Raw genomic sequence first — 57671 nt, 5'->3', positions numbered from 1 at the left:
CGCTTTAAGCGCATTTAGATCCTTTAAATTCATGAAGGCGAATATACAATTTTATAACATAAAGGTAAATTAGAAAGCGCTAATTTTACTAAAAACTAATTATGCAAAATATGAATAAAATTATTGGAATTTGGTTTGCTATGTTTTTCCTTTTTGCTTGTAATAGTATAAAATCTAAACGACAGGAGGAAAAAATAAATAATGTAGTTTTGGAAAACGATAAGCCAGATTTTGTGATGACTTTTGGTTCTTGTAATAAAACAACAATACCTAATAAATTATGGGATGATGTGCTTAGATTAAATCCGGACGTTTGGATTTGGGGAGGAGATATTATTTATGCAGATACAGAAAATAAGCATAAACTTAGGAATATGTATGAGGCTCAGAATAAAGTGCCCTTATACGCTTTATTGAAGGAGAAAGTGCCAGTGATAGGTACTTGGGATGATCATGATTATGGATTAAATGATGGGGGAGTAGAGTTTAGAGCAAAAAAAGAAAGTCAGGAAGAGTTTTTAGATTTTATGAATGTTCCTAAAGATAGTCCTAGAAGAAATAGGGAGGGAATTTATGCCTCTCATATGTACAAGGTTGATGAAGGGACAGTAAAGGTAATTGTTTTAGATACTAGATATTTTAGAACAGGGTTAACTAAAGATACACAAACAAAAAGAAGACATAAGGCTAATATATATGGGCAAGGAACTATTCTTGGGGAAAAGCAGTGGTTGTGGTTACGAGAAGAGTTGAAGAATTCTAAAGCAGATTTTAATGTTATTCTTAGTAGTATTCAGGTATTATCAAATCAGCATGGATTTGAATGTTGGGGTAATTTTCCTCATGAGGTAGAAAGATTGAAAGAGACAATAGTAGCTTCAAAAGCAAGGGGAGTTATTTTGCTTTCTGGAGATCGTCATATTTCGGAATTTTCAAAAACTAGAGTTAAAAATTTAGTATATCCTTTAATAGATTTTACTTCTAGCGGATTAACTCACGCCTATAGCGGGTATAAAGGAGAGGAAAACCCTTTTCGGTTAGGAAGTGTTGTGTTTACGGAAAGTTTTGGATTACTAAATTTTGATTTTCAACAAAGAAAGGTAAATTTTCAGATTATTGGAGACAAAGGTAGAATATTGGAAAAAACAGAACAACAGTACTAATGCTTGTGCATTGTAAGGAAAAACGTATTTTTGCGCAAAATTTAAAGAAATGACAACAAATAGAACTTTTACAATGATTAAGCCAGATGCTGTCGAAAACGGGCATATTGGTGGTATATTAGAAAAAATTTCAGCAGCTGGATTTAAAATTGTTGCAATGAAATATACACAATTAAGCAAAAGAGATGCTCAAGCTTTTTATGCAGTACATAACGAACGTCCATTTTTTGGAGAATTAGTGGAGTTTATGACAAGGGGACCTATTGTTGCTGCAATTTTAGAAAAAGATAATGCAGTAGAAGATTTTAGAGCTCTAATAGGAGCTACTAATCCTGCAGAAGCTGCAGAAGGTACTATTCGTAAAATGTTTGCGACTAGCATCGGGGAAAATGCTGTACATGGTTCAGATAGTGACGAGAATGCTGCAATAGAAGGTTCTTTTCATTTTTCAGGAAGAGAAATTTACTAATATATTTTCTTTTATAAAATAAAAAAGCTGCTTGTTTTGAATAAGTAGCTTTTTTTATCTCAGTACAATTTTAGTAATTAGTTCTTTGCCTAGTTCTTCGTTAAGCATAGTTATAATTTTAGATTTGCCTTGCATTAATTCGTTCCTTAATACGGATGACGAAAGAGCAACATATAAAGTGTCATTACGCAATTCAACAGCGGTTGTGTAATTGTTTACACCGTTTCCCATTAAATTAGCCCAAGCTTCGCGTACATTAACTTTATCCATTCCGCCTTGTAGTTTGTTTTCTTTTATAAACTCCTTAAGGGCATCATTTAAAGCTAAATTACCAAATTTACGTTTTGCCATTATTTTGTAATATTAATAGGTGTATATCTTTGATATTTATATATTTTTTCTTGCTCGTTTTTTACGGAAAATTCATTCTTACTTAGGGTAATTAATTCTTCTGTCCATAAACTTAATTTTGTTTTATAATGAAAAACAAAAGTGCCTTCTTTTTGAGATATTGTAAACATTTCTGCATCGTTAGAAGTATCATAAGTACCATTGAATTTGGGTTGTACTTTTTTTCTAAATCCGCTCAGTTTATCTATTTTAATATAATCTAGCGTTGTGCTGCCTTTATAGTCTTTTGTATTGCCATTGTTGAAGGTAACAGATTTTATCTCCCAATACCCATTGAGGTTAGTTAAATTTTCTTCGGTGATTTCGGATTTACAACCAAAGAATAGAATTGATAAAACAAAGATGGTTATTCTTAACATTTTAGAGTTTAAATATTTTGTAAGATTGATGTATGTTTTTTACTAAGTTTTCGGTTCGTTCGGCATGCGTATCGCTTATGAAAATTTGACCAAAACTTTCATTATCCACAAGGCTAATAATATGAGATACTCTGTTTTCATCTAATTTATCAAAAATATCATCTAAAACTAGAATAGGAGTAGTTTTAGATTGTTTTTTTATAAAATGAAATTGAGCAAATTTTAAGGCTATTAAAAAAGATTTTTGTTGCCCCTGGCTCCCAAATTTTTTAACCGGATAACCATTAATTTTAAAGCTTAAATCATCTTTATGCGTGCCTACACTAGTGTATTGTAAAGCCCTGTCTTTGTCTACTGCATTTTCTAATAATTGCAATAACGTATTATCTTTTAATTTACTTTCAAACGAAATACTTACTTCTTCAATATCGTTGGTGATTGCCGAATACTGTTCTTGAAAAATAGGAATAAAAGTTTTTAAGAATTGTTCTCTTTTTGCAAAAATAATAGAGCCATATTTATTTAACTGCTCGTTATAAACAGCTAAATTGGTGGTATCAAAAGTATGGTTAGCCGCAAAGTATTTTAATAAAGAGTTTCTTTGAGATAGTACTTTGTTGTATTTAATTAGGGTAAGTAAGTATTCTTTGTCTGACTGCGATATTACTCCATCAATAAATTTTCTTCTAGTATCGCTTCCCTCTGCTATAAGGTCTCTGTCATAAGGAGAAATAATTACTAATGGCAATAAGCCGATATGGTCAGAAAAACGATCATATACTTTTCCGTTTCTTTTAATAACTTTTTTTGCTCCTCTTTTTAAGCTGCTAACAATATGTTCTTCTTTATCATTTTTTAAAAAGAAACCATCGACAACAAAGAAATCTTCTCCATGCTTAATGTTCTGAGAAGTTACAGGGTTAAAATAACTCTTTCCAAAAGACAAATGGTAAATAGCATCTAAAACATTCGTTTTTCCTACTCCATTATGTCCAACAAAACAGTTGGTTTTTGAGTCAAATTCGAAATTTTTGGAATCGAAATTTTTATAATTAATTAATGATAATTTATGAAGATGCATGCTTTTTATTCGAGTGTTTTGTTCTGAATTCTCATATAAACGTGCAAATTATCGAAAAATAACGAATAAATTACCACTCGAATTTCAATAAAAACTTTATTTTTGCGCGATCAATAAAATTTAAAATGGCAACATACAAAAAGCGAGGATTTAAACCTAAGAATCAAGTAGAAGAGAAAGAGTTTGATGAACAAGAAAGCACAACTGCGGAAGTGTTTAATACATTGGATGAAAGTGCTTCTAAAAGTGAAGAGTGGGTTTCTAGTAATCAAAACTATATATTAGGTGTTATTGGTGTAATAGCTGTTATAGTTCTTGGCTATTTAGGATATATGCAATTTGTGCAAAACCCAAAAGAGGCAGATGCCGCTAATGAGATGTATTATCCGCAACAACATTTTGATCAAGCCCTAGCAAGTACAACTGCAAAAGATTCCTTGTTTTCTTTAGCTTTAAATGGAGCAGATGGTAAATACGGATTTTTAAATATTATAGAGGAATATAGCGGTACTAAAGCGGCTAATTTAGCAAATTATTCTGCTGGAATGTCTTATATGAATATGCAGAAATATGAAGAAGCTATAAGCCATTTAGAAAATTTTTCTTCGGATGATGCTATTTTAGGAGCTTTAGCAAAAGGAGGTTTGGGAGATGCTTTTATGCAATTAGGACAGACTAATGATGCTTTAGGATATTATGAAAGTGCAATTGCGCACAGTGGAAATGAATATACAACTCCTAAGTTTTTATATAAGGCAGGAGTTACGGCTTTAGAGTTAAAGGAAAATGCTAAAGCATTAAAATTCTTCCAAAGGATTAAGGATGATTTTTCTAGCTCAGATGAAGCACGTACTATAGATGCTTTTATAGGAATGGCGAAAAGTTCAAAATAATGGCAACAGTCAATAAAAATTTATCAACTTATGATAAGTCTGCAATCCCAAACGCGAAGGAACTTCGGTTTGGGATTGTTGTTTCTGAATGGAATTCAGATATAACAGAAGGACTTTACTCTGGAGCACTTGAAGCTTTACTAGATTGTGGGGCTATACAAAGTAATATTATTAAATGGGATGTTCCAGGAAGTTTTGAGTTAACTTACGGTTGTAAAAAAATGCTAGCAACGCAAAATGTAGACGCTGTTATTGCTATTGGGAGTGTTATACAAGGAGAGACTAAACATTTCGATTTCGTATGTAGTGCAACCGCTCAAGGAATAAAGGATCTAAATGTACAAACAGATACTCCTGTTATATTTTGTGTGCTTACCGATAATACGATGCAACAAGCAATTGATCGTAGTGGAGGTAAACATGGTAATAAAGGAGCAGAGGCCGCGATAGCAGCAATAAAAATGGCTACTTTGGGTTAGATTTCTAATAACCACCACTTCTATTTTAAAAAATACAGGAAACTTTAAAACTGTTAACAAATTTTAGTATTCCTATTACGGCATATTTTTTGATTTTAAGTAACTTTGATACAATGGGTATGCTAAGCAAAATCACAAAATTAAGTAAGAATAAGAAATTTGGGTATTCTCCTCGTTTTTATGACGATAAAGGAGAGGGGAGTCCGTATGAAATAGAACATAAGTTTGATAAGTTCCGGTCTACCGTAGGTAGAAATAGAGGTTTAAAAAGAAAGTTTAATAATGTTTTAGACGATGTAAAAAGAAAAGGAGATCGGGACCTCAGAAAAAGAATGATAATTATATTAGTAGTTTTGGTACTACTATTTCTCTTCATTATAGATTTTGATTTATCTATTTTTATAAGTTAATATGGCAGATATAATAAAACTTTTGCCAGACCATGTAGCAAATCAGATTGCTGCTGGCGAGGTTGTTCAACGACCGGCTTCTGTGGTTAAAGAATTGCTAGAAAATGCGATTGATGCAGGAGCGAGTACAATAAAACTTATTGTAAAAGATGGGGGTAAAAACCTTATTCAAGTTGTAGATAATGGAAAAGGAATGAGTCCTACCGATGCTCGTTTAAGTTTTGAAAGACATGCAACTTCTAAAATTCAAAAAGCAGAAGACCTTTTTAATCTAAATACTAAAGGATTTCGAGGGGAGGCCCTTGCTTCGATTGGGGCAATTGCTCATGTAGAGTTGCAGACAAAAACGGAAGGTGATGAAGTAGGAACCCAAATAAAAATGGAAGGTAGTAAAGTAATTTCTCAAGAGGTTATGGTTACACCAAAGGGGACATCCATGTTGGTTAAGAATTTGTTTTTTAATATTCCGGCACGAAGAAATTTTTTAAAATCTAATCAAGTAGAATTAAGGCATATTACAGACGAATTTCATAGAGTAGCATTAGCGCATCCCGGTATAGCGTTTCATTATTACAATAATGGTAGTGAGCTCTTTAATTTGCCAGCAGTAAATTATAGAAAACGTATAGTTCAAATTTTTGGGGGAAAAACAAACCCTAAATTAGTGCCTGTAGAGGAAGAAACACAAGTGGTTAAAATTACTGGATTTGTAAATAAGCCAGAGTTTGCGAAAAAGAGTAGAGGGGAACAGTTTTTTTTTGTTAATGATAGATTTATAAAAAGCCCTTATTTACATCATGCGGTAGTGGCAGCTTTTGAGGGTTTAATACATCCTAATACCTACCCGGGATATTTTCTTTGTTTAGAGGTAGATCCGGCAACTATTGATATAAACATACATCCAACAAAAACAGAGGTTAAGTTTGACGACGAGCATACTCTTTATGCTTTATTAAGGTCAACCATAAAACATAGTCTAGGGCAATTTAGTGTTGTACCTGCAATAGATTTTGATCAAGACCCTAATTTAAATACACCATATTCCTTTAAGGATAAGCAAGCAGAATTACCAAAAGTAGCGGTGGATGCCACATTTAATCCGTTTGCAGAAAGCCCATCTACATCGCAGAGCGTTAGCGGGGGTAATTCTGGAGGGTATTCTAGTTTTTCTAAACCTAGTGCCAAAGGTTGGGAAAATTTGTATGAGGGTTTAGGAGGTAAAAAAGAAAGTAGTAATACGGTTTCTAGTATAGAATTTGAATCAGAAGTAATAACTGGGTCTATTTTTAAAGAAGAAAATGAAGAAGAGGAATCGGTTACGACTACTTTTCAACTTCGAAGAAAATATATAGTTACTACTATAAAGTCTGGTATGGTTGTTATTGATCAAGGCAGGGCACACCAAAGAGTTTTGTATGAAAAATTTTTAAAGAACATAACAATAAAAGAAGCAGTAAGTCAACAATTGCTATTTCCTCTTTCTCTATCTTTTTCTAATGCTGATGTCGCAATTTTAAATGAAATACAAGGGCAATTAACCACTATTGGTTTTGCTTTTAGTGTTTTAGAGAAAGATAAGGTAGAAGTAACAGGAGTACCTTTGCAGGTAGCGGAGAGCGAGGTAGGAATGATATTAGAACAGCTTATATCGGATTACCAAATGGAAATTGTAGGCGATAGTTTTTCGCAAACGGATATTCTATCTAAAACATTATCTAAAACCTTATCTGTAAAAACAGGAACTATTTTGGATAATGCATCTCAATTAGCTTTGGTAAACGATTTGTTTGCCTGTAAGGAACCGGGGCTGAGTCCGTTTAATAAACCTACATATATTACTATAACAGAAAATGATATTGATAAAAAATTTATATAAATGGCTAGATTAACAGATGCTATTAAACATTTGCTTATAATAAACATTTTGTTTTTTGTAGCAACACAACTATATAGCAATCAAATGTATCATTTGTTTTCTATGTGGTTTCCTAAAAATGATAATTTTCAGGTTTGGCAAGTAATAACTCATATGTTTATGCATGGCAGTGTGATGCATATAGTTGCTAATATGTTTGTTTTATGGATGTTTGGTTCTCCATTAGAAAAAATGTGGGGAAGAAATAAATTTTTGTTTTTCTATTTCTCAGCTGGTTTAGGAGCATTGCTATTACAAACTGGGGCTAATTATTATTTCTTTTCTCAATCTTTAGATGTTTTGGTTCATGCTGGAGCAGTAAAAACTGAAATAATCGATACCTTAATTGAAGGTCAATATAACACGGGTTGGTATGACTTAACATCGCAAGATGTTGTGGATAATATGTTGTCGGAGTTTAACGGCAGAATGTTGGGTGCTTCTGGAGCTACTGCGGGAATTATGGTTGCGTTTGCGTTTATGTTTCCTAATATGGAATTGATGCTTATGTTTCTGCCTGTTCCTATTAAGGCAAAATACTTTGTTCCATTATATTTTATCGGAGATTTTTATTATGGTTTTAGTAATGCGGGGGATGGTATAGCTCATTTTGCTCATATTGGGGGAGCTTTGCTTGGTTTTATAATGATGTGGTATTGGAAAAAGAACCAATTTAATGGTAATCGCTGGAATTAATATATGGCACAAGGAAATTTAAAATATCAATTTGCAAGACTCTCTATTGCAGAAAAGTTAATAGCAATAAATGTAATATTCTTTATTGTTGAAGGTTTATTTACTGCTCTTCTTGGCTTTAGTATTATGTCTTGGTTTGAGCTTCCTAAAGATTTTTTCAGTTTCTTAAAGCAACCATGGTCTATTGTTAGTTATTCTTTTTTCCATGGAAGTCTAGGTCATGTTTTTTGGAATATGTTTCTTCTTTATTTTGCGGGACGTATTTTTCTTAACCTCTTTGGTAATAAGCGTTTTCTCAATGTTTATTTTTTAGGAGTTATAGCAGGTGGACTTGTTTTTTTATTAAGTTACAATGTTTTTCCAACATTAATTCACTCCAATACTGCTCTTATTGGTGCTTCTGCGGGTGTTACTTCGGTTCTTATTTTTGTTTGTTCTTATATTCCAACGCAAGAAGTTCGTTTGTTTGTATTTAATATTAAACTCTGGTATATAGGTGCTTTTGTGGTTCTTACAGATTTAATACAAATTCCGACTAGTGGAAATATAGGAGGACATTTAGCCCATTTGGGAGGTGCAGCATTAGGGTATTTTTATGCAAGACAACTTCTCAACGGAACGGATATTGGTTCGGGATTTGGTAGGTTACTAGATTCTCTAGTAAATATTTTAAAAGGAAAAGAAAAGAAAGCCCCTTTAAAAACAGTGTATAGAAATAAAAAAGAAAATAAGCAATCTAAGCAGGCTTATGATAAAGATGTAAGGCAAAAGAAAATAGACGCTATTTTAGATAAGATAAGTAAGTCAGGTTACGAGAGTTTATCTCAAGAGGAAAAAGATTTTTTGTTTAAAGCAGGAAAAGAGAATTAAAGAGTGAAAAAAACATCTATTTTTAAAAAGTTCATTTATTTCGTAACGATGGTAATGGCTTTACTTTTATTGTTAGCCTGTGTAATTCCTTATTTTCCTGTTAAATTTATACCTATATTTTCATTTTTAAGCCTGGGTGTACCTGTACTGGTTGTTGTAAATTTATTTTTTGCGTTATATTGGGTATATGTTAAAATACGAAAGAGCTTATTGTCTATTTTGGCCTTAGTTATTGGTTACGTATTCTTAGGTTCTTTTGTTCAATATAATAGTTCTACTGAGGATAATTTAAAAGAAGAGTTTAGTGTAATGACGTATAATACATATGGTTTTAATGGATTAGATTATAACAAAATAAAAGAAAACGGTATTAATATAATTAATTTTATTTCACAACAAGACCCTGATATTATTTGCTTTCAAGAATTTGATCGTTGGAGAATTAAAAGTGGCGAATTAAATGCGTACCCTTATAATTATGTAGATTTTGAATTTGGAAATCATGATGGTAAAGCAATTCAAGCAATTTATTCTAAATTTCCAATAATTGCTAAGGGAGATTTGAATTTTCCAGACTCTGGAAATAATGCCATTTTCGTGGACATTTTATTGAAAAAGGATACAATACGAATATATAATGTACATCTTCAATCATTAAAAATACGCTCTTTAGTTAATCGTAAGGGCTTGTCAAATAAATTCTACCATAGAATGTCTTCTTCTTTTGTAATGCAGGAAGAACAGGTTGATTTAATAGAGAAACATCGTATTAATAATAAGCATAAAACGTTGATTTGTGGTGATTTTAATAATACCCAATACTCAGTTGTGTATAAAAGGTTAAAAGGAGAATTTCAGGATACTTTTATTGAAAAAGGCTCTGGGTACGGGCGAACATACAACTATCATGGAGTCCAGGTTCGGATAGATTTTATTCTAGCGGATAAGGAGTTTAACGTGCAATCTCACAAGAATTTCAACGTAAAATACTCGGATCATTTTCCTGTAATGGCTTCTTTTAGTTTAAATTAATCATATAACAATCTACCATATCGGCTAGGATATGAATTAACAAGGCTATTCCGTAAATTCTAGTTTTTTTAAAAAACAAAAAGGAAAAGTATATAAATATAGCTATGTACGAATGTAATGGGTGAAAGTTAATGCTACATCGATTAGGATCAAATATAGGATTTGAAAAAAAATGATCTATATCGATAATAATCCCAGAAAGTAGAATTAACATAACAACACCTTTATTCTTCTTAAACAAGAATAGAGCAATTATTATGGGAACAATAAAATGTATGCCGTAATGGAGTATAAACCTAAGCATTTATAAAACCTAACTTAAGTTCTTTTAAGTAAGATAAAGCATTTGTTCCTTCATTAAAAAGAAGATCTAAGATACTTAAATTAGGGATAAAGGTATGCCTGTCGCTAAATACTTGTATGTATTTTTCGGTATTGAATTTAGGTTCTATTTTTGCATTCGCAAGAAAACGTAAATCTATAGAATCTTTAATATTGGATTTATATTCTGTAGTGCGTTCTTTAGGAGTTTCAATTTGTAGACAATCGCATATAATCTCTATTGCTTTTAAATTAAAATCCATTAAATGGGTATGTTTTTCCAAAAAAAGAGGGACAATTTCGTCCTCATAAAATTCAAAAAAAGGAGAAGATCTATAAGCTGTTTCTAAGGTGCGCCAATGTTGACGTTGCCAAGCGTAGGAATTGTCTAATTGAACATCTTTGTATTTTTGACGACCTTTTTCTTTTCCAACATGAACTATGGGGATGTTCAATATGTGCTTTCCATTATCGGTACAAACATAAGTACGATTTCTATAGGTTTGTTTTTGGTAATTATCCATGACTTCCCAATAAACATCTTGTTGAGCAATTACAGCAAAAGTTGCAATGTTTGGAAAATAGGTAGGGTGTATTAAATGTTTCAAAACTTATGCTTTGTTTTTTCTTTTCTTGCGGATAAAATCAAATATAAACCAACCGGCTAAGGCTATTAAAAAGAATTTAAAATAGGATCTAGGTTCTCCGTCTCCATTGACAGTTGTAAAAACACGATCCCAGCGAATTTTCCAGTTTTTGAATCCGTCTGTGAAATTATCAAAACTCATCCAGATAAAAATTGGGGTTCCAACAATATGATTTTCAGGAACATAGCCCCATGTTCTACTGTCTTCGGAATGGTCTCTATTATCACCCATCATCCAATAGTAATCTTGTTTAAAGGTATAGGATGTGGCTATTTTTCCATTAAGACTTATTTGGTTTCCAGAAACACTTATTTTATTTCCTTCGTAATCTTTAATAATCTTTTTATATACAGGCAGAACTTCTAAGTTTAGAGGGATAGTTACCCCTTTTTTAGGAAGGTAAATAGGGCCAAAGTTATCATTATTCCAACTGTAATCCGGACTTTGAGGGAATATATTGACTCCTCTTGTGTTTTTTGGAGATATTTGTCTTACAATAGAATCAATATCGGCATTTGCTTTAAGTTGTGCTGCCATTTTATCTGTTAGGGCTACAAGTCTTTGTCTATCTGTAATTTCTTTTAAGGAAAGTCTCGTTTGTTTAATTACATCAATCGGAATACCAAGATGTTTAGTGTATAGTTCTAATTTGCCATCCGGTGTTTGGTTGTATCCTAAAAGATATTCTTGTAATAATTGAGCTTGTTCTTGGTTAATGGGGTCTGATACATATTTTCTAGTTAAATCTACCACGCCTAAATCTAGTAATAAGCGCGAAGAAACTCCCTTGTTGCTATAGACCATATAGTCGTATTGCGGTTTTGCTCTGTCTGTTAATTGTAGTTGCTTTCCATTAATGAATACATAGCCATCGATAACCTCTAAAGAATCTCCAGGTGTTCCAACACAACGCTTTACATAATTTGATTTTTTATCTATAGGTTTTTTAACCCCTTTTTCTTTTTTAAAAAATACACGTACGGTATCAGCAGGCCAGCTGAAAACAACTATATCATTCTTTTTTACTTTTTTAAAGCCAGGTAATCTAAAATAAGGTAATTGCGGTTTGTTTAAGTAAGAACGGGTGCCAATTTTCGGAATGGTGTCATGGACCATGGGTGCAGCAACCGTAGTCATAGGGGTTCTTGCGCCGTAATGGAATTTGCTAACAAATAGAAAATCACCAACTCTTAGGGTGCGTTCAAGAGATCCAGTTGGTATTACATAAGGCTGTATAAAATAGGTGTGAACCAATGTAGCAGCAACAACAGCAAAAACGATAGAGCTTACCCATTCTCCCAAAGCGGTAGTCGGGTGCAAGCTTCGGTCTTCTATGTATTTAGCATCTAAGATGTAGTTAACATAGTAGGTGTAAAAGCCTAGAGTAAGAACAACTAACCAAGATTCCATTAAGCTGTTTCTACCGAAACTACGAATAGTCTCTACCCAAATAACAGGAAACATTAACAAGTTAACAATGGGAATAAATAAGAGAATAGTCCACCATTTTGGTCTATTAATAATTTGCATTAATACAATAGCATTGTAAACAGGTATAGCTGCTTCCCATGCTTTTCTCCCAGGTTTAACGTATAGTTTCCAGGTTCCTAAAAAATGAATAACTTGTACTATTAGTATAAAAATAATCCACTGCGTAGTATCCATAAAAATTGCTATTTGTTGTCTAATGTTTTTATAGAGAGGTATAGTTAATAATACTCTCTTTTACTATTTTGATATAGGTATATTTATGTGGTAATGTGTTACAGGTGTTAACCTAGATTTAACACATCTCTCATTGAAAAAATTCCTTTTTTATCTATAATCCATTCTGCAGCTATTACAGCTCCCAAGGCAAACCCTTCTCTATTGTGAGCTGTATGTTTAATTTCGATACTGTCGATAGTGCTATCATAAGCTACAGTGTGCGTGCCTGGTACTTCTTTTATTCTTTTAGCTGTAATAGGAATTTGATGTACGTCTGCTTCATCTAATTTCCATTTTGTATAATCAGAATTGTTAATAACACCTTCTGCCAAAGTAATAGCTGTTCCACTTGGAGCATCTAATTTTTTGGTATGGTGTATCTCTTCCAGAGAAACATTATACTGTTTTAAGTTTTTAAGCATTTTAGCTAAATATTCATTCAGCTCAAAAAAAACATTTACTCCCAAACTAAAGTTCGATGCATAGATAAATGCACCTTCTTTTTCTTTGCAAAGAGCAACTGCTTCATCATAGTTTTCTAGCCATCCTGTAGTTCCAGAGATTATAGGGATGTTATTTTTTAGGCATTTTGTAATATTTTCATAGGCAGCGGAAGGCATGCTAAAGTCAATAGCAACATCAATATTAGAGAAGTCTATTTCTTTAGTGTCTATATCTATTTTGGCTACAATGGTGTGGTTTCTCTTTAGGGCTGCTTGCTCTATCATTTTACCCATTCTACCATATCCAAATAATGCTATTTTCATAAGTTAAAAATTAATAGTAAGTCCCATTCCATAATTAGGGTTACTGGTTATGGGATCTAAATCAAAAAAAGGTTTAAAATCTATACTAAGGTCATCATCTACATTAAATTGTTGTAAATGAGCATCTACATTAGCATCTACAATGTTTAATATATATGCGGCAATAGTATATACTAATACTAAATCTCTTGATTCTTGTGTTCTTTCTTGTTGTCTTTCTAAAACATTGATGTCTAAATGCGTATTGCTTCCAGCGCCTGTAGGATTATAGTATAAATCGTCTGTGAAACCAGCTTGTCGCCTTTTAAAAGCTGTTCTAAGGCCGTCATAACGATCATTGTAAAATGTATACCCATAAATACCAGAGCCTAAAGCAATCCATACAATTGGTGCTTTCCAATATCTTTTATTATAGATTTGCCCTAAACCAGGGAGTACGGCAGAATAGAACGCAGCCTTGCTCGGAGCTAAAGGGTTAAAGTTTTTTTTCTTTTTTAAAGCCTTTTTGTCTATTACAATCCCTTCTTTTTTAAGGTCAGTTTGTAAACTGTCAATTTCTTTATTCTCTTCTTGAGCAAAGGAGTGCCAAGAGGAAATGCATAAAAAACCGAATATAACAAGGTATTTATTCACCTGTTATTATTTTTTTAATTCGTTCAAATTCTTCTTTAGAAGTAAAAGGAATTGTAATTTTTCCTTTGTTACCTGTGGTGTGCTTTATATCTACTTTTACAGATAGGTGTTCCGAAAAATTACTTATTTCTTTAGTGATAAATGCAGGAGCATTACTTTTTGGCTTTTTCGCTGTTGTACTACTACCATTTTGATAAGCTTTTACTGCTTTTTCTGTTTCTCTAACAGATAGGCTCTGTCCAACAATTTTCTCGTAAAGAGCAATTTGATCTTCTTTTTTTTCGATGTTAACTAAGGTTCTACCGTGACCCATACTTAAAAAACCATCTCTAATACCTGTTTGTATGATTGGATCTAGTTTTAATAATCTTAAATAATTTGCGATTGTAGATCTTTTTTTACCAACACGATCACTAAGTTTCTCTTGCGTAAGTTCAATTTCGTCAATTAACCTTTGATAAGAAAGAGCAATTTCAATAGGATCCAAATCTTGTCTTTGGATATTTTCAACCAAAGCCATTTCTAAAGACTCTTGATCGTTGGCAATACGAATATATGCTGGTATGGTTTGAAGATTTATAAGTTTCGATGCTCTAAACCTTCTTTCCCCTGATACTAATTGATATTTGTTGAAGTCTAATTTCCGAACCGTAATTGGTTGTATAACACCTAATTCTTTAATAGAAGTTGCTAATTCGCTTAGGGCTTCATCATTAAAATAAGATCTTGGCTGAAACGGATTAACCTCTATCGTAGTAATATCTAATTCTACAATATTGCCAACTACTTTATCTGCATTTTTATCAGATGCAGATTGTATATCGTTTTCAGGATCTTTTAATAAGGCAGATAACCCTCTGCCTAAAGCTTGTTTTTTTGTTGCTTTGGCCATTATACAATTTCCTTGTTTTTATTCACAACTTCATTCGCCATATTTAAATAATTTTCCGCTCCCTTGCTACTAGCGTCATATTTAATAATACTTTCGCCATAACTTGGGGCCTCACTAAGGCGTACATTTCTTTGAATTATAGTTTCAAAAACCATGTCTCCAAAATGCTTTCGCACCTCTTCAACAACTTGATTAGAAAGTCGTAATCTAGAATCGTACATGGTTAATAACATGCCTTCTATATCTAAATTTGTATTGTGTATTTTTTGAACACTCTTTATAGTGTTTAATAATTTGCCTAGCCCTTCTAATGCAAAATATTCGCATTGAATAGGAATAATAACAGAATCTGCAGCGGTTAATGCATTTAAGGTTAATAAGCCTAAGGAAGGGGCACAATCAATTAAAATGTAATCGTAAGAATCTTTAAGCTTTTCTATCGCTTTTTTCATCATATACTCTCGCTCTTCTTTGTCTACTAATTCTATTTCAATAGCCACTAGGTCTATATGAGACGGAATTAAATCTACATTCGGAGAGGTTGTTTCTAAAATAGTTTCTTTGGCATTTTTTGTATGCTCTAATAACTGATACGTTCCTAGTTCAACACTTTCTACATCAATTCCTAATCCAGAAGTTGCATTCGCTTGGGGGTCTGCATCAATTAACAGAACTTTTTTCTCCAGTACACCTAGCGAGGCAGCCAAGTTTACTGTAGTTGTGGTTTTACCTACGCCACCTTTCTGATTTGCTATAGCAATTATCTTGCCCATTATAAAGTAAGTTAGATTGTAAAAATACAATTATTTACGACGTTCTTGAAACGTTTTTGTTAACACAAAGTGAATTAGTGCATAAGCTTGCGTTAAATAGAGTTAAAGTTTTAATAACGAATATTTTATAAGAAGAAACAGTCGACAGGAATTTTTAGGAGATTTTAGTATTGTTAGACTTGTTAAAAGTTATAACAAGGCTTAATTAGCTTTTTTAAGACTATCAGCGTACTCAATTAGATAAATTTCTTCGTTTTTCTTTTTTAAATAATATTCTTCTCTAGCAAATTTTTCTAATTCGCCTTTATCGGATAATTTTTTAATAATTATTTTGTCCTTGGCTATTTCTTCTTTTAAAAACTCTTGCTGTTTTTCTAATTTTTTAATTTCTTTTTTTAATTCTAAATGTATTAACAAAGAGTTGGTGTCGAAAAAGAGCATCCAAATGACAAAAGCTGTTAAAACTAATACATAGGTATTGGTAATAAGTTTAAACCACGGCTTATTAATAAGGTTGTTTAGGCCCATTTATTAAGATAGTTTTTCATTTATAATTGTTCTGACAATATCAATGGCAACCGTATTATATTTGTTATTTGGTATAATAATATCAGCATACTCTTTTGTTGGTTCAATAAATTGATTGTGCATAGGTTTAAGAGTGTTTTGGTATCGGTTTAAGGTATCCTCTAAGCTCCACCCTCTCTCTAATATATCTCTTTTTAATCTACGAATTAAACGCTCGTCTGAATCCGCATGAACATAGATTTTAATATCGAACATTTCTCTAATTTTCGGATTGGTTAAAATTAGAATACCTTCTACAATCATTACTTTTCTCGGACGGGTTAAAACAGTTTCTTTTGTTCTATTGCATTCTAAAAAAGAATAGACAGGTTGTTCAATAGATTTTCCTTTTTTTAAGAGCTCTAAATGTTTTCCTAAAAGATCAAAATCTATTGCCGAAGGATGGTCGAAATTTGTGTTTTTTCGATCTTCTAAACTAAGTTCTGATAGGTCATTATAATAAGAATCTTGAGAAATTAAACCAACTTCGTTTTTTGGCAATTCATTTATAATTTGGTTTACAACAGTTGTTTTTCCACAACCAGTGCCTCCCGCAATTCCTATAATTAGCATGCTGTTTAATTTTTTAACAAAAATAGGTATTTGCAATTTAATGGTGGTAATAATCCTTTATGGTTTTATAGGTATTAATTATGGTAAATACATATGATGCTCTGTATGTTATGTATACCTTTGCTAAATGCAAAAGGAGAACGTAAAACCAAATTTTGAATTTGTTGCTTTAATGGCATCTTTAATGTCTATAACTGCATTGGCAATAGATGCTATTTTACCGGGCTTGTCTAGTATTGGAATGGCTCTTAATAGTATCGGTGCTACGGATAACCAAATGCTTATTACAATGATATTTTTAGGGCTTGGAGTTGGACAATTGTTTTTTGGCCCTTTATCGGATAGTTACGGTAGGAAACCAATGATTTATATTGGCTTTATAGTGTTTTTTATTGCAAGTCTTGTTTGTGTTTTTGCTCCAACAATGGGATGGATGATTTTTGGTAGAATATTACAGGGGATAGGATTGTCTGTTGCACGGTCTATAAGTATTTCTATAATAAGAGATACATATAAAGGGGATTACATGGCTAAAGTGATGTCTTTTGTAACAGCATTTTTTATTTTAGTTCCTGTAGTAGCACCGGCATTGGGTAAAACAGTTTTAGATTACTGGGGTTGGCAAGCTATTTTTTATGTACAGTTATTTTGTGCTTTTATTGTGGTAATTTGGTTTTGGAAAAGACAGCCAGAAACATTAAAGCAAGAGTACAAAATTCCTTTTTCTAAACATGTTTTTTTAGATGGCTTTTTGGAGTTAATTCGCTATAGAGCAACCTTAGCTTTCACCATAATCTCAGGATTAATAACAGGGTCTTTTTTAGTGTATTTAAGTGCAGCGCAACAGGTTTTTGAAGAGCAATATAATTTGGCGGATGAATTTCCATACATTTTTGCGGGTTTAGCAATTTCTATTGGAATTGCCACTTTTTTAAATGGCACTTTAGTTTTAAAATTGGGTATGCGCAAATTGGCTTTTATAGCTCTTATTCTGTTTTTTGGTGTCTCTTTATTGTATGTTATTTTGTTTTGGAATAGTAGTAATCCAAATGTTATTGTTTTGTTAGGTTTTCTCTCAGCTCAGTTCTTTAGTTTGGGTTTTTTGTTCGGAAATTTGCGCTCTATTGCAATGGAACCTATAGGTCATATAGCGGGTATTGGTGCTGCTATAACTGGATTTATATCTACCATTATTTCTATTCCAATTGCAACTTTTGTAGGTAGTTTTGTAGAATATACGGTATTGCCTCTTTTTGCTGGTTTGGCAGTATGTGGCTTTGTTTCCCTTTTGATATTTATTCTAATAAAAAGAAAACAAAGAATCGCTATTGCTTAAAAAAAGCCGAACTATAAACAAGTCCGGCTAAAATTTGAATATGTTGAGGATAAGTTTATAAAGCGTTATCCATAATTTCTTGAACCACTTCTGGGTTTAATAAGGTACTTGTGTCTCCAAGGTTTGAAGTGTCTTTGTGTGCAATTTTGCGTAGTATTCTACGCATAATTTTTCCGCTTCTAGTCTTGGGTAATCCAGTTACAAATTGAATCTTATCTAGTTTTGCAATAGGTCCGATATGTTCTGTTATTTGAAGGTTTATTTCTCGTTTTAAATTTTCTCTGTCTCTTCCTTCTCCTGTTTCTTTAAGAATAACATAGCCGTATAAAGCATTGCCTTTTACATCATGCGGGAATCCTACAATAGCAGATTCTGCTATAGCTGGGTGCTCGTTAATGGAATCCTCTATTGGAGCGGTTCCAAGGTTATGTCCAGAAACGATAATAACATCATCTACTCTACCAGTTATTCTGTAGTACCCTACGGCATCTCTATGAGCGCCATCTCCTGTAAAATATTTGTTCTCGTATGCAGAGAAATAAGTGTCTCTATATCGTTCATGGTTACCCCAAATAGTTCTGGCTATAGATGGCCAAGGGAATTTAATACATAATCTTCCATCTACTTGATTTCCTTTAATTTCATCACCGTTTTCATCCATTAATGCTGGTTGAATACCAATAAAAGGTAGTGTGGCAAAGGTTGGGGTGGTAGGTGTTACATAGGGAATAGGGGAAATCATTATTCCACCTGTCTCTGTTTGCCACCAAGTATCTACTATGGGACTGTGTTTTTTTCCAACATTATTATTGTACCAATGCCATGCTTCTTCGTTAATAGGTTCACCAACAGAGCCTAATACTTTTAGAGAGCTTAAATCGTACTTCTCTACATATTCTAAATTTTCTTTAGCAAGAGCTCTAATTGCAGTTGGAGCAGTATAAAACTGATTTATTTTGTGTTTTTCTACCACTTCCCAAAACCTTCCATAATCAGGGAAAGATGGAACGCCTTCAAACATTACTGTAGTAGCACCATTAGCTAATGGTCCATAGACAATATAGGAGTGACCAGTAATCCACCCAATATCTGCTGTACACCAATAAATATCTTCTTCTTTATATTGAAAAATATTTTTAAAAGTATAAGCGGTATATACCATATAACCGGCAGTAGAATGTACCATGCCTTTTGGCTTTCCGGTGGATCCAGATGTATACAGTATAAATAAAGGGTCTTCTGCATTCATTATTTCTGGTACGCAATCGCCATAAGCATCATCTAATAGAGGTTGTAACCATTCGTCTCTTTCTTCAATCATATCTATCTCAGAATTAATACGTTTTACAACTAAAACATTTTTTACTCCGGGGCAGTCTTCAAGTCCTTTATCTACAATGCCTTTTAGGTCTATAGTTTTAGAGCCTCTATAGGAACCATCAGAAGTAATGACTAGTTTGCAATCAGAATCGTTAATTCTAGTGGATAAAGCATTAGACGAAAATCCTGCAAAAACAACAGAATGTATAGCACCTATTCTTGCGCATGCTAAAACAGAAACTGCCAATTCAGGAATCATGGGTAGGTATATGCATACTCTATCTCCTTTTTTTACGCCTTTTTCTTTTAGAACATTTGCCATTTTAGAAACGCGTTCATGTAACTGAGAGTAAGTTATATGTAATGCTTCTTCTTTAGGATTATTAGGTTCAAATAGAATAGCTGTTTTATTTCCACGAGTAGTTAAATGCCTATCAATACAGTTTTCCGTGATATTTAGTTGTGCGCCTTCAAACCATTTTACTTCAGGTTTGGTAAAATCCCAGTCTAAAACCCTGTCCCACTTTTTTCTCCAAACAAAATGCTCTTCTGCAATTTCTTCCCAAAAAGCTTCTGGATTTCGAACAGATTTTCTGTAGACTTGATAGTATTCTTCTAAATGTTTTATATGATAATTACTCATGCTATTATTTTTATGTTGTATTGTATTTAAGTTTAATATTTAGGTGTTGAGTTAGTTGTTAGCTTGGTGCTATTTTATTTTTATTATAAACTGCTTTAATTTCATCAATTATTAAGATGTCATCTATGGTAGATGGTATTTTGTAATCTTTTGTATCTGCTATGTTACGGAGTAATTTTCGTAATATTTTTCCGGATCGTGTTTTGGGTAATCTTTTTACAACAAATACATCTTTAAAAGAAGCAACAGGGCCTATCTCTTGACGAACTTCTTTAATGATTTCTGTTTGTATCTGATTCTCATTTAAAGTTTCTCCAGATTTTAATACTATTAGTCCTAAAGGTTTTTGTCCTTTTAATTCACAATGAATTCCAAAAACAGCACATTCTGCAACAGAGGAATGCGAGGCAACAATCTCTTCCATTTCTGCTGTAGAAAGTCTATGGCCTGCAACATTAATGATATCATCGACTCTGCCTGTAATAAACACATAACCATCTTCATCTTTATAGCCTCCATCACCTGAAAAATAATATCCTGGAAAACGTTCTAAATACCCAGATTTAAATCTTTGTGGGTTACCCCAAAGGTTAGTTAATGTTCCAGGAGGTAAAGGTAATTTTACCGTTACAAAGCCTTCTTCGTTAGCTTTAACTTTATTGCCATCTGCATTTAAAATTTGAATATCATAACCACAAACAGGTAAAGAGGCTGATCCTGGTTTTACTTTTTGTAATTCAACTCCAACCATATTCGCTAACATAGGCCAGCCAGATTCTGTTTGCCACCAATGATCTATAACGGGAATTTGCAAGTGTTTTTCTATCCATTCTAAAGTTGCTACATCACAACGTTCACCAGCCAAAAATTGATATTTTAAACAACTTAAGTCGTATTTTTTTATTAGAAGGCCTTCTGGGTCTTCTTTTTTTATAGCCCTAATTGCTGTTGGTGCTGTAAACATAACCTTTACTTGGTGTTCACTTATAACGCGCCAAAAAGTTGATGCATCTGGTGTTTTTATTGGTTTTCCTTCAAATAGAATAGTAGTGTTTCTGTGTAACAAAGGAGCATAAACAATATAGCTATGTCCTACAACCCAGCCAACATCACTTGCAGCCCAATAAACATCACCTTGGTCAACACCATAAACATATTGCATAGAAAATTTTAAAGCAGTTGCATATCCGCCAGTGTCTCTAATAATCCCTTTTGGGGTTCCAGTAGTTCCAGAAGTATATAAAATGTATGAGGGGTGTGTAGATTCTAGAGGTATAGCTTCTGCAGAAGTAGATTTGTTTATTAATGCTTCATAATCTATGTCATAGGGCATGTGAGGGATTTCTGCATTTAAATTTCTGTCAAATACAATTACATGTTCTGGCTTGTATTTAGATTGCGTTATTGCAGTATCTACAAATGGTTTGTATGGTATAATCCTAGTAACTTCTATACCGCTAGAAGCGGTAATTATGGCTTTTGGTTTACAATCATCAATACGTATTGCTAACTCATGCGGAGCAAAACCACCAAAGACAACAGAATGTATAACGCCAATCCTAACACAAGCAAGCATTGCATAAATAGCTTGTGGAATCATTGGCATATAAATTATAATAGTGTCGCCTTTTTTTAGTCCTAAAGCTTGTAAACCTCCTGCTAATTTGGAAACTTCTGTATGTAATTTGTTATAAGTAATATGCTCTTTTGTGTTAGTTACAGGGGAGTCATATATAATGGCATTTTGTTCTCCAAAACCATCATTTATGTGTTTGTCAATACATAAATAACTAAGGTTAAGTTTACCGTCTGTAAACCATTGTGTATAGCCTTCTTTATCCTTTGAAAGAATGGTTTTTGGTTTAGTTTGCCAGTCTAAATTTTGAGATTGTTCTTTCCAGAATTCAGACGGATTACTAATGCTTTTATTGTGGAATTCGCTATAATTCATGACTTGGTCTTTTTTGAATTAAATAGACCAAACCAGTTGGGGTTTAACACTTTAAGTTTAATGAGAACCCATAGTATGGTTACAAAACATATCCCTATAACTATAGAGTTCATAGGACTAATTGGCGTTTCGTTTTCAAATTTAAAACGAAAATATAACGATATAAGAATGTAGGCACTAATAATAATATCAGATACCAACGGGTTTAAACGTAATTTCATTTGCACTATCTTAAATTAGACAAGGTTTGTTTGCACACAAAACCAGGTTTTATTTAAGAAGATTGTTTATTTCTGAAACTATTTTTTTAACCGAAAAGGGTTTTGTTAAATACTTATCTGCTCCTAATTTTAGTCCTTTTTCAACATCAGAACTTTTGTTTTTTGCAGTTAGAAATACAATCTTGGTGTTTTTTAAATCAGGTTTATTTTTAATATATTTTAATGTTTGATACCCATCTACATTGGGCATCATAATATCTAGTAAAACTACATCTGGAATATTGTTAATTACAATCTCTAAAGCTTCACTGCCATCTCTTGCAATGAAAACTTCATAGTTCTGCTTTTTAAAGGCATACTCTAAAGTCATTACAATATTTGGCTCATCATCTACAATGAGTATTTTCTTCCTCATACTTTATGTTTACAATTTAATAAAAAGGAAGTTTAAAACCAAAAATTGTTCCAACTTTAGTTCCTTTTTCTACCCAAATTTTTCCTTTGTGTTTTTCAATTATTTGTTTACTAATTGCTAATCCAAGTCCACTTCCAATGGGTTTTATAGTATTTTGGTTTTTAGATTGGTAGAATTTATCAAAAATATATTCAATATCCTCTTCAGGAATTCCTTTTCCGTTGTCTTTAACGTAAAATTCGATAGCCTGATTCCCCATTTTGTAATCGACAATTATTTTTCCTTTTTTTGGCTCACAAAATTTAATAGCATTACCAATTAAGTTGGTTAAAACTTGAAGAATTTTATCTTCATCATAAATCAATTCAAAATGAAATTGATTTTTATTTATTAATTCCACTTCTTTTTTTGCAGCTATGTGCTGCATGTTTCCAATGGCTCTTTTTAGTGTTTTTTGTATGTTATGAGTCTGTAAATTTATATAAGCCCTATCTGTAGATAATTTTTCAAATTCAAGAATATTATTAATTAAACGAGCTAAGCGGTCAGAATCCTGAAGAATATTTTTTAAAAATTGTTCTTTTATTTCCCCAGGCATATCTCCATCTTCATCCATTAAAAGTTCTGTTGCTGCTCGTATTCCTGTAATCGGTGTTTTTAGTTCATGTGCAACCGTATCTAAAAATTCATCTTTTTGTTTGTCTTTAAAAATTAACTCATCATTTACTTCTTTAAGTTGAGAAGTCATTTCTGTTAGTTCGTTAGATTTTTCTCTAAGAATTTTATTTCTATTTATAGTTTCTTTAGATTCTTCTAAGATTTTTAAAACTTCAACTAAGCTTATTTCTTCTTCTTTGACAACGCCAGCGATTAGTATTTTAGCAGATGCTCCACCAATACTTCCTGTTAATAGTTTTTCTGAAAAATTTATTAAACGAGCATCAGCCATTTGGGTGTCTGCAGGTAAATCGTATTTCTTGAAAAATAAATTTAATGCCCTTTTTGTTCTTCTTTCTCCTAGGAATTTTACTAATACATTTTTAATGTCTGCAACATAAGCTTCTCCTTTCCAAATTAAAGCACTGTCTTGTAGTGTATTGTAATTACTACTATCTACAAACATTTCTGCATAGTTTCTTTCTCTATAGTTTCCTTTAGAAGTTAATGAAAATGTAAGATATGATAATGTGTTAGCTAGAATGCTCCAGAAGAATGCATGTGATGGTGGACTTAATAAGTCTATTCCGAATAAATTGTAGGGTTTAAGTAATACAATTTCAAAAGGTCCTTCAGTTGTGAAAGATGTGTAGCCCGTAAGTGCTTCAATAGTAAATGGAAGTATTAAAGTATAACCAGTAACTATTATGCCGACTATAATGCCAATGATAACTCCTTTTGATGAACCTCGGTTCCAAAAAAGACCTAAGAAGAAAGAGGGGGCTAATTGCGCAATAATTACAAATGAGATTAAGCCAATAGAATACAAAGAAAGTTCTATTGAAAAATTTATATAAAAAATATACGCTAAAATTATAATAGTGAAAATTGATATTCTTCTTATGTTTTTAATATAAGTAGCGTTTTTTTCTGGATGATTTTCTATGAATTTTTCTAAAAAACCATATGGAATAATTAAGTTATTACTAACCATTGTAGATAATGCTAAGGTTGAAATAACCACCATTGAAATTACTGCAGAAAAACCACCTAAAAAAACTAATAGTGCTAGTAAAGTATTGCCATTTGCCAGCGGTAGAAGTAGAGAAAAATACTCTGCATTTACGGTATTTCCAAGCGATAATTTTCCTCCCCATGCAATATAAACTACAAATAAGTTAAATAGTAATAAATATAATGGGAATAGCCAGATAGCTTTTTTTAAATGTTTATCTCTACTGTTTTCTAATACGGAAACTTGAAACATTCTTGGTAAAAGAAATATCATCATAAAAGATAGAATTATGACAAAAAACCAATCAAACCCTTCTTCTAGATTTCCAAAGGTTATTAGTTTTTTAAAGTTATCTGTCTTGGACATTTGATAATAAATATCCGAAGTACCATCAAATAAATAAAAAGTGATATATGCACCTACTATTAAGAAGAAAATTAGTTTTATAACAGATTCAAAAGCTACTGAAGCTATAATTCCTCTATGATGTTCTGATGCATCTGTACTTTGTGTTCCAAAAAAAGTAGCGAAAATTGCTAGTAAAACAGCAATATAAAAAGTGGAATCATCTAAAATACCACTGGCAATATGTCCATTCCCAAAAGACATAATTTCAAAAGTTTCGGAAACTGCTTTAAGTTGTAAAGAAATGTACGGGACAGTACCTATTAAACAAATTACAGTAATAAGAGCACCAAGAAACCTGTTGTTTCCATATCGCAAAGAAATAAAATCTGCAATAGTAGAAATTTTATGTTGTTTGGATATGCGCATAATTTTCCGCAATAATACTATCCATAAAGGAGCAGCTATAACAGGACCTAAGTAAATAGGTAAAAAATTTACACCAGAATTTGCAGCAATACCAACACTACCATAATACGTCCAAGCGGAACAATAAACAGCTAGAGAAAGAGTGTAAACATAGGGGTTGTTAACCCATTTACTTTTAGAATTTTTCTCAGCTTTGTAGGCTATGAAAAATAGAACTAATAAATAGGCAACTATTATAGTTAGCAAATAGTAATTATTCATAGTGCTTTTTTAGTACACTATAGGAAATGATAATCGAAAGAGCCCAAATAGAAAAAATAGCAAAATATATTATTGGTATTCCTAAAATGGCATCATTAAGATTAAATATTAGGAGAAAAGGAATATTAAGGATGAAAAATAATCCTAATGAAAGCACTACTAATTTTTGAATATGTCTCTTTTTCATCTATTTCTAAAGATAGTAAAAATGACAAAAAACAGTGTCATATACACGACACTGTTTTTTTAACCAACTAATTTAATATCTCAAAATGTTAAAAAATGAGATTTTGTTTGATCCTTTTTACTATATGTTAATAATATTTTGGAACATTTTTTTAATGTTGTGAAGCTTCACCAGCTCCACTAGGTATTCTAATACTCTCTACCATATCTTGAACGTTTTGTGGTGGAGCAGCTGTCATTCTGGACACTACAACAGAAACAACAACATTTATTAACATTGCAATTGTTCCAAAACCTTCAGGAGATGTTCCAAACCACCATTCACTTGCTGGTCTAGGGTCAAAAGTTCCTATAAGGCCTGTTTTGTATCGTATCATGTAAAATAACATTATTGTGATACCAACAACCATTCCTGCGATAGCACCTTCTTTGTTCATTCGTTTATCAAAGATTCCAAGAATAATTGCAGGAAAGAATGATGCAGCGGCTAAACCGAATGCTAAGGCGACGACGGCGGCGACAAATCCTGGAGGATATATTCCAAAAATACCTGCAATGATAATAGCTACTAATATTGCTATACGTGCTGCCATTAATTCTCCTTTTTCAGAAATGTCTGGTTTTAATTGTTTTTTAATTAAATCGTGAGAAATTGAAGTGGATATAACAAGTAATAAACCTGCTGCTGTAGAAAGTGCAGCGGCTAAACCACCAGCTGCTACTAAAGCAATTACCCAATTTGGTAAATTAGCAATTTCTGGATTCGCTAATACCATAATATCACGGTCTACATATAATTCATTTGAAGAATCATTAGCGTTAGAAATTAATCGTTCTCCATTAGTGCCTCTTTCATTTGTGAAAACTGGTTTTTTGCTAGAAAGAGCACTTCCTGCTACATATTGTATTTTGCCATCATTATTTTTGTCTGACCATGCGATTAAACCTGTGTCTTCCCAGTTTTTAAACCATTGAGGAATTTCTGTATATTCTTTATTACTTACTGTTTCTATTAAATTTGTTCTAGAGAATACTGCAATAGCTGGTGCAGTTGTATAAAGAATAGCAATTAAGAAGAGTGCATATCCTGCAGATTTACGCGCATCTTTCACTTTAGGAACTGTAAAGAAACGTACAATTACGTGAGGTAATCCTGCAGTACCAGCCATAAGTGCTAATGTTATTGCAAAAACATCCCAGGTAGATTTTTTTCCGCTTGTGTATTCGTTAAAGCCTAATTGGGTGTGTAAGGTGTCTAATTTGTCTAATAAAAATGTGCCACCTTCTACTTTACCGCCCATTCCTAATTGTGGTATTGGGTTTCCTGTCATTTGCATTGATATAAAAAATGCGGGAACCATGAAAGCAAAAATAAGTACACAATATTGTGCTACTTGTGTGTATGTAATTCCTTTCATACCTCCTAAAAAGGCAAATACAAGAACTACAGCCATACCAATGACTACTCCTAAAGTAATGTCAACCTGTAAGAATTGAGAAAATACAATTCCTACACCTCTCATTTGTCCTGCAACGTAAGTAAAAGATACGATTAATGCGCAAAATATAGCTACTGTTCTTGCTGTGTTAGAGTAATATCTGTCCCCAATAAAATCAGGTACTGTAAATTTTCCAAACTTACGTAGATATGGGGCGAGTAATAGTGCTAGTAATACATAACCGCCAGTCCATCCCATAAGATATACGGAACCATCATATCCTGAAAAGGAAATAATACCTGCCATTGAAATAAAGGATGCGGCACTCATCCAATCTGCTGCTGTTGCCATTCCGTTTGCTAATGGAGAAACACCACCGCCTGCAACATAAAATTCTTTTGTGGAACCAGCTCTTGCCCATATAGCTATTCCAAAATATAGGGCAAAAGTTAGCCCGACTAAAATCCAAGTCCATGTTTGAACACTCATAATATTGTATTTTTTAAATTAGTGATTTTATTGATTACTCATCGTAACCATATTTTTTGTCTAGTTTATTCATTAATCGTACGTATACGAATATTAGAATTACAAAGACATAAATGGACCCTTGTTGCGCAAACCAAAATCCTAACTTAAATCCGCCTAATCTAAATTCGTTAAGGGTATCTTTGAAAATTATTCCGGCTCCAAAAGAAACAGAGAACCATATGGTTAAAAGGATTATTAAATACCTAAGGTTTTCTTTCCAATAGGCAGTTGCTTTTTCTTGTTTATCTTCACTCATAATTTATAATTTTTTGTTGGTTGAATTTTATAGGAAAATCATTGCTTGCAGGGTTAAAACACCTGCAGCATCACCATCACCTACTTTACTGTTGGTGTAATCTAAACTTAATTTAGAATGGTGCCCTGTAAAGAAAAGGTTAGCACCTAATTTAAATTGAGTTGCATTATCATCTATGGCATCAACTGCGCGTGATGATGCGGCAACATACGGTTGGAATCTAGTTTTTGTTTTTTCACCTGGCAATAGATAACCAAAGTGAGCATAAAGCATGTTGCCTGTTGCATATGGTCCAAGAACAAAATCTTCACCGTAATCATTACTTTGATAGGTTGCATATGCAGTGATAGCAGAGCCATTAGCTCCTACAGGAGCATCATAAAATACATCAGCAGCGAAAATATTTACATTGTCTCCTGTGCCATCTGCTTTTACAGCGCCGTTAGGATGGCTAAAGAAACCTGCTCCAATATTAAATACCTTTTTAGCTCCCATATAAGTACCTACTTTGTACGGTAATGCGTTAGACTCTTCATCCATAAAGTTGTAATCAAAATAACCTTGATATACTTTACCTGCATCAGCGGTACCAAGTATATCAACACCTTTATAAGCAGTTGCAGTACCATCAAAAGTGCCTAGCGAATTTTTACCTGCTTGGTTTATAGCTACACGATATTGTAATTTGCCTATTTTACCTTTTGAGTAAATACCAATGTGGCGTGCAAATTGATCAGAGAGGCCAATAGTTGCCCATGAGGAACGGTTGTTATCTAATGTTAAAAGATTAAGGGTACTTTGATTGTTAAGTCTAGAAATACCATTCCAGTAATGTAGTCCAGCGCCTGCATAGAAATTGTCGGCAATTTTCCATTCGCCCCAAAAATCATTAAAAAACAATTGAGAAGCATCTGCATTCTCTCCTTGACTACCTAATGGACTTTGGTTATTGCCATTTAAACTATTTAGACCAAAATGAGTGACTAACGAGAATTTATCGCTAAACTTTGTCCACATTAATACACGTGCTCTTCTAATGCTAGTTGAGAATTTTTGAGTTTCATCTGGAACATTTTCGTTGTACTGACCCCAAAATTGGCCCCAAGCAATAATTCGGAGGTATTTTGTGCCGTCGTCATCAAAATTTAACCTGTAGCCTTTACCATAACCGGTTTCAACATCTTCTTGAGCATTAATCATAGAAAATGATGCAAGAAAGAATACAATTAGTAATAGTTTTTGTTTCATAAATTTAGGTGTTTAGGTTGATTAATACTGGTTTTGTGTGCAGTGCTAAACTCCGTAAAAGATATTGTTAACAAAAAATTAATATACTTAATTGTTAAATTGATATAGTTAATCTTTAAAACGCTCCCATTTTATTAGCATAAATTTATCTCCAAGCTCTGTAACAATAGCTCCTGCACCTTTTAAATTAGATGCGTCACTAAAGTAATTGCCTAGTTCTTTTGCAGTTAGTATTTTGTATGTTGGGTGGTAGTTGGAATTGTAAGGGCGTTTTATGTTATATTTTTTTACCCAATTCATTACAGTTACATGAGAAATGCTAAGTATACGCTCAATTTCTCTATAGGTAAGCCCTTCTAAATATAGTTGTAATGCTTTATTAACGTAATAATCATCTATCTTCTTTCCAATTTTGTTTACAGTGAAATAATAAGAGCAATTCTTGCATTTGTAACGCTGTCTTTTATTTATTATCCCGCTTTTGGTATTTCGATCAGAGCCGCAATTTGGACATATATTTTGTTGCATATATCAATTTAGCAAATATATATCAATTTAGCAAATATATTTTATTCTATTTCGTTGATAATTAGGCTTTTTGAAAACGTAAGACTACTGAGGGAGGTAAACAATACCTGAAACGGAGTCTTTTATAGCTCCAGTAACAGTACTAAGTACATTTGTTTTGTTTTGATGTTTTAAAACACCCATTAAAGCAAAAATTAAAGCTTCTTTAAATTCTATAACCGTTTTAGAAGGTATAACAACTGTTGTTGAGTTTTGTAATTCCTTTTTTAAAGTGTCTATTAAAAAGGAGTTTAGGGCACCACCTCCAGTTACTAAAAGTTTGTTGTTTTCTTTTGAAATGTTTTGCTCTATTTGTAGTGTAATTTGATTGCATATATGCACCACTGCGGTGTGTAACAGATTAGGAATAGTATCCTCCGTTTTGTTTACTAATGGAATAACTTCTTGTAAAAACCATTCATATCCAATAGATTTTGGGTAGTGTAGTTTGTAAAATTCTAAAGCATTTAAACGGTCTAATAAATTTTGGTTTAGTTTTCCTGAACGTGCAAGATTTCCATCTTTATCGTAAGCTAAATCTATTTTTTGAGTGATGTAATTTAGTAGCATATTTGCTAATCCAATATCATAAGCAATTCTATCTTTTCCTTTCTGGAAAGAAATATTACTAATACCGCCAAGGTTTAAGCAAAAATCATATTCTTTAAAAAATAACATATCTCCAATAGGAACTAACGGAGCTCCTTGACCACCTAGCGCAACATCATTAGTTCTAAAATCGTTAATTACAATCTTGTTACATGCATTTGCTATATGTTGTCCGCTCCCGACTTGATAGGTAACTCCTTTTTTTGGTTGGTGGTGGGTGGTATGTCCATGGCTAGCAATAAAATCAACTTCTAAATTTTCTTCTTCAATAAAAAGTTTAGTTTGTTCTCCTAGCCAAGTTCCGTATGTATTGTTTAATTCTAACAATCCTAGAGCAGGTAAATGAATAGCATTTTTAAGATTGCTTTTCATTTCTGGTGTGTAGTCTATATTTTTTGTTTCTGCAATGGTGTATCCATAGACTCCGTCTATTTCTGAAATTTGACAGTAAACCAAATCTAACCCATCTAAAGAAGTGCCAGACATTAATCCTATAACATTAAACGTTTTTTTCATACTGTTTTATTTTATGGAAACGGGTAATTTTCCTTTGGCTTCTACTTTTCCTAAAAAATGATGGGCGGCAACAATTTTAAATTCTTCAAAATTTTGATAAGAAATTATTACAGATTGTGCTTTTTTATAGTTTAAATGATTTAGAATATACGGATTTCCAAATAAGTACAAAATCGTACTTTTAGTAAGTAATAATTCGGTGATAAAATCCCAATATTTTTCAGGAATATCAAACTTATTCTGAGGCTTTACTTTAGGAGCTTCTATACTAATGAGGATGTTTTTTACACCTTTTATTTTTTCTTTGATTTCTGAAATAGAGTAATTAGTTAAACTATAAAAATCGAATTTTCTTTCTTTTTGAATGTTATTAAAAAAAGTAGTGTCTTTGCTAAAATTTATACTAATTCCTGCGAAAGAATTTTTATCAAAATCTTTCGTGTTATTTTGTAGTTGTGTGATACTTTTTTCTGCAATAAGACTGTTTAAAGAACTTAAGCTTATCCTTTTTCCTTCTTTATCATTAGATTGATTTATAGCTTTTTCTTTTAACAACCATATTCTTTTAAAACTCTCTTCTATGGCTTTTGCATCTGCATTTTTTAGAATAGTTTCTATCCCTTCTTTGGTGTTTTCTGCAAAACATAAAATGTCATTTCCAGCATCAAAAGCTAGACCTTCTAATTCTCCTTTTATAGGGTAGTTTTTAGAAACGGCATGCATGTTTAGGGCATCGGAAATTACAACACCGTTAAACCCCATTTCTTTACGTAAAACACCTTTAATAATGTCTTTAGATATACTGGAAGATATCGTGCTTCCGTTTGCTAAGGCGGGCACCGATAAATGCCCAACCATTACAGAATCTACTCCAGAGGCAATAGCTTTTCTAAAAGGATATAGCTCGTTTTCCCATAAAGCTTCTTTGGTTTTGTCTATTAAAGGTAAATCTAAGTGCGAGTCTGTAGCAGTATCGCCATGTCCGGGAAAATGTTTAATACTAGTTAGTATTCCTGCTTCTTGGGTTCCTTTTATAAATGCAAGTGCTTTTTGGGTAACATTTTTTTTATCCTCCCCAAAAGAACGATAACCAATTACAGGGTTGTTGGGGTTGTTATTAATATCTACGACAGGTGCTAAATTCCAATGTATACCAGCGTCTTTACAATCTAAAGCAATATTTTTTCCAACAGCTTCAACTAAATCTAAATTACTGGTCATTGCTCCTAAACAAATAGCATATGGGTATTGCGGGGTGTTTTCAATGCGCATTGCTAATCCCCATTCGGCATCAATACTAATTAAAAGGGTGTGTTTTGCTGCTTTTTGGTATCTTTTTATTAATTTTTTTAAAGTGTTTAGACTATCCGTATTATAAATTATTTTTTTCTTTCCTTCAAAATTTGTTGCTGCACTGGCTCTACTGTGAAAAAAACATAATCCGCCAATTCCTTGTTCTTTTATTAGATTTTCTAATGCAGAGATTTCTTCTTCGGTATCATTAATAAAAGCAGCTGGCATAAAAAATTGGCCAACTTTTTCTCTTTTACTAAGAGATTTTGATGCTTTACTATAAGGGATGATATTACGCATTGTCTGAGTTTGATTTTTTACCGTATTCTGCAGGGTATTCAATATATTTCAAAAGGATTAAAGCTGGGAGAGCAGCAATAACTACCCAAATAAAGAATCCGCCGTAGCCTAACCATTCTTGCATAAAACCACTAATCATTCCAGGTAACATCATTCCTAATGCCATAAAACCAGTTGCTAAAGCATAATGAGAAGTTTTAGATTTACCCTCTGCAATATAAATTAGGTACATTAAAAATGCAGCAAAACCAAAACCATATCCAAATTTTTCGAATATTACAGTTGCTGAAACAGCAATAATATTGGTTGTTTTTGTTAGAGCAAGTACTGCATATAAAATGTTTGGAATATTTAAAGATAATACCATGGGTAACATCCATTTTTTTAGTCCGTCTCTAGAGATTAAAATACCGCCAAGTATTCCACCTACGGAAAGCATAATAACACCTACAGTACCAAATAATGTTCCTAGTTTTTCAGTTGAAAAACCCAAGCCTCCTTTAGTAATATCATCTAACATAAAAGGGGCAGCCATTTTTACTAATTGCGATTCTCCTAAGCGATAGGTTAAAATAAAGGCTAATGCAATTCCTATATTCGGTTTATCAAAGAAAGAGCCTAAAATATCGCCAAAATTTTGTGGTTTCTCTAAATCGTTATTTTCTTCGTTTTCATATTTAGGGGTGGTAAAGTAATTAGCTATTGTTAAGACAAGCATCAAACCAGCTGCAGCAATCATTGTTATACTCCATGCTTTTGTGCTATCTCCATATTTATGTTCTAAAAAACCTGCTAATATTACAATTAAACCTTCTCCAGTAACCATTGCTAGTCTATAAAAAGTACTTCGCATACCAACAAAAAAAGATTGTTTTTTTTCTGTTAACCCTAGCATATAATATCCATCAGAAGCTATGTCGTTCGTAGCAGAAGCAAATGCTGCCATCCAGAAACAAGCTAATGTGGTAATAAAAAATATATTAGTAGGTAGGGTTAAACCAACTCCTAATAGAGCTAAAGCAATTAGGGATTGCATTCCTAGAAACCATTTACGCTTAGTGCTTTTTAAATCTACAAAAGGGCTCCAAAATGGTTTTAGAACCCAAGGAAGGTAGAGCCAGCTAGTATATAAACCTATATCAGCATTACTAACACCTAGTTTTTTATACATAATAACCGATACGGTTACAACCATTACGTAAGGAAGTCCTTGAGTAAAATATAAAACTGGAACCCATGCCCAAGCGCCTTTGTCTTTTTTAATCATTCTTTATCTTTAATACTGTTGGCTTACTCTCTCGACCATAATAATTGATAAAAGTTATAGCAATATGTTTTTTGCCTTTAAATTCACTTTTAGATATGGAAAATATAGAGGAATCGTCTATAAACGTTTTGTTAAGTAATTTTGTGGTAGGATAAGTTAGCTTTGTTTTTTTTCCACTATCGTAGATTATAGCATACCGGAGTTTTTGCGGACTATTAACCGTAAATTCAATTTTTTCTTCACTATGTTTAGAAACTTGAACCTTAACTTCATTAAAAGTGTTTTTTGTTAAAGAAGAAATAGGGGTAAGGGCTGCTTTTTTATAGTATTTTCTTTTAATATATTTTACGACATCGGAATTATTTTTCATTAAAGATTTAGCACTAAAAAATGCATTTCCGCTCATTTGCTGTGTGTTTCTGGCTAGTTTTAATTGGTTAGGGAGTTCTTTTTTCTTTTGCCAAGCATGATCACTATTATTGCGGATTTTGTAAGCGCCATTGCCAATATATAGATTACTGTTACTTTTGTTTTGCGCCCACCAGTCTACAATTTTACTATGAGATGCTACTGGTAAATCCATACTCCAATATACCTGAGGAATTAGATAGTCTACCCACCCTTTTTTCATCCATAATAAAGGGTCTGCATATAAATCTTCATAGGTAGTTTGCCCAGCTTTCGTATCTGAACCTTTTGGATCAGTACTTTTGTTTTTCCATACTCCAAAAGGACTTATACCAAATTGTACCCAAGGTTTTTCTTTTTTTATAGTCCGATATGTTTTTTTAACTAACGAGTCTATATTACTTCTGCGCCAATCAGCAATAGATTGTTTGGGCCGCTTATAAAATTCATAACAGGAAGAATCTTGAAATACTTTATCTTTAATTTTGTAGGGATAAAAATAGTCATCAAAATGTATGGCATCTATGTCATAGTCGGCGACTACTTCTTTCATAATGGAAACCATTTTTTCTTGTACTTCTGGTAAGCCAGGATTGTAATAGTATTTTTTTCCGTATTTAACCATCCATTCGGGGTGCAGATTAAAATCGTGGGTAGGACTTAAAACCTCTGTTTCTAAATCAAAAGTAGCCCTGTACGGATTTAACCATGCATGGAACTCCATGCCTCTAGAGTGTGCTTCATTGATCATCCAACCTAAGACATCAAAGTTTTCTTTAGGAGCTTTACCTTCTTTACCTGTTAAAAAGCGAGACCATGGCGCATATTCTGATCTGTAAAAAGAATCTCCGGCAGTTCTAATTTGTACAATAACAGCATTGAAATTTAGGTTTTGGTAAAAATCTAATATTTCTAAATAGTCTTTTTTTTGTTTTTCTATTTCGTCTAATCCATTTTTTGGCCAATCTATATTCACTACTGTAGCAATCCAAACCCCTCTAAATTCTGTTTTTGGATGTTTGTTGTAGGATTGTAGAGAGCTACAAGAAATAAGAGCAGCAAAAGATAAAAGAAGTAAAAAAAACTTTGTCATAAGAAAAAGAAAGGTCTATTTACTACTAAAATAGACCTTTTTAAAATTATAATGAATATAAATGGAGGATGACGACCAAATTATATAAATTGTTCAATCCTTAGATTTAATTGATTGTTGAAAATGGTATCTAACGAAACCTTCCATAGCTTCGTATTCTGCCATACCTAAGGAGTTGTATTTTACGGCGGTAGATGTATTTCTTTGTTCTGCTCGTTGCCAAAATTCTCTCTCATCATTTCCTGGAAACATAGCGGCATCTTTTTGAGATTGATGTTTAAAAATTGCATTTTTTTTACGCTGCATATCTCTCGGTCCAATGGGTACGGTCATTTCCATATCTGCAATATCCCATTCTTGCCAAGCACCTCTATATAACCAAACATAACAATCTTTTATCCAGTCTACATTGTCTGCTACCAGTAGTTCTATGGCATCGTAAATGACTTGTAAACAAACTCGATGGGTTCCATGAGGGTCAGATAAATCTCCTGCTGCAAATATTTGATTAGGTTTAACTTTGTTTAATAAATCGTAGGTTAGTCGAATGTCTTGTTCAGAATGTGGTTTTTTCTTTACCGTCCCAGTTTCATAAAACGGTAAGTTTTGAAAATGTGCATTTTCTCCATTGACACCGCAATACCTGCAAGCGGAAAGAGCTTCTCCTTTTCTTATAAGTCCTTTTATTTTTTGAATCTCGGGGCTGTCTATTTGTCCTGGTTTTTTATTTTTTAGAAAGGTTTTAACTTTTTTTAATTTTTCATGTAACTCTGTATTTTGCTCTTCTAAATCCTTAGCAAAGTCAAGAAAGCGAATTACTTCATCGTCAAAAACCGCAATATTACCAGAAGTTTGGTAAGCGACATGAACTTTGTGGCCTTGATCTACAAGTCTCAAAAGTGTTCCTCCCATAGATATTACATCATCATCAGGATGTGGACTAAAAATAAGAGATGTTTTTGGGTATGGAAATTTTCTTTCCGGTCTACTGCTATCATCTGCATTTGGTTTTCCTCCTGGCCAACCTGTTATAGTACGTTGTAAATGATTAAAAACCTGCAGGTTTATTTGTTCGGAAGAACCGATTTCTGCGATTAAGCTGCCCATTCCTTGTTCGTTGTAATCTTCATTGGTGAGTTTAAGGATAGCCTTGTTAAGCTTTTCTGAAAGCCAAATGGTAGCTTTTAGAATAAGATTATCCGTCCAATTACATTCACTTACTAGCCAAGGTGTTTTTATTCTTGTTAATGACGATGCCGCAGCAAAATCTACGATGAACTCACAGTTTTTATGATGTTGCAAAAAAGTAGCTGGGACAGATTCTCTGATAGAGCCTTCGACGGCTTCACGAATTACATCGGATTTGCCTTCTCCCCATGCCATTAGAATTATCTTTCTTGCGGCCATTATGGTTCCGACACCCATGGTAATTGCTTTTGCGGGAACATTTTCTAACCCAAAAAAATCACTAGCTGCATCCAAGCGGGTAACACGGTCTAGCCTAACCATACGGGTTTTACTTTTTAATGAGGAGCCGGGCTCATTAAATCCAATGTGCCCCGTTCTTCCAATCCCAAGTATTTGGATGTCTATTCCTCCAGAATGCAGTATTTTTTGTTCATATGCCTCGCAAAATTCTTTTACATCTTCTTTTTCGAGATTTCCATCTGGAATATGAATGTTATCAGGTTTTATATCTATGTGGTCAAAAAGATGTTCTTTCATGAACCTTACGTAGCTATGTATAGAATCTGGTTGCATTGGAAAATATTCATCTAAATTAAAAGAGATGACATTCTTGAAACTTAATCCTTCTTCTTTATGAAATTGTACTAGATAATCATACACTCTGGTAGGAGTAGAGCCAGTTGCTAATCCCAGAACAACATTCTTGCCTTGTTTTTGTCTCTGCTTTATTAATTCCGCAATTTCTGCGGCAACAGATAGCGAGGCAGATTCTGAATTCTGATGAATAAAAGAGGTTATTTTTTCAAACTTTCTAGATTCTTCGTCTTTTGGAATTTTTTGAGCCTGTGGTTGGATAGTAACTAGTGCCATTTTTTGAAGTCTTTTTCGATTTTGTAGTTCAAATTTAATAAAAAAAAACAAAATATGCTGTTTTTTGCAGTAATTACTGCATTTATTTGCAATCATTATAATTATATTTCGTTTTTGAGTTAGATAAACAGCACAAAAAAGCAATGATTTTTATTTGTTACCTTTGCTGTTGTAATTAGATAAAACGACTAAAGTAACCATGTTAAAAGAGGAAAGGCATATTGCAATACTAAATGAGGTTGCCTTACATAATAGAGTACTTTTAATGGATCTTGCGGAAATCTTAGATGTTTCTATAGACACAGTAAGAAGAGATGTTAAGGAACTAGATGCAGAAAATAAGTTAAAAAAAGTTCATGGAGGAGCAATATCTCTTGGCTTTACAAATAAGAGTTTTCCTAATGAGAATGTATACGCACTTCCTGAAAAAATTATTATTGCTCAAAAAGCGATTTCTTTGTTAAAAGATGGTGCTGTAATATTCGTAGACGGCGGAACTACTTGTATGGAGTTAGCAAGATTGATACCGGATCATCTTAAACTCACTTGTTTTACCTTAAGTTTAACGGTAGCAATGGAATTGCTGGAGAAAGAAAATATTACCGTTATTTTTGTGGGAGGACAAATATCTAAAGATGCACAATTGGCATTGGGAGCGAATGCTATTCATAATTTATCCGAAATAAAAGTAGACTACGGATTTATAGGTACTGGTTATGTGGATGCTTTACATGGTTTAACGGAGTTCGATTGGGATATTGTACAAATGAAAAAAGCGGTTATTAAAGCATCAAAGAAAACAGTTTTATTGTCTATTTCAGAAAAACTGAATTCGCAACATAGATATAAGAGTTGCGATGTAAATGCTATTAATACCATGATTACGGAGTTGCATCCAGAAAATGATTTATTGAACCTTTTTAGAAACAACGATATACGCCTTTTATAAAATTATGAGTTATAAGAAAATTACAGAATCTCCATCGAACCACAATGACTTAGAACTAATGGATACTGCTTCTATATTGGCAGCAATGAATGATGAGGATAAAAAAATAGCAGATGCAGTTGAAAAGGTTATTCCTCAGATTACGGAGTTAGTAGATGGATTGGAAGAGAGATTTAATAAAGGAGGACGTTTATTTTATATAGGAGCGGGGACAAGTGGCCGATTGGGTATTTTGGATGCTTCTGAAATTCCACCGACATTTGGAATGCCACATGAACGAGTGGTTGGTTTAATTGCAGGAGGAGATACAGCAATACGTAAAGCGGTAGAAAATGCAGAAGACGCTACTAACCAGGCTTGGAAAGATTTAGAAGAACATAAAATTACTGCGATAGATGTGGTGGTTGGCATAGCAGCTTCAGGTACAACTCCTTATGTTTTGGGAGGAATACAAGAAGCCAAAGCAAATGGTTTACTTACTGCTGGTATAACAAATAACCCAGGTTCTCCGTTAGCAGAATTATCTGAAATTCCTATAGAAATAAACGTAGGTCCTGAGTTTGTAACCGGTAGTACTAGAATGAAAAGCGGAACATCGCAGAAATTGGCTTTAAATATGATTTCTACTGCTTTAATGATACGAATAGGGCGCGTTAAAGGAAACAAAATGGTGAATATGCAACTTACCAATGATAAATTAGTGGATAGAGGAACCCGATATATTATGGAAGGCCTTAATGTTTCTTATGAAAAAGCAGAAGAATTACTGAAAGAGTTTGGGTCAGTTAAGTTGGCAATAGATTCGCAAAAGTAGAATTGTTTACTCTGTAATTTTAGAGACTTCTTCTGGTGTTACCATTTTGTTACTTGTATTCTCCCAAGAATTTAAAATGTAGTTCATAACATCTGCAATTTCTTCATCTTCTAGGCCAAGTGCAGGCATGCTATTATTATATATTAAACCGTTTACGATAATTTCTCCTTGCTGGCCATATTTTAAACCTTTAATACTTTTATTTCTATTATTTAACAAATAGTCTGATTTTGCAAGAGGAGGAAAAGTAGAAGGTATGCCTTCTCCGTTTTCTAAATGGCAAGTAACACAAAAATCAGAATAAACTTCTTTTCCGCGTTGTATACTTTCTTGTAAAGGGGTTTGTTGTTTTAAGAAAGAAAAACTAATAGTTATAAAAAGAACATATAGGGTTGCGAAAATTTTCATTCGTTAATTTATTTTTTAGTATTAGGAATTAATTTGTAAATGCCTTTTCCCTCTATAGCTACGTATATGAAGCCATCCGGAGCTTGTTTTACAGCTCTAACTCTTCCTAAATTGGGTATAAGTTTTTCTCGATATATTACTTTATTGTCTTTTAAAACGAGTCTTTCTAAATATTGAAATTTTAGAGAACCAACTAAAAGATTTCCTTTCCACTCTGGATATTTATCAGAAGTAACAAAAGCCATTCCACTAGGCGCAATAGAAGGAACCCAGTAGTGTATTGGTTGTTCTGTTCCTTGCATTTCTGTTTTGTCGGTTATCGTTGAGCCACTATAATTTACCCCGTAAGTTACCATAGGCCAACCGTAGTTAGCTCCTTTTTTTATGATATTTATTTCATCTCCACCTTTAGGACCATGTTCATTATTCCAAATTCCCCCTGTTTTCGGATGTATAGCTAGTCCTTGAGGATTTCTATGACCGTAACTGTAAATTGCGGTCTTAGCACTGTCTATACCTATAAATGGATTGTCTTTAGGAATTCTTCCGTCATCATGCAGTCTATATATTTTTCCTCCATCTCTTTTTATGTTCTGCGGATTTATATCACGAGCACCACGTTCTCCTATGGAAAAGTATAAATAGTTGTCAGAATCAAATACAATTCTAGATCCAAAATGTTGTCCCTTTGTGGTATTTGGTAATGCTTTATAAAGAACTTCTTTTTCTATTAACGAGGTGTCTTTTAGTTTAGCTCGCAATATAGCAGTGTGCCCACCTTTTTCTTTGCCTTTAGGAGAGGCAAAAGACATGTAAATCCATCCGTTTTCTTTGTAATTAGGGTGTAGCTCTACATCTAATAATCCGCCTTGTCCTCGAACATAAACTTCAGGAATATTGCCTATTTTTTGTTTTTTATCGTTTTTAAAGAGAATTAGTTCTCCTTTTTTTTCTGTAATTAATATACTACCGTCTGGTAGGAATGTAAAGCCCCATGGAACCTGCAGTTTATCGACGAATAACACAGGTGAATATAAGTTTTTTTTTGGCGTATATATCTTGTTTCCAGTTTTTTGTGAAAACGTCAAATTGTGTATTACAACGAAAAAATAGAAATATAGGACACTTTTTTTCATAGATCTACGTTAGAAATATATTAGAAATGTAAGAAAAATTATTGTTTAAAAATAACTAGAATATATAAGTTTAAAGAATTACACCAAGAATGTTTGGAGTTCCCCAAATTCGAAACATTTTTTAAAATACGACTTAACCTATGCTCCCAAAAAAAACCAAGTATATCTTATATGCTTTATTTTTTGTGTTTGCCTCAGTAGTTTCCACCACAGCTATTGCAAATACTAAGGTTTTTAAAATGATTCATGAAACAATCATTTTAAAAGCTAGTTCTTCTGAAGATGCAACTGAAAAACTTATAGATAGTTCTGATTCTTTTAGTTTTAATAAAAAAGATGCTTCGCCAAGTTTAGCTCCGATGTTTACTACCATTGTACAAGGAGCAGATGAAGAAGTTGGTTGTAGTACCAATGGTTTAACTGTGGCAAGATTTAATCTGTGTGGGGATTTTGACGATAGAATACTTAGTCTGTCTGGTGGGCCATATGCTTCAGTACAATGGCAAATTTTGGGAGGAACTTGTTCAGCTGATATTAATGAAGATTGTCCCGATACAACCATTTCTTGTTATACTACAGTTTCAACAGATCAGACATATACTCTAGATGCCAGTGCAATATCAGCAATAACAGGGTCAGAGTATAGAGTAATTGCAGATGGGCAACAATTTTTTATTAAAGTAAAGAAAAGTAGTATTACGCAAACTTATGTTAAACAAGATTATATATGTGGGGTAGATGGTAGAATACAAATAACAAACCTTTCTAGTGCATATGAGTTTAGTATTGATAGTGGAAGTGGTTTTGGGCCATGGCAAGGACCAATATTTGATAATTTAACACCAGGCACTTACATAGTTAAAGCCCGTTTACAGAATACACCTAATACTTGTGAGTATCCTTACGAACCAATAATTATTGAGCAGTTAGATTTAGATATTGAAGCTACCTTTGTAGATGCGCAATGTAGTGGAGAAACTGGAAGTATAACAGTTACCGCAAATAATGTACCTGGACCATATAAATATACTTTGTTAAATTCTAGTGGAGTTGCTCAGGAATTTACAGCCTTTATACCAGATAACCCATATACTTTTTCGGCAGTAGGTTTTGGAACTTATACGGTTCAGGTAGAAACACAACAATGTACTGGGGACCCTTTAAATGGAATAGACCCTCCAAGACAAAATTTAGACACGTCTGGAAATCCGATTGTAATTGGAAACGGATTATTGGCCTTAGATGCCTCTACAGAGGTAAATAGTAGTTTTGGTTGTTCTACAATTTCTAGTGTAGATATAACAGTTAATACTTCTGGGGGTGCACCACCGTATACTTTTATAGTTAATGGGGCAGGGCCTTCTAGCCCTTCTTATACAGGAACTACTACTTATACAGTTACAGCTGCTGGATCTTATGATTTTTTAATTACGGATAGTAATGGATGTACAATAACAGCATCTTCTAATGTAGAATCTTTGCTTTCGCCAGATGTAACGGCAACTGGAATAAATGGAACTTGTTCTAATGGAGGAGCAAAAATTAATTTTAATGTGGTTGATGCTAGAGGATATAATTTGTCCTATAGGGTAAACCCATTAGACCCTTGGGTTACAACGAACCAAATTTCTGTGCCAGCTACACCTGGAGGAACACCTTATGAGGATATAGAAGTGCGTTATCAGCAAGGTGGATTTGAGTGTACTATGCCGTTAAATGATGTTACTGTAAGTAGTGTTGGTGTAATTACCGGTACTGCAACAAAGGTATCAGATAGAACTTGCGATGGTTCTGGAGGTACAATAGGAGGACAAATAGATTTTGGCCCTGCTAGCGGTGGTTCAGGAAGCGGTTATATATATAGTATTGATGGAACAAACTTTACAGCAACTACGTCATATACAAATTTAGTAACTGGTACATATACTCCAATGATAGAAGATGGAGGTGGTTGTAGATTGGAGTTAACACCTATAACAATCTTAGATGTAGACCCACCAACCGATATAGATTTTGTAGCTACTAATAGTAATTGTACGGCAAATACAGTAGACTTACAATTGGTTCCTACTCTAGGAACAGGAGGAGCTACAATTGCCAATTTTTCTATTATTAGTCCTATAATAAATGATAATGGAGCTAATGATACTTTTGTTGCTTTAGATGCCACGCAATCCTATATTTTTCAAATAAGAGATAGTAATGGTTGTACTTATACAGAAGGTTATAGCCCAGTTTTAACAAGCTCTATAAGAGCTAGAGTAAAATCGGGTGGAGATTTACGTGTTTGTAATGGAGCAACCGATGGTACGGGAACTTTTTTAATAGATGGTTTTGCAAGCAATTACACGTACGATATTAATGGAGGATTATTTAGTGGAGGACCGCAAAATGATGGAGAAGTGGTGCTGCCTTTATCAGGTCCAGGTACCTATACTATTACAGTTACAGATACCGATACAGGATGTACAGATACCAGCTCTTTTGATATATTAGAAGCAGCTCCATTATCCTTAGCAGGTGCTGTTGTTGATATGAGCTGTGCTAATGGGAATATAGGTAGGGTAACAGCAACAGCAACTGGTGGTTGGGGCGCTTATAGGTACACTTTAACTCCACCCAGCGGTCCAGTACAAGGACCAAAGTCTGGAAGAACATTTAATAATTTGTCTCTGGGCGGAGCATATGTATTATCTGTGGAAGATGCAGAAGGATGTACAGCTACTTTTAATTTTAGTTTAACTCCTTTGAGTGCCCCTAGTATTAGTTTAGACACTGGAGCATCTGATTTTTGTTATGTTGCAGGAACAGGAGCTACAGCAGTGGTAAATTCAACAGCTGGTTCAGCTGCTATAGGAACTCATCAGTATAGAATTAACGGAGGTACATTACAGGCTTCATCTACTTTTACAGATTTAACTCCTGGAAACTATTCTATAGAAGTTGTAGATAGTAATAACTGTTCGGATACAGTTAACATAACAATAGAACCGCAGTTAAGAGTAAATATTAGTTTGGTAACAGAAATTCCTTGTGGAACAAACGACGGTAGGATACGAGTTAATGTAAGTGGGGGATATACACCAGGATCGCAATATGAGGTTAGCGTTGACGATGGTAGTACGTGGGGAGCACCAACTGCATTTACATCGAACAACTTTAATTACGATACAAGGATAGACGGTACGTACAGGTTTAGAATTACAGATACTAATACCACGAATACGGGGTGTATTGCAATATCAAATCCACTTATTGTTAATCCACCTGATCCAATTGCTGCAGCTGCATTAGATACTAGAGATGTAACTTGTGGGCAAACAGCAAATGGAGCAGTAACAATTACTCCAGATGCAACAAGTGGTGTGCCTCCTTATGAAATTAGTTTTAATGGTAGTGCATTTACTCCACAGACTGTATATTCTAATTTAGCTGTAGGAACCTATCCTTTTACAGTAAGAGATGCGAGAGGTTGTATAGTGAATCAAACTGTAGATATAGTTTTGGATACTACGCCAACACCAGATACAGATGTAGTAGAAATACCCGCTACATGTGCAGCAAGTGTTTTAAGCGGAGGCATACGTATAAATAGTGTAACTAATGGAGCTGAAAATTTTAGTTTTATTATAGAAGATAATACTGGAACGGAAGTTGCGCGCCAAGACAATGTAACCAGAGCAGCAGCTTCTTCTTTGGATATTTTTGATGTAGATTTAATACCAGGAAGCTATACCGTAATAACCATAGATGCCAACGGTTGTACAGATATAGATACAGTTACTATAACAAGTAATGAAGTTTTAATTACTCCTATTCCGCCACCAGCACCAATAACGTGTGATGATTCTGCTTTTACATATGCCGTTGCGGTAAGTGGAGGGTCTGGTCCTTATACTATTAGATTGTCTAATCAACCAGCATTTTATGCTTTAAATAACACTCCAGGAGCAAATAACCATACTTTTGATAATGCTACAGATGGTATAATATACGGAGTAGCATATACGGTTGAGGTTAATGATACTGGTACTGGTTGTATTTACGAACAAGAAATACTACCAATAGATGGTCCGTCTACACTAGATGTAACTGCTAATTCTACCCCTGGGGCATGTGATGTAAATAGAAATGGAGAGATAGCATATGAAATTACAGGTTTTACTATTGGTGATAATTTGAGAGTAGAATTACTCAATAATGATGATAATACTGTTACTGTTCTACATAATTCAATAACAACAACAGCGGATCCTTTTGCAGATACTTATGCGGAATTGGCAGGAGATTATCAAATTTTAGTTACAAATTTAACAGATAGTTGTACAGCTGCTGTGGGAGTGGTAATTGACCAAAATTTACCATCCATAGATATATTAACTCAAGAACCTGCAAATTGTAATGCTTTAGGGCAAATTACAGTACAAGGTAGAGGTGGCAATGGTGGACCTTATGAGTATGCTTATATGAATAATGGTGTTGTGCCAGTTTACCCAGGAGATTATACAACGAATACAACTTTTGTAGCTGCTAATGGTGATTATGATGTATATGTTAGGGACGTGAGCGGATGTACTTCATTTGATATTGCAACGGTAATATTACTAGAGCCAAATTTACCAACTCCAATCTTTAATGTTGTTAATCAATGTAATACAAGTGCTACATCTTTCGATATACTTGTTCAAATGCCTAATACAGTGGATACACCAAGGTATACTTTAGGTGGTGTGGAGGCTTTTCCCGTTATTAATGGTGCTTTTTGGGAACATACTTATACGGTAAGTAGCCCAGGAGATTATGTGGTAGATGTAATAGATGCTAATGGGTGTACAGGGCAAGGAACAGCTACGGTCTATGATTTTTTAGCAGCATCAGGAGACTTTACAACAGAATCTACTTGTAATGCTGCGGATGGTATAATTACTATACAAACAACTGGAGGTAGTGGTTCTTTTACCTATGATATTACGGGAACAGATTATACAGGAGGTGCATATTCTGCTCCTCAACAAACTAATAATCCTGTTTTTACAGGTCTTTTGCCAGGAAATTATGAAGTAGTAGTAACAGATTTATTAGGTGCTAATTGTGCTTTTACAGTAACAGATATAATTCTTAATAGAGCTGCATCACCTGCAATTTCATCTCAAGGTTATACAGATATAAGTTGCCATGATGCGGATGATGGTACTATAGAAATTGTAGTGGATCCAGCAGATGTTTTAATTCCCTTTACATCTGAAGATTTACCTTTAGAATATATTCTTACTAATTTAGATACTGCGACAGAAGAGTCGCGTAATAATACTGGATCCTTTACCGGTTTATCAGAAGCTAATTATGAGGTAGAGGTCGTAACAGCGAGAGGTTGTTCCGTTACTTCTAATCAGCATCAAATTGATAATCCAGCTGATTTTTCTCTAACAGCTGCCGCACCAGATTTTGCATGTGAACCAGGTGCAAATAGATTTAGTTCTACAACATTAACCGCTACCGTTTCAGCTGTAAATGTAGGAACTGTTGGTAGTGGATATCGTTATAGTATTACAGGTTTTTCTAATTACCAAACTTCAAATACATTTGAAATCGTAGATAACGGTAGTATACAAAATATAACCGTTTATGCCATAGATGGTAATGGTTGTGAAGCAACAGCTGATGTTATAATAAATCCACCAACAGGTGTAGTTCCAAATATAACCAATATAGTTCCTTTGAATTGTGCAGATGACGAAGTGGTTACTATCAGTGTTACAGGGACAACGAACTTTACGGTATCCACAGTTTCTGCAATTGCTGTAGCACCGGTTTCTTCAGGAGGAAGTTCTTCAGTAGATATAGCATTGCCTGCTTCTGGAGATTATATATTTGAAGTTGAAGATCATACAGGAGGGTGTTTTTATCCTTTACCTGTTCATACCGTGATAGATCCAATACGCCCAACAGTAATTATAGCAGAAGCTAAACCAATAAGTTGTTTTACTCCTGGTAATGATGGTGAATTATCTATATCTGTTACTGATTATACAGGGCTTTATGATTATAGAGTATTTAGAGGAGATGATCCTAGTAAAACAACAGCCATAGCCTCAGGAACAGGTTTAAATACGGCTAATAATCCAGAAATAATTGCAGGATTAGCAGGAGGAAATTATTTTGTTGAGGTAACTTCTACGGGAACGCCATTTTGTGATGGAGATAGTAACGTAGCTACGATACGTACTCCTAATGGAGATTTACAGGTAACTGCTAATGAAATAGGAAATACAAGTTGTAATAATAACACTGGTAGAATAGAAGCTATTGGTTCTCAAGGTTGGGATACGTCTCCTTATGAATTTAGATTGTTAGAGAGCGTAGATGGTGGTACAACCTATCCAAATGAAATTGTAGCATATTCTAATCTTAATGATTTTGAAAATTTGTCAAGTGGTGATTATAGAGTAGAAATAAGAGATGTAGAAGGCTGTGTAAGTGATGTTGATATTACCTTGGCTGTGGTACCGCAAATAGATGCAGGAATAAGGGAGCCGCAAGGATTACAATGTCCTAGCGGAAACAATGCAGTATTAGAAGCTTATGATCCAACAAGTGGTACATCTACTACTGCTACACCAGGAGCATCAGGAGGTTTTCCTGGAGCTGGTTATAATTATAGATTATTGTATTTAAATAGTAATAACAATACAGATATAGCTTCTGCAAGTGGACTTCAAAATTCACCTACTTTTATAGGCGCTACTGGCGGATTTATTAGTGCAGGTTGGTATGCAATTGAGGTCTCATCTAGTTTTGGATGTGTATTTGTTACTACTCCTTATTACGTAGATCCACCGCCACCAGTTGAGCCGATACTTGTGCAAACACAAGTGCCTGGTTGTGGAGGTCAAGGTGAAGTGCGTTTGTCTATAGAAAACCCAGAACCTTCCTTTGTATATGAATATTTACAAATAGAAAATGGGGTAGCAGTAGGGACTTATACCGATATGGTAGGGACTTCTGTTCTTATTTTAGGAGATGCAGGTATTTCTTACCAATTTGATGTTAGAAAGAAAAATATATTAAACACTTGTTTACCTGTAAGATCTAATGGTATTACCATGACCGATGCAACTGGTATTACTATATTACCGAATCAAATAGATGATATTTCTTGTGCATCGGAATTAGATGGAAGAATAGAATCTTTTGTGAATGGTGGAGTCGGGAATAACCAGTTTATATTGTATGTAGGTGATCCAGTTGACGCTTTTTCTCCCGCAGCATCTGCCACAGTTTTTAGAGGGCCGCAACCAGATGGTACTTTTGAAGGGCTTCCTGAAGGTAGTGATTATTATATTGCTGTAACTAGTGGGGCTACTTGTAGTGACATTAAAGGACCTTTTGAAATTATAAGACCTGTGCCTATTTTATTTACGGCAAATGAAACTCCTGTAACTTGTAATGGAGAAGAAGATGGTTCTATTACTGTTGAAGTGCAATCAGGAGGGGAAGGGTTGCTACAATTTGCTATAGGTCCACATTTCGATGAGTTTTTTAGTGATCCATTAACTCCGAATGCATATATTTTCGATGAACTTGCGGCTGGTGATTATGAGATTCTCATTAAGGATGACAATGGTTGTTTTGAAAAAGACTTCATAACGGTTACGGAGCCTAATGTCCTTGAGGTAACAAATCTAGTTACAACCCCAGAGTTGTGTATTGGAGCAAATGATGGTACTTTAATTTTTAATATTGTAGGAGGAACCCTATTTAACGATGTATTAGTACATCCGACTCCATATTATGAATATAAATTAGAGAAAATAAGTCCTGTGGATGAAACAGGAACCGGTGTCTTTGCACCATATGACGGTACATCAATTCAGAATTTAGAAGGAGGGGCATCTTACGCATTGTATATTCAAGATGTTAATTTGTGTGCCGTAACGGAAGTTGTAACTATCAATATAGGCGTAGATTTAACTGCAGAGCCAATTATTGAATATGGTTGTGAAGGAATTTTTCCTAATAGTACGGTTACTATAGAAATGCAAGAACAAGGTTTAATGTCCGATTTGCTTTTCGCCTTAGATCCATTAGATCCTACAGATCCAGTAACTGCTTTAGCAGGGACGGAGAATGTTTGGGGGGATTTGGCTGAAGGAGACCATACGGTTTATATATACCATCAAAACGGTTGTACAAATATTGTAGATTTTACAATGGAAGCATATGATCCTCTAATACTAAGTGCAATTAAAACAGCGCCTAATGAATTAACGGCAACTGCTGAAGGTGGCTATGGAGGGTATGAATTTTTCTTCCAAGGGGAATCTTTTGGTACAAACGGAGTTTATACTACCAATGAAAGTGAATTGGTAACAGTAAGAGTTGTGGATCAAAACGGGTGCGCGGCAATAGTATCTGTTCCCTTTGAATTTACTGGAATGTTAGATATACCAAATTTCTTTACTCCAGATGGTGATGGAAATAATGATATGTGGTATCCAAAAAATAGAGAGTATTTCCCAGATATAGAAGTTAAGATTTATGACCGCTATGGTAGAGTTGTAGCAATACTTGACAATGTTAGTTATTGGGATGGTAATTATGAAGGTTCACCAGTACCAACAGGGGATTATTGGTATGAGGTTAATGAAAATAATAAAAGCAAGAACCAATATATAGGGCATTTTACTCTATATAGGTAAGTGTATTACTACGTTTCAGAGTTGTGTCTAATTTTTAAGACTTGCGACCTTAGAACATAGTAATACAGTTAATGCGTCCTCTAGGTTCCTAATAAAGAATAGGTAAATAGAACCCCCTTCTTTTATTTTATGTTTTTTACGAATGTCAGCAACATTTTCAGGGAAGTTTCTAATGGTTATGTTTGCTTTTTTTATGCCCAGTTTTTTTATTGCCCGTTTATTATAAGGAATAATACTGTCAATATTAAATATTCTTCCCGGGAAATTTAGGAGTGTTGTATGTGTATATAAGTGTGTATTTGTATGAAGCTTAGAAAGATCAAGTTGTTTACTTAAAGTTTTAAAAGCACCGGATTTTAATATTGAAGCATTGGGCTCGTAAAGATATTTCAAGGGTAATGAAAATTTAGCTTTATTTTCCTTTTCTTCTTCTAAAATATAGCTAAATAAATCTTGCTTCTTTTTTGAAATATTTACTGCTATTACAGAAATATTTCCCGAATAATTTTTTTCTAAAACCCATAGGAGTTCTTTTACTTCATTTTCTAAAGCTACAACGTGAATTTCTTTGACATTTTTTAATTCAGATATTCCTATGGAAAAATCTAATAGCGGAGAAGTTTTAATTAATATGTTTTTGGATTTTCTGAAAAAGAAATCTAGATGGAGAGGAACATCAGGAAGACAATCGGATAGCATAAAAACTTTTCCTTTACTATCGTTTCTTCGAGAAGGGTCTATATAAATCCAATCGAAATTAGAGGCCTTATTTTTTAAATATTCAATACCATCTAAAGGTATTGTTTTAATGTTTTTTGCATTAAGAATATTTAAATTATAAGATGCAATACTAGATAGTTGTTTGTTGATTTCGCAATGAAAAACTGTCTTCATTTTACTACTAAAATAATAGCAGTCTATACCGAACCCGCCGGTAATATCTATTACAGATGTACCGGTTAGGATTGAAGTTTTGTATTCTGCAGTTTTTTCAGATGAGGTTTGCTCTATGTTTAGTTTGTTGGGGTAATATATTTTAGATGTTTCGTACCATTTGGGGAGTTTAGTTTTACACTTTTTCTTGGCTTCAATTTGCTCAGCTAACTCTTTTGGAGAAACATTGGGGAATGTTGATTTTTTTAATAGTATAGAGGTGATTTCTGTGTTTATATTTTTCTTTATAAATTCTTGAACACCAGTATGTAATAGGTCTTTATTCAAAGTTGATCTATAAATTTTGTGTTAAAGATTTTACAAGCTTGTTTTCGGATAAAAATTCCTTTAAAATAACTTTTATAGCTGTATATCCCGGTACAGCAACAATCATTCCTACTACTCCAAAAAGTAGTCCGGCTATAATAATAACTAAGAATATTTCTAGAGGGTGCGATTTTACACTGTTAGAAAAAATGAAGGGTTGTGAAAAGAAATTATCCACCAGTTGCCCTATTGCCAAGCCAATTAACACGTAGCCCGCCTTAGGTAAAATTACGGTGCTAAAATCTGCGCCTAAATTACTGGTCATAGTAAGTATTACCATAAGTACCCCTCCAATGATAGGGCCTACATACGGAATAACATTAAATAATGCACATAGAAAAGCAATGACTATAGCATTTTCTATACCAACTATTAGTAATACAATAGTGTAGATTACGAATAAAATAAATATTTGTAAAAGTAAACCTAGAAAGTATCTGGATAATAAATTATTGATTTTATCAATGGAATTTACGGTGCCTTTTTCCTTTGAGTTCGGTACAAACATTAGGAGGCCATTTTGAAATAACTTACTATCCTTTAAAAAGAAAAAAGAAATAAAAAGAACAGAGAATAACCCTATACTTGCAGAGCTAAGGATATTTAAAAATGAGTTAAGAAAATTAGGGATAAATCCAATATTAAGACCGCTTAAAATGTTTTTTTCAATATGCGCTTCCTGCAAAACTTCATTTACTGCGACCGTAGATAATCCTAAATAGGTAGTTATCTCTTTATATAAAATATTTAAATTATTTTGTAAGTCTTCAATATTTAACAGGGAAAGATTTTTTCCTTGTTCTGATATTAAGGGAACAAACAAGGCTATTATTCCTGCTAATATTCCAACCATAACAAGCATAGATGTAATAACTGCAATAGTGTTCGGGAATTTTAGTTTTCGCCTTAAGAATAAAACAATAGGTCTGCCTATTAGGGCAATGACAGCAGCAATAGCTAAATAAGCTAAAACAGATTGAATTTTATATAAAAAATATAACACTAATAGTATAGCGGTGAAAATACCAACCGCTCTTAAAATTCCATTAGAGATTGTCTTAGAAGTCATTTTACTAATGTTTAAATGCGTAATTTACAATATTTGCTCCCATTTTAAGTGCTTTTTCTCTTACTACTAGCGGGTCATTATGTACTGATGAATCTTCCCAGCCATCCCCTAAGTCAGATTCATATGTAAACAAAAGAACAAGTTTTCCTTCGTGGAAAAGGCCTAGAGCTTGCGGTCTTTTATTATCATGCTCATGGATTTTTGGTAAGCCGTCAGGGAATGCATATTTATCCCTAAAAATTTCGTGCTCGTTACCAATTTCTTCTAGTTGCTTATCAGGAAAAACTTTAGATAATTCTTTTCGTAAATAAGGTTCCATGCCATAATTATCATCAATATGTAAAAAGCCACCGGATAATACATAATTTCTTAAATTTTCGGCTTCATCAGCTGAAAAAACGACATTCCCGTGTCCAGTCATGTGTATAAAAGGGTATTGAAAAATAGCAGCACTGCCAACCTCCACAGTTTTTGGTTTTGCTTTGATTGTAGTATTTATGTTGGCGTTGCAAAATGTTATTAAATTAGGCAATGCAGTAGGGTTTGCATACCAATCGCCACCACCATTATATTTTAGTACTGCTATTTCTTGACCAGAGCAAATAATAGTCATAAGAAAAGTTAAAATTAATAGCTCGGCTGTAAGTTGTTTCATGGAGACTCGTACAATTATATAAATCAAATGTAATAATTATGATGCTTAAAAAAATTATAGTTCTATTAATTATTGTAATAAGTCTTGGTTTTATGGCCTTTGTTACACAAGAGTCTTGCTATGAAACTAAAAATATTTATGTTGAAACAGATTACGAGCCTATTGTTGTTTTAGAATTATTTACATCGCAAGGTTGCTCTAGTTGTCCTGCTGCGGATGTTTTGTTAGATGAAATTAAAAATTCTAACCAGAAGAATTTTTACGTAATGTCTTACCATGTAGATTATTGGAACTATTTAGGTTGGAAAGATCCTTTTAGTAAGAAAGCTTATAAAGAAAAGCAAAGTATGTATAATTCTAAGTTTAAGTATAGAGGAAATTATACGCCAGAAGTTGTGGTTAATGGCAAAACTCATTTTGTTGGATCTTCTAAATATAAGATGTTTAATACTATAGAAGAGTGCAAAAAGAAAAGGTCATCAAATAAAATTGAAATAAACGAGCTTGTTGTAAATGACAACAAGTTAAAGTTTAACTATACTATTTCTGGAGGCATAAAAGAGAAAGCTATAAGAAGTGTTCTTGTTTTAGATGAAAAAGTAACTTTGGTTACAAGAGGGGAGAATAAGAGCAGAACTTTAAAGAATTCTAATATTGTAGTAGCTGAGGAAACTTTAGATTTACATAAAAATACCGGAATTCAAGAAATAGTTATACCTAAAGAAGTAAGTATAAAAGATTCTTTAAGTTTAATACTTCTTGTAGAAAATAAAGTTTTTGATATTACAGGAGCTGTACAACAGGCTCTTGCAAGGTGATTTATTGATTAATCATAGCAACTGTAGTGCATGCAACAAGTGCTGCAGTTTCTGTTCTTAACCTATTTTCTCCCAAGGAAACAGGAAGAAAATTGCTATTATAAGCCTTTTTAATTTCTGTAGCACTAAAGTCTCCTTCAGGGCCAATTAATATAGTAATATCTTTATCTGCTGCAGCTCTTCTTTTAAGTTCTACTTTTTCTGCTTTTTCGCAATGTGCTATGAATAATAGCCCTTGATGTTCTTTTTTTATGAAATCTTTATAGCTTATAACGGAGTTAAATTTTGGTAAATAACACTGCAAAGATTGTTTCATTGCAGATTGTATAACCTTTTCTAGTCGTTCTTGTTTAATGATTTTCCTTTCAGAGTGGTCACAAATAATAGGGGTAATTTCATCTACACCAATTTCTGTAGCTTTTTCTAAAAACCATTCGTAACGATCGTTATTTTTGGTGGGAGCAACAGCAATATGTAACCAATTTTTTTTCTTATGCTTTTTCTCCAGAGCAATTACTTTGGCTTTACAACGTTTTGCATTGGCTAGAGTAATTTCTGCCGTGAATAATAAACCTTTACCATTTGTAATGGATAATGTGTCTAGTTCTTTTTTGCGAAGAACTCGTACAATATGTTTGCTTTCCTCTTCGCTAAAGGTAAATTCAGACGTTTTTTCGCTTAGGTTTGGATTGTAAAAAAGTTGCATTCTGTATTTTTTGTAAAATTATAAACTTTTGAGTTTACTTTGGGCATGCTCAAGTCCTAGTTCCAGCCAATTTTGTAATTGTTCTTCTGTTTTACACCCATCTTGAGCTACATAAACAAATTCTTTCATAGGTCTTTTTGTAAAATCCATTGGTCGTACAAAATCTTTTTTTAAATGTATATCTATATCCTTAGGTAAGATTCTAACCATTAAATCATTTTTAATAACTCCTATAGTCATTTTACCTTTAAAGAGGTAGGCTAAGCCACCAAACATTCTTTTTTTGGAAAAGTTGTCTTTAATGTTTTTCGGAAAAATGGTAATAGCCCAATCTATTCTAGATTCTAATTCTTCTGGATAGGACATTGTTTTATTTTAAATAATTTCTTTAAGATAGAAAAAAAGAATAATAGAATTAAAGTAATGCTAAATATGATACCTTGCTTTTGCTGTAATGTTTTGCTTAGAAAATAATTCTTCTTTGTATTTTAAATATCCTACAATTCCGATCATTGCAGCATTATCCGTGCAATATTCAAATTTTGGAATATATGTTTCCCAATTATGACTATGCTCTCTATTTTTAAGAGCTTTTCTAATACCTGAGTTAGCAGAAACACCACCGCCAATTGCTATTTGTTTTATACCTGTCTTTTTAACAGCATTATTTAGTTTTAGCATTAAAATTTTTACAATGGTATATTGAATAGAGGCGCAAATATCACTTAAGTTTTTGGAAACAAAATCTGCATCTTTTTGTACTTCTCTTTGAATAAAATATAAAATACTTGTTTTAAGTCCGCTAAAACTAAAGTCTAATTCTCCAACTTTAGGAATTGGAAAACTAAACTTTTTTGGATTGCCATCCTTAGCATATTTATCTATCAAAGGTCCTCCAGGATAAGGTAATCCTAAAATTTTAGCACTTTTATCAAAAGCTTCTCCAACAGCGTCGTCAAGTGTCTGCCCAAGAATTTCCATTTTAAAATAATTTTTAATGAGTACTATTTGCGTGTGACCGCCACTAATAGTTAACCCAATAAATGGAAAAGTTGGTTTTGTAGATAAATCATCCTTTATAAAATGAGCTAATAAATGCGCTTGCATATGGTTTACTTCAATAAGAGGTATTTGTAGCCCAAGAGAAAGAGATTTGGCAAATGAGGTACCAACTAATAAAGATCCCATTAATCCAGGACCTCTTGTAAAAGCTATGGCAGATAATTCTTTTTTATCGATATTTGCTTTAGCTAAGGCTTGGTGAACAACGGGAACAATATTTTGTTGGTGCGCTCGGGAAGCTAATTCAGGAACAACACCACCATATTCTTTATGGATTTGTTGGGTTGCAACTATATTACTTAGTACTTTGTCATTGCATAAAACAGCAGCCGAAGTATCATCACAAGAAGATTCTATAGCTAAAATGTAAATAGTTTTATTTTCCACTTGGTTTGGAATAAAAATTGAAAGACAAAGGTAAAACATAAAGCTCTATCAAAAAATTAAGAAAAATACTGATAAGAACAATTTTGGCGATATTGCTAATAGTTGTTTTGGGCACTATAATTTTATCTTTACCTATTGTACAAACAAGATTTGCTGAATATGCTACAAATGAGATCAATACTAAATATGGCACAAGTATTAATGTAGATCGTTTAAAAATATCTTTAATATCAGGGAAAGTACATTTAAATGGTGTTTTCGTAGAGGATTATAAAAAGGACACATTGTTTTATGTGAATGATTTGAACACTTCTATTTTAAGTGTAAAAAATCTCCTTGATGGTAAATTAGAATTTGGTGCGATTTCTATTGAACAACTAAATTTTAAATTAAAAACGTATAAAGGAAATAAGGAAACTAATTTAGATGTTTTTATCCAAAAGTTAGATAATAAAAAACCAAGAGATCCGAACTCGCCACCATTCTTTTTGTCTTCTTCCGATGTTAATATAGAGAATAGTATTTTTAGATTAATTGATGAAAATTTTGAAAAAGAGAAAATATTGGATTTTCAGAATCTCAATATAGGCTCTTCGGGTTTTAAAATTTTGGGACCAGAGGTTTCTACAGCCATTAATAAGATGTCTTTTAATAGTCAAAGAGGAATTAATGTATCGGATCTTAAAACCAATTTTTTATATACCAAAAAGCAAATGCGATTTGATTCTCTGCTTCTAAAAACGGAGGAATCAAATTTATTAGGCGAATTAATTTTTAATTACGAAAGAAAAGATTTTAAAGATTTTTTAAACAAAGTAAATGTAGAAGCTGTTTTTACAGAGTCTATAGTTTCTTTAGATGAAATTAATAATTTATATAATGAATTTGGAAGCGGGAAAACAGTTTCTTTTTCATCTAATATAAATGGCGTTTTAAACGATTTAAATACCGAAAAATTATTCCTTAATACAAATAATACAGGAATTCGAGGGGATTTTAATTTTAAGAATCTCTTTTCTAGAAAAGAACCTTTTAAGATGTCCGCTAAAATGAAGAATGTAACCTCTAGTTACTATGAGATGCGTGCATTAATGCCAAGGATTCTTGGTAAATCATTGCCATCCTCTTTTCAGAAACTAGGACAATTTACGGTTAGAGGAAATACAGTTGTAACGAAATCCGCAATTGAAGCAAAAATAAATTTAAATACAGATATTGGTAGTAGTTATGCAGATGTGGTTTTATCAAATATTAACAATATTGATAATGCAACATATACCGGATTCGTGTCTTTAATAGATTTTGATTTAGGGAGTTTTGCAGAGAAGAAATCTTTAGGAAAAACAACTTTAGATTTTAATATTGAAGGAAAAGGCTTTGTGCGAGAGCATTTAAATACAGAGGTAATAGGAGACGTGTATTCCATAGAGTTTAATAATTACATTTATAAAGATTTAAAAGTATCTGGAGTTTTAAAAGAGCAATTATTTGATGGTTCTTTGGTAAGTAATGATGAGAATTTAAAATTTAATTTTAAAGGATTAGCTGATTTTGAAGAAGGACGTAATAATTTTAATTTTAGGGCATCTGTAGGGTATGCCAATCTTAAAAAACTACACTTTATTAATGATAGTATATCTATATTTAAGGGTAATATTAATATGGATATTACAGGTAATTCATTAGATAAAATAGTTGGTGATATAAAATTCACTAAAACTAATTTCCAGAATAAAAATTTTACTTATTATTTTGAAGATTTCAAGATATCATCCTCATTTGAAAATGATAGCATACGAACCATAGCAATAAATTCTCCAGATATTATAACAGGGTATTTAAAAGGTAACTTTAAGGTAAAAGAATTAGGGAGGGTAGTACAAAATTCTTTGGGAAGTATTTATACCAATTATAGGCCTTTTAAAATATCTAAGGGGCAAAAATTATCTTTCAATTTTAAAATATATAATAAGATTGTAGATGTGTTTTTTCCGGAAGTAAAATTTGACCCCAATACCTTTATAAAAGGAAATATCAATGCAGATGATGGCGATTTAAAGTTAAACTTTAAATCGCCTAGCATAGCTGCTTATGGTAATGAGGCGGATAATATAGATTTAAAAATTGACAACAAAAATCCGTTATTTAATACTTTCGTTTCTGTTGGAGATTTATCTACACCTTATTATGACGTAAAGGATTTTAATTTAATAAATACAACTCTTAAAGACACTTTGTTTTTTAGAGCAGAGTTTAAAGGGGGCAGTGCTTATGACGATAGTTATAATTTAAACTTTTATCATACTTTTAATAAAAACAATAAATCCGTAATTGGTTTAAAAACATCAGATATTAGTTTTAAAGGAAATAAATGGATTCTTAATAAGGCAGATGATGCAAACAATAAAGTAATTCTTAATAGGACTTTAGATAGCATTACAATTAAAGAAATTGTAATGAATAATAGTAAGCAAGAGCAAATTCGTTTAAAGGGGCAGTTGGCAGATTCTACGTATAAAGATTTAGAATTACAATTTAATCTGGTTTCTTTAGATAAAATTACCCCAGCTATTGATAGCCTTAAGTTACAAGGCGAGGTAAATGGAATTTTAAATATATTGCAAAAAGATAACATTTATTTGCCTTCTTCTAATCTTCAAATAGCGAACTTTGGTATCAATAAAAT

49 protein-coding genes (2 of these 49 running past the window's edge) are annotated in these 57671 nt (G+C 33.0%); 15 read left to right on the top strand and 34 right to left on the bottom strand.

Annotated elements, in window-relative coordinates:
* A protein-coding gene (locus tag Q0856_RS13565; protein ID WP_298505897.1) for a bifunctional oligoribonuclease/PAP phosphatase NrnA crosses the window boundary here: on the bottom strand, positions 1–33 show its beginning. 984 nt of this gene lie to the left of the window's left edge; the window shows 33 of its 1017 coding nt (coding positions 1–33); it begins with the start codon at positions 31–33; its stop codon lies beyond the left edge, outside the window.
* A 77-nt stretch (positions 34–110) separates the two neighbouring features.
* On the opposite strand from Q0856_RS13565, the gene Q0856_RS13560 reads away from it, so the two are divergent.
* Entirely contained in the window at positions 111–1163 is a 1053-nt protein-coding gene (locus Q0856_RS13560; RefSeq protein ID WP_298505896.1) for an alkaline phosphatase D family protein, read from the top strand.
* 49 nt (positions 1164–1212) lie between these two features.
* On the top strand, positions 1213–1632 hold the full coding sequence (locus Q0856_RS13555) for a nucleoside-diphosphate kinase (protein WP_298480412.1): 420 nt from the start codon (positions 1213–1215) through the stop codon (positions 1630–1632).
* 54 nt (positions 1633–1686) lie between these two features.
* On the opposite strand, the gene Q0856_RS13550 is transcribed toward Q0856_RS13555, so the two are convergent.
* From Q0856_RS13550 to recF, 3 genes are read right to left on the bottom strand one after another with little or no spacing between them, the layout of a single operon-like run.
* On the bottom strand, positions 1687–1983 hold the full coding sequence (locus Q0856_RS13550) for a DUF721 domain-containing protein (RefSeq protein WP_298480415.1): 297 nt from the start codon (positions 1981–1983) through the stop codon (positions 1687–1689).
* Entirely contained in the window at positions 1983–2402 is a 420-nt protein-coding gene (locus Q0856_RS13545; RefSeq protein ID WP_298480417.1) for a hypothetical protein, read from the bottom strand. The genes Q0856_RS13550 and Q0856_RS13545 overlap by 1 nt, the downstream gene beginning before the upstream one ends.
* A gap of 1 nt (position 2403) precedes the next feature.
* Positions 2404–3483, bottom strand: coding sequence for a DNA replication and repair protein RecF (recF, locus tag Q0856_RS13540; protein WP_298480420.1), 1080 nt, complete (start codon positions 3481–3483; stop codon positions 2404–2406).
* 125 nt (positions 3484–3608) lie between these two features.
* Here recF and Q0856_RS13535 point away from each other — a divergent pair, with 125 nt between their 5' ends.
* The 7 genes from Q0856_RS13535 (at position 3609) to Q0856_RS13505 (ending at position 9778) form a co-directional block, all read left to right on the top strand.
* The gene (locus Q0856_RS13535) at positions 3609–4376 is read left to right on the top strand and encodes a tetratricopeptide repeat protein (RefSeq protein WP_298480423.1); all 768 of its coding nucleotides are present in this window, start codon (positions 3609–3611) and stop codon (positions 4374–4376) included.
* Positions 4376–4855, top strand: coding sequence for a 6,7-dimethyl-8-ribityllumazine synthase (ribH, locus tag Q0856_RS13530; RefSeq protein WP_298505895.1), 480 nt, complete (start codon positions 4376–4378; stop codon positions 4853–4855). The genes Q0856_RS13535 and ribH overlap by 1 nt, the downstream gene beginning before the upstream one ends.
* 113 nt (positions 4856–4968) lie before the next feature.
* Positions 4969–5265, top strand: a complete 297-nt coding sequence (locus Q0856_RS13525) for a riboflavin synthase subunit beta (RefSeq protein ID WP_298480428.1) — start codon at positions 4969–4971, stop codon at positions 5263–5265.
* Between the two features lies 1 nt (position 5266).
* Positions 5267–7141, top strand: coding sequence for a DNA mismatch repair endonuclease MutL (gene mutL / locus Q0856_RS13520; RefSeq protein WP_298505894.1), 1875 nt, complete (start codon positions 5267–5269; stop codon positions 7139–7141).
* On the top strand, positions 7142–7876 hold the full coding sequence (locus Q0856_RS13515; protein ID WP_298505891.1) for a rhomboid family intramembrane serine protease: 735 nt from the start codon (positions 7142–7144) through the stop codon (positions 7874–7876).
* 3 nt (positions 7877–7879) lie between these two features.
* Positions 7880–8746, top strand: a complete 867-nt coding sequence (locus tag Q0856_RS13510; protein WP_298505889.1) for a rhomboid family intramembrane serine protease — start codon at positions 7880–7882, stop codon at positions 8744–8746.
* Positions 8747–8800: 54 nt separating this feature from the next.
* The gene (locus tag Q0856_RS13505; RefSeq protein WP_298505887.1) at positions 8801–9778 is read left to right on the top strand and encodes an endonuclease/exonuclease/phosphatase family protein; all 978 of its coding nucleotides are present in this window, start codon (positions 8801–8803) and stop codon (positions 9776–9778) included.
* Here Q0856_RS13505 and Q0856_RS13500 read toward each other — a convergent pair.
* The 9 genes from Q0856_RS13500 to udk all read right to left on the bottom strand — a co-directional run bounded on the left by Q0856_RS13500 (position 9765) and on the right by udk (position 16658).
* Positions 9765–10082: a DUF6122 family protein gene (locus Q0856_RS13500; RefSeq protein ID WP_298505885.1), complete on the bottom strand. Its 318-nt coding sequence runs from the start codon at positions 10080–10082 to the stop codon at positions 9765–9767. The two genes, Q0856_RS13505 and Q0856_RS13500, sit on opposite strands and share 14 nt — an antisense overlap.
* The gene (locus Q0856_RS13495; protein WP_298505882.1) at positions 10075–10707 is read right to left on the bottom strand and encodes a WbqC family protein; all 633 of its coding nucleotides are present in this window, start codon (positions 10705–10707) and stop codon (positions 10075–10077) included. The genes Q0856_RS13500 and Q0856_RS13495 overlap by 8 nt, the downstream gene beginning before the upstream one ends.
* 3 nt (positions 10708–10710) lie before the next feature.
* A complete protein-coding gene (gene lepB, locus Q0856_RS13490; RefSeq protein ID WP_298505879.1) occupies positions 10711–12411 on the bottom strand; it encodes a signal peptidase I in 1701 nt (566 codons plus the stop codon).
* Between the two features lie 107 nt (positions 12412–12518).
* Entirely contained in the window at positions 12519–13220 is a 702-nt protein-coding gene (gene dapB, locus Q0856_RS13485; protein ID WP_298480454.1) for a 4-hydroxy-tetrahydrodipicolinate reductase, read from the bottom strand.
* Positions 13221–13223: 3 nt separating this feature from the next.
* Positions 13224–13853 (bottom strand): DUF5683 domain-containing protein, encoded by a 630-nt coding sequence (locus Q0856_RS13480; protein WP_298480457.1) that lies wholly within the window; start codon positions 13851–13853, stop codon positions 13224–13226.
* Positions 13846–14745 (bottom strand): ParB/RepB/Spo0J family partition protein, encoded by a 900-nt coding sequence (locus Q0856_RS13475; protein WP_298480461.1) that lies wholly within the window; start codon positions 14743–14745, stop codon positions 13846–13848. Before Q0856_RS13475 ends, Q0856_RS13480 begins: the two co-directional genes overlap by 8 nt.
* The gene (locus tag Q0856_RS13470; RefSeq protein WP_298480464.1) at positions 14745–15518 is read right to left on the bottom strand and encodes an AAA family ATPase; all 774 of its coding nucleotides are present in this window, start codon (positions 15516–15518) and stop codon (positions 14745–14747) included. Before Q0856_RS13470 ends, Q0856_RS13475 begins: the two co-directional genes overlap by 1 nt.
* A gap of 201 nt (positions 15519–15719) precedes the next feature.
* Positions 15720–16046, bottom strand: a complete 327-nt coding sequence (locus Q0856_RS13465) for a septum formation initiator family protein (RefSeq protein ID WP_298480467.1) — start codon at positions 16044–16046, stop codon at positions 15720–15722.
* A 3-nt stretch (positions 16047–16049) separates the two neighbouring features.
* Positions 16050–16658: a uridine kinase gene (gene udk, locus Q0856_RS13460; RefSeq protein ID WP_298480470.1), complete on the bottom strand. Its 609-nt coding sequence runs from the start codon at positions 16656–16658 to the stop codon at positions 16050–16052.
* 127 nt (positions 16659–16785) lie between these two features.
* On the opposite strand from udk, the gene Q0856_RS13455 reads away from it, so the two are divergent.
* On the top strand, positions 16786–17994 hold the full coding sequence (locus Q0856_RS13455; protein ID WP_298505876.1) for a multidrug effflux MFS transporter: 1209 nt from the start codon (positions 16786–16788) through the stop codon (positions 17992–17994).
* Between the two features lie 55 nt (positions 17995–18049).
* On the opposite strand, the gene acs is transcribed toward Q0856_RS13455, so the two are convergent.
* From acs to nagB, 13 genes are all read right to left on the bottom strand, one after another.
* Positions 18050–19957, bottom strand: a complete 1908-nt coding sequence (acs, locus tag Q0856_RS13450; RefSeq protein WP_298505874.1) for an acetate--CoA ligase — start codon at positions 19955–19957, stop codon at positions 18050–18052.
* 58 nt (positions 19958–20015) lie between these two features.
* Complete coding sequence (locus Q0856_RS13445; RefSeq protein ID WP_298505871.1) at positions 20016–21908, bottom strand: acetate--CoA ligase; 1893 nt, start codon at positions 21906–21908, stop codon at positions 20016–20018.
* A 270-nt stretch (positions 21909–22178) separates the two neighbouring features.
* Positions 22179–22544: a response regulator gene (locus Q0856_RS13440; protein WP_298505868.1), complete on the bottom strand. Its 366-nt coding sequence runs from the start codon at positions 22542–22544 to the stop codon at positions 22179–22181.
* Between the two features lie 16 nt (positions 22545–22560).
* Complete coding sequence (locus Q0856_RS13435; RefSeq protein ID WP_298505866.1) at positions 22561–25251, bottom strand: sensor histidine kinase; 2691 nt, start codon at positions 25249–25251, stop codon at positions 22561–22563.
* Between the two features lie 338 nt (positions 25252–25589).
* Positions 25590–27365: a sodium:solute symporter family protein gene (locus Q0856_RS13425; protein WP_298505860.1), complete on the bottom strand. Its 1776-nt coding sequence runs from the start codon at positions 27363–27365 to the stop codon at positions 25590–25592.
* A gap of 34 nt (positions 27366–27399) precedes the next feature.
* The gene (locus tag Q0856_RS13420) at positions 27400–27663 is read right to left on the bottom strand and encodes a DUF4212 domain-containing protein (protein WP_298505858.1); all 264 of its coding nucleotides are present in this window, start codon (positions 27661–27663) and stop codon (positions 27400–27402) included.
* A gap of 27 nt (positions 27664–27690) precedes the next feature.
* Positions 27691–28911: a hypothetical protein gene (locus Q0856_RS13415; RefSeq protein WP_298505855.1), complete on the bottom strand. Its 1221-nt coding sequence runs from the start codon at positions 28909–28911 to the stop codon at positions 27691–27693.
* 108 nt (positions 28912–29019) lie between these two features.
* Positions 29020–29439 carry a helix-turn-helix domain-containing protein gene (locus Q0856_RS13410; protein ID WP_298505852.1) on the bottom strand — a complete coding sequence of 140 codons (420 nt, stop codon included), beginning with the start codon at positions 29437–29439 and terminating at the stop codon, positions 29020–29022.
* 84 nt (positions 29440–29523) lie between these two features.
* Positions 29524–30603 carry an anhydro-N-acetylmuramic acid kinase gene (locus Q0856_RS13405; protein ID WP_298505849.1) on the bottom strand — a complete coding sequence of 360 codons (1080 nt, stop codon included), beginning with the start codon at positions 30601–30603 and terminating at the stop codon, positions 29524–29526.
* Positions 30604–30609: 6 nt separating this feature from the next.
* Positions 30610–32196: a glycoside hydrolase family 3 N-terminal domain-containing protein gene (locus Q0856_RS13400; RefSeq protein ID WP_298505847.1), complete on the bottom strand. Its 1587-nt coding sequence runs from the start codon at positions 32194–32196 to the stop codon at positions 30610–30612.
* Positions 32189–33463 carry an AmpG family muropeptide MFS transporter gene (locus Q0856_RS13395; protein WP_298505844.1) on the bottom strand — a complete coding sequence of 425 codons (1275 nt, stop codon included), beginning with the start codon at positions 33461–33463 and terminating at the stop codon, positions 32189–32191. Before Q0856_RS13395 ends, Q0856_RS13400 begins: the two co-directional genes overlap by 8 nt.
* Positions 33456–34964, bottom strand: a complete 1509-nt coding sequence (locus Q0856_RS13390) for a family 10 glycosylhydrolase (RefSeq protein ID WP_298505841.1) — start codon at positions 34962–34964, stop codon at positions 33456–33458. The genes Q0856_RS13395 and Q0856_RS13390 overlap by 8 nt, the downstream gene beginning before the upstream one ends.
* A gap of 93 nt (positions 34965–35057) precedes the next feature.
* On the bottom strand, positions 35058–37022 hold the full coding sequence (nagB, locus tag Q0856_RS13385) for a glucosamine-6-phosphate deaminase (protein ID WP_298505838.1): 1965 nt from the start codon (positions 37020–37022) through the stop codon (positions 35058–35060).
* Between the two features lie 199 nt (positions 37023–37221).
* Between nagB and Q0856_RS13380 the strand changes: the two genes are divergently transcribed.
* Both Q0856_RS13380 and murQ read left to right on the top strand, forming a co-directional pair.
* The gene (locus tag Q0856_RS13380; RefSeq protein ID WP_298480501.1) at positions 37222–37971 is read left to right on the top strand and encodes a DeoR/GlpR family DNA-binding transcription regulator; all 750 of its coding nucleotides are present in this window, start codon (positions 37222–37224) and stop codon (positions 37969–37971) included.
* A 4-nt stretch (positions 37972–37975) separates the two neighbouring features.
* On the top strand, positions 37976–38785 hold the full coding sequence (gene murQ, locus Q0856_RS13375; protein ID WP_298505835.1) for an N-acetylmuramic acid 6-phosphate etherase: 810 nt from the start codon (positions 37976–37978) through the stop codon (positions 38783–38785).
* 6 nt (positions 38786–38791) lie between these two features.
* Here the strand turns inward: murQ and Q0856_RS13370 are convergent, their stop codons facing one another.
* Positions 38792–39193 (bottom strand): cytochrome c, encoded by a 402-nt coding sequence (locus tag Q0856_RS13370; RefSeq protein ID WP_298505832.1) that lies wholly within the window; start codon positions 39191–39193, stop codon positions 38792–38794.
* A gap of 8 nt (positions 39194–39201) precedes the next feature.
* Positions 39202–40329: a PQQ-dependent sugar dehydrogenase gene (locus tag Q0856_RS13365; RefSeq protein ID WP_298505829.1), complete on the bottom strand. Its 1128-nt coding sequence runs from the start codon at positions 40327–40329 to the stop codon at positions 39202–39204.
* 140 nt (positions 40330–40469) lie between these two features.
* On the opposite strand from Q0856_RS13365, the gene Q0856_RS13360 reads away from it, so the two are divergent.
* Entirely contained in the window at positions 40470–49028 is an 8559-nt protein-coding gene (locus Q0856_RS13360) for a T9SS type B sorting domain-containing protein (RefSeq protein WP_298505826.1), read from the top strand.
* A 27-nt stretch (positions 49029–49055) separates the two neighbouring features.
* On the opposite strand, the gene Q0856_RS13355 is transcribed toward Q0856_RS13360, so the two are convergent.
* From Q0856_RS13355 to Q0856_RS13345, 3 genes are read right to left on the bottom strand one after another with little or no spacing between them, the layout of a single operon-like run.
* Positions 49056–50249, bottom strand: coding sequence for a class I SAM-dependent methyltransferase (locus tag Q0856_RS13355; protein WP_298505823.1), 1194 nt, complete (start codon positions 50247–50249; stop codon positions 49056–49058).
* 7 nt (positions 50250–50256) lie between these two features.
* On the bottom strand, positions 50257–51357 hold the full coding sequence (locus Q0856_RS13350; protein ID WP_298505821.1) for an AI-2E family transporter: 1101 nt from the start codon (positions 51355–51357) through the stop codon (positions 50257–50259).
* Between the two features lie 4 nt (positions 51358–51361).
* Positions 51362–52012 carry a DUF4159 domain-containing protein gene (locus Q0856_RS13345; RefSeq protein WP_298505818.1) on the bottom strand — a complete coding sequence of 217 codons (651 nt, stop codon included), beginning with the start codon at positions 52010–52012 and terminating at the stop codon, positions 51362–51364.
* Between the two features lie 38 nt (positions 52013–52050).
* Here Q0856_RS13345 and Q0856_RS13340 point away from each other — a divergent pair, with 38 nt between their 5' ends.
* On the top strand, positions 52051–52830 hold the full coding sequence (locus Q0856_RS13340) for a DUF1223 domain-containing protein (RefSeq protein ID WP_298505815.1): 780 nt from the start codon (positions 52051–52053) through the stop codon (positions 52828–52830).
* Position 52831: 1 nt separating this feature from the next.
* Here the strand turns inward: Q0856_RS13340 and Q0856_RS13335 are convergent, their stop codons facing one another.
* Genes Q0856_RS13335 through tsaD form a run of 3 tightly spaced genes read right to left on the bottom strand, consistent with a single transcriptional unit; the run spans position 52832 to position 54985 of the window.
* The gene (locus tag Q0856_RS13335) at positions 52832–53536 is read right to left on the bottom strand and encodes a 16S rRNA (uracil(1498)-N(3))-methyltransferase (protein WP_298505812.1); all 705 of its coding nucleotides are present in this window, start codon (positions 53534–53536) and stop codon (positions 52832–52834) included.
* 18 nt (positions 53537–53554) lie between these two features.
* On the bottom strand, positions 53555–53902 hold the full coding sequence (locus Q0856_RS13330; protein WP_298505810.1) for a TfoX/Sxy family protein: 348 nt from the start codon (positions 53900–53902) through the stop codon (positions 53555–53557).
* Between the two features lie 60 nt (positions 53903–53962).
* On the bottom strand, positions 53963–54985 hold the full coding sequence (gene tsaD, locus Q0856_RS13325) for a tRNA (adenosine(37)-N6)-threonylcarbamoyltransferase complex transferase subunit TsaD (protein WP_298480537.1): 1023 nt from the start codon (positions 54983–54985) through the stop codon (positions 53963–53965).
* 107 nt (positions 54986–55092) lie between these two features.
* Here tsaD and Q0856_RS13320 point away from each other — a divergent pair, with 107 nt between their 5' ends.
* On the top strand, positions 55093–57671 hold the 5' portion of the coding sequence (locus Q0856_RS13320) for a translocation/assembly module TamB domain-containing protein (RefSeq protein ID WP_298505807.1). It continues 1840 nt past the right edge of the window; the window shows 2579 of its 4419 coding nt (coding positions 1–2579); the start codon lies at positions 55093–55095; the stop codon falls past the right edge of the window.

This window comes from uncultured Maribacter sp. (genome assembly GCF_947496775.1).
Lineage (GTDB): Bacteria > Bacteroidota > Bacteroidia > Flavobacteriales > Flavobacteriaceae > Maribacter_B.
This window is presented reverse-complemented; position numbering and strand designations above follow the sequence as displayed.

What these genes read in the sequence shown, in the direction of transcription:
- Q0856_RS13560 (WP_298505896.1), top strand. Translation starts at nt 111, where the DNA reads ATGAATAAAATTATTGGAATTTGGTTTGCTATGTTTTTCCTTTTTGCT.
- Q0856_RS13555 (WP_298480412.1), top strand. Translation starts at nt 1,213, where the DNA reads ATGACAACAAATAGAACTTTTACAATGATTAAGCCAGATGCTGTCGAA.
- Q0856_RS13550 (WP_298480415.1), bottom strand. Translation starts at nt 1,983, where the DNA reads ATGGCAAAACGTAAATTTGGTAATTTAGCTTTAAATGATGCCCTTAAG.
- Q0856_RS13545 (WP_298480417.1), bottom strand. Translation starts at nt 2,402, where the DNA reads ATGTTAAGAATAACCATCTTTGTTTTATCAATTCTATTCTTTGGTTGT.
- recF (WP_298480420.1), bottom strand. Translation starts at nt 3,483, where the DNA reads ATGCATCTTCATAAATTATCATTAATTAATTATAAAAATTTCGATTCC.
- Q0856_RS13535 (WP_298480423.1), top strand. Translation starts at nt 3,609, where the DNA reads ATGGCAACATACAAAAAGCGAGGATTTAAACCTAAGAATCAAGTAGAA.
- ribH (WP_298505895.1), top strand. Translation starts at nt 4,376, where the DNA reads ATGGCAACAGTCAATAAAAATTTATCAACTTATGATAAGTCTGCAATC.
- Q0856_RS13525 (WP_298480428.1), top strand. Translation starts at nt 4,969, where the DNA reads ATGGGTATGCTAAGCAAAATCACAAAATTAAGTAAGAATAAGAAATTT.
- mutL (WP_298505894.1), top strand. Translation starts at nt 5,267, where the DNA reads ATGGCAGATATAATAAAACTTTTGCCAGACCATGTAGCAAATCAGATT.
- Q0856_RS13515 (WP_298505891.1), top strand. Translation starts at nt 7,142, where the DNA reads ATGGCTAGATTAACAGATGCTATTAAACATTTGCTTATAATAAACATT.
- Q0856_RS13510 (WP_298505889.1), top strand. Translation starts at nt 7,880, where the DNA reads ATGGCACAAGGAAATTTAAAATATCAATTTGCAAGACTCTCTATTGCA.
- Q0856_RS13505 (WP_298505887.1), top strand. Translation starts at nt 8,801, where the DNA reads ATGGCTTTACTTTTATTGTTAGCCTGTGTAATTCCTTATTTTCCTGTT.
- Q0856_RS13500 (WP_298505885.1), bottom strand. Translation starts at nt 10,082, where the DNA reads ATGCTTAGGTTTATACTCCATTACGGCATACATTTTATTGTTCCCATA.
- lepB (WP_298505879.1), bottom strand. Translation starts at nt 12,411, where the DNA reads ATGGATACTACGCAGTGGATTATTTTTATACTAATAGTACAAGTTATT.
- dapB (WP_298480454.1), bottom strand. Translation starts at nt 13,220, where the DNA reads ATGAAAATAGCATTATTTGGATATGGTAGAATGGGTAAAATGATAGAG.
- Q0856_RS13475 (WP_298480461.1), bottom strand. Translation starts at nt 14,745, where the DNA reads ATGGCCAAAGCAACAAAAAAACAAGCTTTAGGCAGAGGGTTATCTGCC.
- Q0856_RS13470 (WP_298480464.1), bottom strand. Translation starts at nt 15,518, where the DNA reads ATGGGCAAGATAATTGCTATAGCAAATCAGAAAGGTGGCGTAGGTAAA.
- Q0856_RS13465 (WP_298480467.1), bottom strand. Translation starts at nt 16,046, where the DNA reads ATGGGCCTAAACAACCTTATTAATAAGCCGTGGTTTAAACTTATTACC.
- udk (WP_298480470.1), bottom strand. Translation starts at nt 16,658, where the DNA reads ATGCTAATTATAGGAATTGCGGGAGGCACTGGTTGTGGAAAAACAACT.
- Q0856_RS13455 (WP_298505876.1), top strand. Translation starts at nt 16,786, where the DNA reads ATGCAAAAGGAGAACGTAAAACCAAATTTTGAATTTGTTGCTTTAATG.
- acs (WP_298505874.1), bottom strand. Translation starts at nt 19,957, where the DNA reads ATGAGTAATTATCATATAAAACATTTAGAAGAATACTATCAAGTCTAC.
- Q0856_RS13445 (WP_298505871.1), bottom strand. Translation starts at nt 21,908, where the DNA reads ATGAATTATAGCGAATTCCACAATAAAAGCATTAGTAATCCGTCTGAA.
- Q0856_RS13440 (WP_298505868.1), bottom strand. Translation starts at nt 22,544, where the DNA reads ATGAGGAAGAAAATACTCATTGTAGATGATGAGCCAAATATTGTAATG.
- Q0856_RS13435 (WP_298505866.1), bottom strand. Translation starts at nt 25,251, where the DNA reads ATGAATAATTACTATTTGCTAACTATAATAGTTGCCTATTTATTAGTT.
- Q0856_RS13425 (WP_298505860.1), bottom strand. Translation starts at nt 27,365, where the DNA reads ATGAGTGTTCAAACATGGACTTGGATTTTAGTCGGGCTAACTTTTGCC.
- Q0856_RS13420 (WP_298505858.1), bottom strand. Translation starts at nt 27,663, where the DNA reads ATGAGTGAAGATAAACAAGAAAAAGCAACTGCCTATTGGAAAGAAAAC.
- Q0856_RS13415 (WP_298505855.1), bottom strand. Translation starts at nt 28,911, where the DNA reads ATGAAACAAAAACTATTACTAATTGTATTCTTTCTTGCATCATTTTCT.
- Q0856_RS13410 (WP_298505852.1), bottom strand. Translation starts at nt 29,439, where the DNA reads ATGCAACAAAATATATGTCCAAATTGCGGCTCTGATCGAAATACCAAA.
- Q0856_RS13405 (WP_298505849.1), bottom strand. Translation starts at nt 30,603, where the DNA reads ATGAAAAAAACGTTTAATGTTATAGGATTAATGTCTGGCACTTCTTTA.
- Q0856_RS13400 (WP_298505847.1), bottom strand. Translation starts at nt 32,196, where the DNA reads ATGCGTAATATCATCCCTTATAGTAAAGCATCAAAATCTCTTAGTAAA.
- Q0856_RS13395 (WP_298505844.1), bottom strand. Translation starts at nt 33,463, where the DNA reads ATGATTAAAAAAGACAAAGGCGCTTGGGCATGGGTTCCAGTTTTATAT.
- Q0856_RS13390 (WP_298505841.1), bottom strand. Translation starts at nt 34,964, where the DNA reads ATGACAAAGTTTTTTTTACTTCTTTTATCTTTTGCTGCTCTTATTTCT.
- nagB (WP_298505838.1), bottom strand. Translation starts at nt 37,022, where the DNA reads ATGGCACTAGTTACTATCCAACCACAGGCTCAAAAAATTCCAAAAGAC.
- Q0856_RS13380 (WP_298480501.1), top strand. Translation starts at nt 37,222, where the DNA reads ATGTTAAAAGAGGAAAGGCATATTGCAATACTAAATGAGGTTGCCTTA.
- murQ (WP_298505835.1), top strand. Translation starts at nt 37,976, where the DNA reads ATGAGTTATAAGAAAATTACAGAATCTCCATCGAACCACAATGACTTA.
- Q0856_RS13370 (WP_298505832.1), bottom strand. Translation starts at nt 39,193, where the DNA reads ATGAAAATTTTCGCAACCCTATATGTTCTTTTTATAACTATTAGTTTT.
- Q0856_RS13365 (WP_298505829.1), bottom strand. Translation starts at nt 40,329, where the DNA reads ATGAAAAAAAGTGTCCTATATTTCTATTTTTTCGTTGTAATACACAAT.
- Q0856_RS13360 (WP_298505826.1), top strand. Translation starts at nt 40,470, where the DNA reads ATGCTCCCAAAAAAAACCAAGTATATCTTATATGCTTTATTTTTTGTG.
- Q0856_RS13350 (WP_298505821.1), bottom strand. Translation starts at nt 51,357, where the DNA reads ATGACTTCTAAGACAATCTCTAATGGAATTTTAAGAGCGGTTGGTATT.
- Q0856_RS13345 (WP_298505818.1), bottom strand. Translation starts at nt 52,012, where the DNA reads ATGAAACAACTTACAGCCGAGCTATTAATTTTAACTTTTCTTATGACT.
- Q0856_RS13340 (WP_298505815.1), top strand. Translation starts at nt 52,051, where the DNA reads ATGATGCTTAAAAAAATTATAGTTCTATTAATTATTGTAATAAGTCTT.
- Q0856_RS13335 (WP_298505812.1), bottom strand. Translation starts at nt 53,536, where the DNA reads ATGCAACTTTTTTACAATCCAAACCTAAGCGAAAAAACGTCTGAATTT.
- Q0856_RS13330 (WP_298505810.1), bottom strand. Translation starts at nt 53,902, where the DNA reads ATGTCCTATCCAGAAGAATTAGAATCTAGAATAGATTGGGCTATTACC.